Consider the following 57,671-nt stretch of genomic DNA (forward strand, 5'->3'; position numbering starts at 1 on the left):
CCCCAAAAACGCGCAAAAACACACGCAATCAAAACAAGGAGGAAAACCCAGAAACCAGAAAAACCAGCCCCGGCAACCGCCACAATCACTCGCGACGACTGGATTAACTTTAGTGGAACGACCACCCCACCGCAAACCGAAATCCTGCAACCTGCATCACATCTGTTGGTCAGGGAAAATCTTTACCGCAAAATACCGCCAAATTGTATCCGAAAAATGCCGGAATTGAGTATACGGTCACGTTGTTTTGACCCGCCTTACACCCCGCCTTGAAAACTCGGATTCTCCCTCGAAAGTCAACGAAAAGCGGGTGCAACCAAGAAAGTCGCACCCGCTTAACCTAACTGCCAGAGAGCAATTAGAGGTTCATGTGTTCCTGAACCGGAATCTCACGTGTCGGCAAATCCTTCACGGCCTTACGGACCGCCTCAGACACTGCCGGCGCCACACGCTTATCGAAAACACCAGGAATGATGTAATTTGCGTCCAATTCCCGCTCCGAAACTACCCCCGCAATCGCTACCGCGCAGACACGGAGCACTTCGGTCGTAATCTCAGAGACGCGAGCATCCAGCAAACCACGGAACAAGCCCGGGAAAGCCAGCACGTTATTGATCTGGTTCGGGTAATCGGAACGGCCCGTAGCGATAACCTTGGCGTACTTAGAGGCACCCGCCGGATCTACCTCAGGGGTCGGGTTCGACAAAGCGAAAACAATCGCGCCATCCGCCATCTGCGCAATATCTTCCGGATCTAATAAGTTACCGGCAGAAACCCCAATGAAAACATCGGCATCCTTCAAACCGGAGCGCAAATCACCAGTCACACCACGCGGGTTAGTGTGCTCAGCCAGCCAACGACGTGAAGGATGCATACCCTCAACATCACCGGCATGCAGCGCGCCAGTGCGGCCATAACCGACAATATCCTTCGCCCCCTGAGCCATCAACAACTTAATAATGGCTGAACCAGCAGCACCCACACCAGCGACCACGATACGAACCTCAGAGATGTCCTTGCCGACTACCTTCAAAGCATTCAGCAAGGCAGCTAACACCACGATAGCGGTGCCGTGCTGATCGTCATGGAAGACCGGAATGTCCAGTTCATTTCGCAAACGCTCCTCAATTTCGAAGCAGCGGGGTGCGGAAATATCCTCCAGGTTGATACCACCATAGGCGGGCGCAATCGCCTTCACGATGTTGACAATCTCATCAACATCATTCGTGTCCAGCACGACCGGCCAGGCGTCCACATCAGCGAACTCCTTAAACAGCACTGCTTTACCTTCCATCACTGGCAAAGCCGCAGCCGGACCAATATCGCCCAAGCCCAAAACGGCAGAGCCATCGGAGACAACCGCAACCGTATTGGACTTCATGGTAAGCAAGTAAGCCTTATCCGGAGTGTCCGCAATAGCAGTCGAAACCCGGGCCACACCAGGGGTGTAAACCCGAGACAGGTCACGACGGTTCTTCACTGGAATCTTCGTCTTAACTTCCAGCTTGCCACCCATGTGGGCGAGGAAGGTTGAATCTGCGACACTCAAAATGGTGACACCAGGAAGTTCCTCCAAGGCTTCCACCAGTTGACGACGATGCTCAGAATCGTGGCAGTCAGCAGTAATATCAATATGCATACCCATGGCATCTGCTTTAGCGATGTCGAGAGCGGTAAGAACAGCACCGACCTCACTGACAACCTCCACCAAGTTCATGGTGTTAACGGTGTCATCAACTACCACTCGGATTGCCACGGTGTATGACGGGCTAACTCGAATCATTTCTCTCTCCGATTCTCTTCTAACAATAAATCTGTGTGCAAAAGGCCCATGACAGGTCAGGAACCGACCCGTTCGATTACCAAAGCGCTTACGCGCCCAGCATCAGCCTGGCCTTTGGTTGCCTTCATGACCTGGCCGACGATAGCGCCAGCAGCCTTCAGCTTTCCAGCCTTAATGTCTTCGACGACCTTCGGCATTCGTGCCAAAGCCTCATCAATAATGGCGAGGAGCTCAGAGTCATCCGACACAATCTCCATGCCCTTGGCGGCGACAATCTCTGCTGGGTCGCCCTCGCCGGCCAGTACTGCTTCCAACACCTGACGCGCCAACTTGTCGTTGAGCTTGCCAGAATCGACTAGGTCCTGCAGTTGCGCAATCTGGGCTGGAGTAACCGCCACTTCAGTAAGCGCAATCTCCTGCTCCTTCGCGGCACGTGAAAGTTCGCCCATCCACCATTTACGGGCTGCGGCGGGGGCCACCCCCTCGGCCACGGTGCCCTCGATCAAATCAAGTGCGTTGGCGTTCACCACGTCGCGCATCTCCATCTGCGTAAAGCCCCACTCCTCACGGAGGCGACGGCGGCGCTCCACGGGTAGCTCTGGTAGGCTGGCGCGAATCTCCTCCACCCATTCACGGGAAGGCTCCAGCGGAACCAGATCAGGCTCCGGGAAGTAGCGGTAATCCTCAGCGTCGGTCTTAGCGCGGCCCGCCGAAGTACTACCATCTTCCTCATGGAAATGGCGAGTCTCCTGCTGAATCGTACCGCCGGCCGCCAAAATAGCGGCGTGGCGGCGAATCTCGTAACGGACAGCCCGCTCAATCGAACGGAAAGAGTTCACGTTCTTCGTCTCAGTACGGGTACCCAGCGGTGAATCCGGAGACTCCCGCAAAGACAAGTTCACATCCGCGCGAACGTTACCGCGCTCCATGCGAGCCTCCGAAACCCCAATCGCCCGGAAAATATCGCGCAGAGTCTCCACGTACTTAGCCGCAATCTCAGGCGCACGCTCACCGGCGCCCTCAATCGGGCGAGTCACGATTTCCACCAGCGGCACGCCCGCGCGGTTGTAGTCCACCAAAGAAGCGGAAGCACCATGAATACGGCCACTGTCACCGCCGAGGTGAGTGTTCTTACCGGCGTCCTCCTCCATATGTGCGCGCTCGATCGGCACCCGGAAAACCTCGCCATCATCCAGTTCCACATCCAAATAGCCGTCATAGGCAATTGGCTCATCATACTGGGAAGTCTGGAAAGCTTTAGTGAGATCCGGATAGAAGTAGTTCTTCCGGGCAAAACGGCAGTATTCAGCAATCTTGCAGTTCAAAGCCAGACCGATTCGGATAGCGTACTCAACTGCCGTCGCATTCACTACCGGCAAAGAGCCGGGCAACCCCAAGGAAACCTCTGTGACGAAAGTATTCGGGTCACCACCGAACTGGTTCGGGGCGGCATCAAACATTTTCGTTTTCGTACCCAACTCCACGTGAACTTCCAAGCCGAGGACCGGGTCGAACCGTTTCACAGCCTCATCGTATTTCATTAAGTCAGCCATTATGCTTCCACCTTCCAATCCTTAGCCGGGCACTGCGAGGGCATATCGTCGCCGGTCGCTTCCACCACCAGTTGAGCGACTCGGTACATCAACTCATCCTGCTGCTCCGGTGCAATGACCTGGAAACCACAGGGCAGGCCGTCTTCTAAACCATTCGGCACGGAAATGGCGGGGACGCCAGCCAGGTTGGCTGGAACCGTAGCCACATCATTTAGATACATTGCCATGGGGTCTTCCTGCCTTTGTCCCAGCTGGAAAGCCGTAGTGGGGGCAGTCGGGGAAACCAGCACGTCAGCCTTCTCAAAGGCTGCCGCGAAATCGCGCTTAATCAAAGTCCGAACCTTCTGCGCGGAACCATAGTAGGCGTCCACCTGTCCAGAAGACAGCACGTAGGTGCCCAAAATGATGCGGCGCTTCACTTCGTGACCGAAACCGGCGCCACGAGTGGCTGCCATCACCCGCTCAGCGGTTACCGGGCCTTCCTCGGGCTCAACCCGCAAACCGTAGCGAACGCCATCGAACCGTGCCAGGTTCGAAGAAACCTCAGCCGGCATAATCAGATAGTAGGCTGCCATAGCGTAATCGAAAGAGGGGCAATCCACCTCAACTACTTCACAGCCACGCTCCTTAAGCGCCTGCACCACGGAATCAAAGTGATGCTGCACGCCAGCAGAATAGCCCTCACCAGTCAGTTGCTTGATCACACCAACGCGCAGACCTTCAATAGAACCCTCCTTGCTGACCTGCTTAACCGACTCCAACAGGGCGGGGACCGGATCAGGCAGAGAGGTTGAATCATGCGGATCATGGCCGCTGATGAGCTCCTGCAAAGCAGCCGCATCACGAACCGTGCGGGTTACCGGACCAATCTGATCCAAAGAAGAAGCCATCGCGACTAGGCCGTAACGAGACACCGCACCATAGGTGGGCTTAGCGCCGACCGTACCGGTGAAAGCGCCAGGCTGGCGAATCGAACCACCAGTATCGGAGCCGAGGGCGAGCGGCACCATGAAAGCCGCCACTGCAGCAGCAGAGCCGCCACCGGAACCACCCGGTGCCCGGGTTAGATCCCAAGGGTTATAGGTCGGACCGAAAGCAGAGTATTCACAGGATGAGCCCATGGCGAACTCATCCATATTGGTTTTACCCAGAATCGGCAGCTTCGCATCAATGATGCGCTGCACAACCGTGCCAGAGTATGGCGGCATCCAGCCTTCCAGAATCTTCGAAGCGCAAGTAGTCGGCATCTGACGGGTAACCAGGTTATCCTTCAAGGCGATCGGCACGCCGGCCAAAGGATGCAAATCAGCGCCTTCTTCGCGGAGACGGTCAACCTCATCCGCGGTCCGCAAAGCACCCTCGGCATCCACATGCAAGAAAGCGTGGACGCGGCCATCGAAAGCCTCAATGCGGTCAAGGCAAGCCTGGGTGAGCTCACGGGCAGTGAAATCGCCGGCACGCAAGCCCTCCGCCATCGCTACTGCGTCAAGTTTAGTTACATCAACAGTCATTTCACTCCTCCCCCAGAATCTGAGCTACCTTAAACATGCCGTTTTGCGACATGGGGGCCGCAGCTAGGACCTCATCACGGTCCAGGGTTTCCCCCACCACGTCTTCGCGCATCACGTTAGTGAGCGGCATCGGGTGGGAGGTAGCCGGAACATCAGGGGTTGCCACCTGCTGAACCGTCTCCACTGACTGAGTAATCTTTCCGAGCTCAGAGGCGTACTCTTCAGCTTCGGATTCGGTAATTGCAATGCGTGCCATCTGCGCTAAACGCATGACTTCGCTACTTGTAAAATTAGACATGCTCTGAGTTTACGACATTAGCCCTAAAGCTGTCTGCCCCGACGCTACTAAGGTAGGCTATTAGACATGAGTTTGCGCAAACCGTTATTTCGCCTCCGCAGAATCAGGAATACCGCCCATAAGGCCCTGAAACTGTGGCTTTTCGGCTTTGCGGCTTTGCAGGTAATTACGGCTAGCAGCATCATTGCGCATGACCAATTTCGTAAACGGCGTATTCCTGGTGGCGATATTCGCTACCCGCACTTGCCGCCGCAAAACACCACCTTGTCAAAAAATGAGGTAACAGTTTATACACAGGGTGAAGTTCTCTACGCGGATATGCTAGATAGCATTGAGAAGGCAGAGCACACCATTTACTTTGAGTCCTTCATTTGGAAGGGCGACCAGGTCGGGCAGCAGTTCAAAGAGGCGCTCATCGCTGCCGCAGAACGCGGAGTTACCGTCTATTGCGTTTTCGATACTTTCGCGAACCTGGTGGTCAGCCCCCATTTCAAGCACTTCCCGAAACTACCGAATCTCCATGTGAGAGCTTTCCCGCTGCTGCCCCCCAGCGCTTTCTTGATACGCCGCCGGCTCTTCGGTCGCGATCACCGCAAACTTCTAGTGGTTGATGGTGAAGTCGGCTGGGTCGGCGGATACAATATCGGCTCCCTCTACGCTACCGCTTGGCGTGACACGCAGGTACGTATTAGCGGGCCAGCCGTATGGGAGTTGGAAAACTCATTCGCTAACTTCTGGAATGACTTTAAGAAAGACAAACAGCCCGCGCTTCCCAACGAAGGGGCCCGCAAATGGGACGCCCGTATTCAAGCAATCGCAAACGCCCCAAACCGTTTGCTCTACCCTATCCGCGGCGCCTACCTTGACGCTATTAACCGTGCCTCCAAACGAGTGTGGATTACACAGGCTTATTTCATTCCCGACCGGGAATTCATTGACGCATTAAAGAAGGCAGAAAGCCGCGGCGTCGATGTCAGAGTGCTAATCCCAGAGCGCTCAAATCACATTTTGGCAGACTGGGCGGCCGCCCCCTACTTCAGTGAGCTACTGGCTGCCGGAGTGGAAATCTGGCAGTACGAACACGCCATGGTCCACGCCAAGACCGCGGTCATTGATGGGCGCTGGTGCACGATCGGTACCGCCAATATTGACCGGCTTTCCCTGTCTGGAAACTTCGAACTAAACCTAGTCTTCCACGGAGAAAACACTGCCATGGTGATGGAAAAAGTCTTCTTGAAAGACCTGGAAACCGCCCACTGCCTGACCACTGAAGAATGGGCAAAGCGGCCCTGGCTGTGGCGGGTCACTGAACGCATCATCCGCCCCCTAGGGATTATGCTCTAAAGCCACCCAGAGGTGCTTTATTGGGCGCTAGCTTCCCCCAGAGCCGCCGCTAGACCGGAATCTAGCAGGGTTTGGAACTTATCCTCAGAGAGGATTGGAACCCCTAGGGCCTGAGCTTTAGTTTCTTTCGATCCAGCCCCTGGGCCGGCGACCAGCACCGAGGTTTTCTTCGACACTGAGCCGGTTGCCTTACCGCCCCGCGCTTGGACTGCCGCCTTAGCTTCATCGCGCGTGTAACCGGGCATGGAACCTGAGATGACGATGGTTAAGCCATCCAGCACACCAGGGCCAGAATCTTCCTCGTCCTCTCGGACTTCATCGGCCATGCGCACACCTGCCGCCGCCCAAGCCTCAATAATCTCCAGATGCCAATCCTGCGCGAACCAGTTAATAATCTGCTCAGCCATCACGTCACCGATTCCATCAACCGCGGCCAGCTCTTCACGAGAAGCCGACTTGATGGCCTCCATGGAGGGGAAAGCGGCCGTGAGCGTGCGGGCAGTAACAGAGCTGAAATGGCGGATGGAAAGGGAAACAATCACCCGCCACAAAGGCTGCTGCTTCGCTGCCTCAAGGTTTTCCAGCAAAGCAACCGTAGTGGAAGATGGCTGGGACTCGTAGCGAATCTCGCACTCATCCTTCACCTGCCGTGGCCGATTATAAAAGTACCTGACCTGCTTCCAGTTACCAGACGGACGCGAGCCTTCCCCGTCGGATTCCAACTCTTCACGCCACAAGAAGACATCCTCAAGGTCTTCCACATACAGGTTGAAGAGTCTCGCTTCACTACGCAGAACTGGGGTCTGCGGGGCCGGCAGATAGGCGTCCGCCCGCTCCCGCGCCTGCGGATCATCCACCGCCCCTCGCTGCTCAGGGGGCAAAGAAATCTTCGAGCCATCCTCCAGTTGCACATAGTGACCGGTCAAAAGGGCATCAATGACCCGGTCACGGTCCAGCTCTGGCTGGGTGAGCGCCGCCGCAGCTTGATCCCCCAAGCCGCCAACATCCAAGGCCTTACGAGAACCCAGCATGGCGATCCGCTGAGTCAACTGTGCCGGGCAAGACTTCGCGTTCGGGCAACGCATATCCTTATCCCCCGGCTTTGCCGGACCAATTGGCGTACCGCAAGAGGGGCACAGCGTTGGCATCACAAAATCGTATTCCCTGCCGGTGCGGAGGCTCTCCACCGGGCCCAACACTTCAGGAATCACATCGCCTGCCTTACGAACGGTAACTGTGTCACCGATCTTCACGCCCTTTCGCGCCACCTCACTGGGATTATGCAAAGTAGCCCGGGAAACATAGGAGCCGGCCAGCAAAATCTCATCCAACACAGCGAAAGGCGTCACCCGCCCCGTGCGTCCCACCTGGACGCGAATATCGCGCAGCACAGTACGCTTTTCCAAAGGCGGATACTTGTAGGCGACGGCCCAGCGCGGCACCCTCGCAGTCGCCCCCATCTGGGACTGGAGGGACAGATCATTGACCTTGATGACAACCCCATCAATCTCATGGAACAGTTCAGTACGTTGCGCTCCGTACTGGGCAATATAGCCCAGTACCCCATCTCGAGAGTTCACCACTTTAGAGTAGGGAGAGACCGGCAGACCCCAGCTGCTCAGCTGTTCAAACCAGGCAGAAAGAGAGGAGACTTCCGTCGCACCCTCGGCCTCGCTTCCCACGCCGTGTGCAATGAAGGCGAGGGGGCGGGAAGCCGTGACGGTCGGATCTTTTTGCCGCAGTGAACCGGCGGCAGCGTTACGGGCGTTAACGAACTCTTTTTGCAGGGCCTCATGAGATTTACCCGCCGCTTTTCTTTGTAACTGTAGCTCATTGAATTCACGTCGCTGCTGGTTCATTTTTTCAAAATCAGCGAGGGGGAAGAAAACTTCACCACGAACCTCCAGCAGGGCGGGGAAACCACTACCAGTGAGGCGATGTGGGATAGAAGAAATCGTCATGACGTTTCGGGTGACGTCATCACCCACGTAGCCGTCACCGCGGGTGACGGCACGAACTAGGCGGCCCCCCTCGTAGATTAGGGAGAGCGCCAGCCCGTCGATTTTGACTTCCGCGCTGAACTCCAAGTCAGTGGAGCCGGTCTGCACATGCATCCGGTCAACCCAACTATTGACCTCACTCAGGGTGAAAACGTCTTCTAGGCTCATCATGCGGCTGGGATGGGCGACCTTTTCAAAGTCGTTGCTAGAGCCGCCGCCGACCCTTTGGGTGGGCGAATCCTGGGTACGCAAAAGCGGCCACTGCGCCTCCAAGTCATCTAGGCGATGGAATAGTTTGTCGTATTCTTCATCTGACAGCGTCGTCTGGCGGCCCTCAATGGCCTCACCTTTTTGGTCATAGTATTCTGTCTGCGCAGCCTCAACTTTCGCGGCAAGGTCAGCCCATTCTGCGCGGACCGACTCCGGTGGGGTATCCCCGTTAATCCCGGCATTGCTAAGGTTTTCAGTGCTGTCTTCCATGGACTTTATCTTCCCCGATGTGCTAAGGGTTCGTCTACCCAGAATCTTTACCTGTTAATAGTTTTCCACATTTGCGGGCACTTTTGTTTTTCCCCAACCTGATACTGGCTTTGAGGTGCGACGATTGAAAGGAGACTATATCTAGAAAAGTGTTTTCGATATCTGATATTTGCGCCGAAGCCCATCTGGCGGTTCTGTCTGGGCCAGATGCGGGAGTATGCCTGCCTCCCGGACCTTTCGGTTTGTCTCACGGGCTAAGCGACCCCGACTTGGCTTTGGCGCATGGCGTGTGGACATGGGATGCAGATAGAAATACTGGCACTTTGTTACTTTCCCACCAGGCAGGGGTGACGCGACAGCTCTTTCAGGCGCGTCCGCAGCTTGGCCCGTTGTTAAGTCTCTTTAGGTTTTCGCGTCGGCTTTATCCGGGACGCAGCTACCAGATTCGTGTCGGCACCCGTTTTGCTTCTGGGAACACGATATGGCAGGTACGACTGCGGCCCGGTAGCGGAGCTATCCCCGCCCCGCAGATTGAAGCAGAGAGAACCACAAAAATTGGCAAATCTTGGCGTCTTTTTGCTCTTCTCCCTCTGCTGTTTTCTTTCACCCTGCTGCTGCGGCTGACGGGCTGGGGAGGGGTAGAGACACTCAGATGGTTGCCCGCGCTGGGTGGCATAATGGTCTTGTTGCTGTCCTACTGGGTTTGGCGAGGGAAACAAAAACTACCTGTGCTGGATCCAGCGCAGCTACTTGCCGCCGCGACTTTGCGTTGCCGAGGGGGAGCCCCACCAAAGAGCGGTGAAGCAGCTGTATCTGCTTGGTTAAGCGACGGCTGGGTCAGGCGCCGTCCACAGCTGAAAGATAGCGGACTGCCTCAGGTTCTAACTGTGACCGCTGGAGAAACAATCTGTCTCACTGGCCCCAGCGCTTTACCAGCCATGCGCTGGTGGGCTGCGCAACTACTGCTCCGCAGGCAAAGCCGGCATATCACTGATTCATCCGGCACTTGGGAGTTGAACCGGCCTAGCACATTCCCCGAAAACGGAGGGAGCGCACCAACTTTGCGACAGATTCGTTTACTGTCCGCGAAGGAGGCCGAAACTGCTCCACCCTGTCAGGCTGACGAGGTGCTCCTAGTCTGTGCAGAGAGAACCTCCCAGGCACCGTGGGACTGCAACCTGATAAGTACCGCCCCACCAGCGGTAGGCTCCGCGAACTGGTGGCGGCAGTTGATGAAACCAACGGCATCAAGTGGCTTACAGCAGAGCAACCTCGCTCTGGAGCGCAACGGCTGGATGACGAAACCGCGTAGCATTGCCCAGAACTGGCAGAAGAACCATCCGGGACTAAGCACAGAAGTGGGCGCCCAGTGTGGCGACTCTGCCCCTAGTTATTGGCTTGATCTAGCTGCGAGTGGGCCGCATGCTTTGGTGGCAGGGACCTCGGGATCGGGAAAGTCTGAGGCCCTTTTGACCTGGCTGGGAACCTTGTGTACCAGGCACTCCCCCACGCAGCTGTCCCTGATTTTGATTGACTACAAGGGCGGGGCAACTTTCAACCGGCTGGCAGGGCTTCCGCACACCATGGGGGTACTGACCGACTTAGATACAGAGCTGACAGTGCGCGCACTGGCGGGGATTTCACTAGAGCTAAAACGAAGAGAGCAAGTTTTTGCCAGTCGGGGGCTCAGCGACTACGATTCTTGGCTGGCAGCAAAAACAGATTCAGATGAGATCTTACCCAGGCTACTGATTGCGGTGGATGAATTCCGTGAGCTAGCGCAGCATGCCCCCGCCCAGATGGAAAGCCTAATTCGGCTGGCCAGTCAGGGAAGATCCTTGGGAATGCACCTGATTTTAGCTACCCAACGCCCAGCCGGGGCAGTCGATTCCACGATTCGTGCAAACTGTCCGCTGAGGGTCGCCCTACGAGTCACCGATAGCGCTGACTCATACGATGTTTTAGGAGATGGTAGTGCGGCAACCTTAGAAACGAAACCAGGCAACGCGATTGTGCAAGCTGAACAATCGACCGCAATCCGTTTCGACTATCTACCTAAAACAGACCTTGACCAGCTGGTTAAAGCCTGCCAGATAGCCGCCAAATCTGTGGGCCGCACAGGTTGTCGGGTGCAAACGCCCTGGACTGAGCCCTTACCTGAAACTCTCACCCAGGACCATCCAGCTTTGCTTTCCTACCAGCAGAGCACACCAGTTTCCTTGCCACTCGGGCTCTATGACGCCGGCCCGTCAGAACCGGCGCAAGTATTCGGCATAGACCCGGGCACAATTGTCACAGCCGGAGGCGGAAATACCTGGCAACAAGAGCTAACGGAATCTCTACTCGCCAGCGCTCACAGAGCAAACTGGGAAACCATCAGAGTCGGACCGGATCTAAACGGCCCACATGATTTCGATTGGCATGACCCGAACTGGTTGCAGACGGTGCACGCAGAACAATGTTTGGACTCCACGGCATCTGGCAGGCTAATGATTCTTGAAGCCGCCGATCAGTGGCTGAAATATGCCAATTTCACGCCCGGCCAGATAGCGGCGGAAGCTACTTTTAGAAGCATCAGGCAAAGCCAGACCAGCCTGCTCATCATTGGAGATAGCGCCGTATTTACTGCCGCTTCCCAAAATCAGGCCGACCTGCTGTTAGCCCCTGCCGCTTTGGACCCGATTAGCGCCAGCCGACTTGGCCTCAGTCCGACGACCAGCACCCGGACACGCCCTCGTCCCTTTAGCGGACTGATAATCCGAGAGGGGCAAGCCCAGACCTTTACCCTCACCCGACCGAAACCCCTCGCCAGAGAGGAAAGCAGCCCCGCCAGATTCTAGTTCTCACCCTGCTGGACTTGGACATGCAAAAGCACCTCAGTACCACCCTCAGCGCGCTTTCGCCAAGTAATCGAACCATGCAGCTCAGCTTCCACAAGGGAAGCCACAATCTGGGTACCCAGCCCCGTGCCGGTCCGGCCCTCAGCGATGCCTACGCCGTGATCAACCAGTCGGATGTGAGCATACTGTCCTTCACGTTCCACATAGACTTCGATGGTGCCGTCGTTATCCTGATACCCGTGCTCAACCGAGTTTGCGACCAATTCCGCCAAAACAGTTGACAGAGTGGATGCACGATCTGCGTCGATCAGGCCGAAATCTCCCTCAACCTTGGTGACCACCTGGTTTGCTGAAGAAGCTAAAAGAGCAGCATTAGCAATTACTGTTCTAGCCAAAGGCGTGTAAGCAATCGTCCCCTCTAAGGAGTGAGATAGTGCCTCATGTACAGTTGCGATAGTAGCGACACGCCGGTCAGCTTCACCCAAAGCCACCTTAACCTCCGGATTGTTGGAGCGGCGAAGCTGCATGCGAATCAACGCAGAAACGGTGGCGAGATTATTCTTCACGCGGTGATGAATTTCGCGTATCGTGGCTTCTTTCGACATGATTTCGCGTTCAATCTGACGCATTTCAGAAACGTCACGCACCAGCACTATCGCGCCTTGCCGCCCACCACGACGGGTTAAAGGCAATGCTCGTATGGATAGGGTCGTTCCGCCAGCTTCCACTTCGGTACGCCAAGCAGCCCGCCCCATCAGCACCAAGGGCAAACTTTCATCAACCACGGAAAGCCCCTGCACTGTGCAGTCGGCTACAAGTTTTACTAGGTTCTCATGAACGATCTGAGATTTTACGCCTAAACGACGGAAACACGACCGCGCGTTGGGGGAAATTCCTAGCACGATTCCATCCTCATCTAAGCGCACCACACCATCGACCACACGCGGCGCACCGTTAAAAGCAGAGGTAGGTGTGGCCCGGTAAGGGTATTCTCCGTTGGCAATCATTTTCATGAAAATCTGCGCAGAGTTGGAAAGCCAAGCATCCATGTTGGAGGTCGATGTGGAAGCACCCAGATTGGTTTCAGCGCTCATCACGGCAATGCAAACTCCGTTGCGCACCACGGGCACAGCGGTTTCCTGCACCGAATATGAGCCAGCCCAACGGGGGGCTTGCGGACTGATTACCTTCATGGAGCGGCGGGCCTCGTTCAGGAAGCTGGCTTTCGAGGAGGAAGTGTAGAGGCCCACAATGTCATCGAGGTGGACGGTCACGGCAGTAGCTGGACGGCAATGTGCGACCGCAATGAACCGATTATCAGAGGTGGGAATCCACAGCACCAGATCCGCTGGGGACAGGTCAGCCAGAATCTGCCAGTCAGAAACCAAGACTTGCAACCAGTCGATCTGCTGATTGCTTAGTTCCGGACTGGCATTTTTTGTGATGATTTCTCTAAACTTCTGCACCTCACTATCGTACCCATTGTGGAGCGTCAAGCGAAACGGGGCAGAACTGCACATGGTAGGATTCCTACACTGAATTACTGAGCAGGGTACGACACCCCATCCCCCTCGTTGAAGGAGCCTCCATGGACTTATCTGCCGCGTTCACCTATCCCGCTTCCTTAAGCCAGGTGCATGAGATGCTGCTAGATCCTCATTATCGGACGGTTCGGGCAGAGGGAAGGGCGGTTGATTCACAGGTTGAATCTGAATCAGCTTCCGGGGATGTCACTTTGCTTTCAACCTTGCCTTTGCCCCCTGAAATGCAGACTGGTCCAGCCGCGAAGGTCTTAGGTGGGGCGGAGAGCATCTCAGTGAGAGAAACTGTTGGACCTATCGAAGATGACGCTTTCAGCTATGAAGTCGCGAGTTCTTCCCGTGGGATTCCGGTTTCTGGTGGGCTCCAGTGTGAGTTGCGGGCCGAGGGCGAGGGGGTCGCGGTGACCGTATCCGGCAGTGTCAAGGTGGACGTCTTCCTGATTGGCCCGATGATAGAAAGCGCAATCGCGGGGAAGACTAATCAGGCTGTGGAGCGAGAGCTTGAGGCTGCGAAGCGTTACCTAGCTGGGTGAATTTATTCCCAGTTCGCTGAAAGGCCAAAGCGGCCCGTTTCTGGTCTTTTTCGGGTAATCCATGAAAAAATATGGCCATGAGTGAAAAGAATTCTGTAACAGTACAAGTGACCGACGATCCCGCAGCTGATTCGGGAGCGACGAAGGAGCTGTGGGCGGAACGCACCGGCGTCCGCACCTTTGTGGGGCGCAGCGCCAGTGGCGCTGAAGTGAAGATCGGCAAGGGGCCGGGAGAGTTCAGCCCGGGTGATTTGATTAAGCTTGCCATTGCAACCTGTAATGCGATGTCTGCTGACCACACGATTTCCCGCGCCTTGGGGACTCGTGATTTTGTGGAGACCGTGGGGGTTTCTGGTACGGTCCATGAGACTGAGGAGCGTTTCGATAATTTCCAGATTGAAATGGTGCTCTCGGGAACGGAACTGTCCGATGATGAGAAAGCCCAGCTGGCAGAGAAGGCGGGGGAAGCCATCGCTAAGTACTGCACGGTGGGTAACACCGTGCACACTGGCGCTTCCTATCAGCCTATGTTGACTTTTGAAGGCCGTTCCGACACTGAATAAAGGAGCCGGTGATGAAGATCCCTTCAGCCCTACTTAAATCCATTGGGGTGACGCTAACTAATGCGCTTGCCTCTAACTCTGAAGAGGCGATGCTGGAAGCGATTGATGCTGCTTTGAAAGCGCCTGCCCCGCTGATTATTAAGCGGGTGCAGAAGCTGCGCCGTAAGTATCCGGATGCGTCTAGCGATGAGCTGGTTGAGATTGTTGCTGACTTGTTCATTTCGCGTGCATCTTGGACCGGTGGCGCTACCGGTGCGGCGGCCTTCATGCCGGGGGCTGGCACAGCGGTAGCCGTGGGTGTTTCCACGGCTCAGCTAGCCGCCTTCTTGGTTCACTCCGCGTACATGGTGTTGACTGTGGCAGAGATTAAGGGAGTGGAAGTCAGTTCTCAGCAGCAGCGTCGTTTCATGTTGCTGGCCGCTCTCCTAGGTGAAGGCGGTGCGGAGATGGCGCGCGAGGAACTGGGGAAAGTTGGTTCCTTATGGGCGAAAGCTACTTTGGAGCGAATCACCGGCACTTCAGGGAGCACGATTAACCGGATGCTGGCGAAGTTCGCGACTAAGCAGATGACGAAGAACACGGGCAAGCAGCTGGTGGGACGCGCTTTGCCTTTCGGTGTGGGCGCGGCCGTCGGCTTCTTTGGGACTCGCTCTATGGCCCGTGACGTGGTGGCTGGTACTTATGCCAGTTTAGATATGGTTCATTTGGAACCGCAGGCTTTTGTGATGGATCAGGTGCACGATGCCAGTTTTCAACCAGAATCCCTCCCGCGCGGACGGTAGGGTTCCTTCCGTAGTTGGAGCCATCTGGGCGCAAAGCCCCGAGGGCGTGATTGCACGTGAGGGGAAAACTCCTTGGCATGTGCCCGCGGATTTGCAGCTGTTTGTGCAGTTGACGCACGGATTTTCAGTAATCATGGGTCGCAAAACTTGGGAGTCCTTCCCTCAGCGGCCACTTGAGGGCCGCACGAACATTGTTTTGACCAGTCAAACAGATTGGGAGGCCGAGGGCGCTTTGGTCGCCCACAGCCTGCCGGAGGCCCTCGATTTGGCCTCCAATTTTGGTGATGAAACCTGGATTATCGGCGGCGAATCAGTTTATCTGGAAGCCCTAGATATTTGCACAAAGCTTGTAATTTCAACGATTGACATGAGTTTTCCGGAAGTGTCTGAGACTCCTGAGCGGTTCACTTTCGCTCCGGACGTGGATTCACACACGTGGACTCGGGTCCCTCAGCTGAGTGATGAGTCTTGGCGTCCACGCAGTGGTGAAGCGCGCTGGCGCGTTGATGTATATGTACGATCTTGAAGCTGTTTAGACCTTTCTTTTCGGATTCAGCTGATGGCTTTGGGAAGTGCCTGTCCGTACTGTTTCAGTTTCATTCGGGCACGGAATAGGGCAGAATAGAAGTGTCTGATACAACAACGAAGGAGAACGTTATGAAGTTCATCGGCAAACTGATCAAAGTTGGCGGCCTGCTGGCCATTGGTTTCTTCTTGGGCAGGGAAAAGCCTGACTTGATTGAGACCATCTTGAACAAGGTGATGGGCTGATTTACAGCTTAAGTTTTGGGGCGTCCACTTCGGTGGGCGCCCCATTATTTTGCGTGGTGCGGCACTTAATCTAGTCTCTCGTACGTTATGCTTTCAGGCTGGCAACTGGGACGACGCACACTCCGTCTTCGCGCGTATAGGCGTAGTCCCCAACCGCGATGAGAACCATCTTGAAGCTTGGGGCTGGCATTTTGGTTGTATCAATCTTACTGGCTAGCTTGTTTAAGGTTTTGGCTCCAGCCTCAATGGATTGCTCGCCACCAAGTTTGATTTCTATGAGACCGTATTGGCCGTTACGCAGGTGAATAACCGCATCACATTCTAGCCCATATTTGTCACGATAATGGAACACCTGACCATCAAGATGTTCAGCGTATACTCGCAAGTCTCTGATGCATAGATTTTCAAAGAGAAAGCCCATTGTTTCAAGATCTTGGATGAGATCTTTTGGTCCAGCACCCAGCGCTGCAGCAGCAATCGATGGGTCCACGAAATAGCGTGTATCGACGGTGCGGATAGCAGCTTTGGAGCGCAAATTAGGATTCCATGCCGGTACGTCCTCGAGCACAAATATCTGTTTGAGAGCCCCCACATAAGAATTTACAGTTGGAGCTGACATCTGCTGTGACTCGTTTGGCGACGTGTCATCAATAATGCGTTGCAGAGACGCGGAGGTTCCGATATGCCGCGCATACGATCGCATTATTCTGGTAGCACGCCGAGGGTCTCTTTGCACGCCATCGACTCGATTGACATCTGCATTTACCACTGAGTCAAAATAATCAATTGCCTGTTGTAGAGCCACGTCCTCGTCCTGCCCGAGGGAGAGGGGCCAGCCACCCCGACAAATCAAATGAGCCATGTCATCTAGTCTCAATCCGTTTCGCCCACTGACAGAGCTGGGGTCAGAGAACATGCCCTGTAAAGACACTTCACCACTGGATTCCTCACTCTCGTAAAGAGACATGGGCCGCATCGTCATTCGGGCAATTCTTCCGGTGCCAGTATGTGCTCCTTCATCTAGTGTTGTTGGAACAGCGGAGCCCGTGAGGATGAACTGGCCAAAGTCACCCCGACGATCCACTTCGAATCGGACGGCATCCCACAGCATCGGGGTGTTCTGCCATTCATCGATCAGTCTAGGGGTGTCTCCCTGTAGTAACCGAGCAGGATCTAGGGCAGCTAGCGCTCGGTTTTGCCGCCTGCTTGCAGGGTCCTGCATGTACTGCACCGAGCGTGCTTGTTGCAGGGCAGTGGTTGTCTTACCACACCATTTCGCCCCTTCTATTAGTACCGCACCTTTGCTCTTGAGCCGCTTCTGTAAAAGGTGGTCTGCGATCCGCTTCTGGTATTTTTTCATCTGTCCTCCTAGCCTCGACTTTACACTAGTTTCTGGACTGATGAGACCACTATTTTATGATTTGGCTATTTTTCGTTTTATGATCTGGCTATTTTTCGTTTTATGATCTGGCTATTTTGATCACGCTAAATTCTGCCTGTCTTTTCGTCGTTGATAGAATGCACAAATGACCAAGACCATAAAAGTCACCTATCTCCAGACCGTGATTGGGGAGCTAGTGCTAGGCGCTTTAGGTGATGACCTGTGCCTGCTGGATTACCGGTACCGGAAGACACGCGAATCGGTGGATCTTCGTCTGCAGCTACGCCTCAAAGCAGAGTTTGCGGAACGCCCCAGTGACGTCACTGCCGCGGCCCAGCGCCAGGTGGAAGAATATCTAGCGGGACAGCGCAGAGAGTTCACTATCCCCTATCTGACTGCCGGGACGGCATTCCAGCAGGACGTTTGGGAACAGATTGCCCTGGTCCCCTATGGCCAGACCATTTCCTATCTGGAATTGGCAACTCGGGTGGGGAATCCGAAGGCTGTGCGGGCGGCAGCGTCAGCTACTGGCGCGAATGCGTTGGCGCTGTTGCTTCCCTGTCACCGCATCATTGGGAGCGGAGGCTCCCTCGGCGGGTATGCGGGCGGGCTGGAAACGAAACGTCATTTGCTTAGGTTAGAGGGACGAGGGGGAGCCGCGGAGGAATCGCCAGCGTGCACTCAGTCAGCCCAGCCACTGTTTTGAGCGGAATTTTTAGAGTTTCAGACTTAATGCTTGTAGCGGTGTATTGATAAGAAAATCAGATAGAAAAAGAAAATCGTGGTGGTGAGACCTGATTGCTCTCACCACCACGATTCCTCTGTTTTAGTTACCGGCATTTGGTATTTCTAGGTACTTGACGTTGGGGTCGTAATCGCCATTGGGGTCCGGGAAAGGAAGGTCTAGCAGTTCCCGGGAACGATGCGCGTAGCGGTAGAAAAATGCCGCAGTAGCATCCCGACTCGCGTAGGCATTCGGACGGAAGGAGCCATCATCCCAGCCGCGGCCAATACCGTGAATATGGAACCAGAAGATCTCCTTGTAGAAAGGAGAGCCTACGGCATCGGGAAGATGCCCCTGCTGTGCGTACGCCTTGTAGTACTCTGGTAGCTTGGCTTTATCTGCACGGGCAAAGAATGCGGCAATGGCACCTCTTTCAATGAATTCTTTGGGGCGATAGGTTCCATCCGGCCAGCCAGTTGAAATTCCTTCAGATTTCATCCAGCAGATTTCTTTTTGGAACTGTGAGTTGGCGATATCTGTGAAACAGTTTTGGTCCGTGTTGGATTCAGCCTCCGGTTTGGCTTTCATGCGGTACATGAATGCGGCGAAGGCTTCGCGGGTAACCAGCTGCTGGGGGCGGAAAGTACCATCCGGCCAGCCGCGTAGATAGCCATTCTCGGCACCCCAACGAATCTCTTCAGTAAACATGTTCCCCTCAATGTCTGAAAAAGTCGGGTAGAACTTGGGAACTTCTTCAATAGTGACCGGGATGTCATTGTCTTCTATAGTGGCTGGTAGTTCGGGAGTTGCAGCTAGCGCAGTCCCGGGAATAGACATCATCAAAACTAGCGGCAGTGCTAGTACCTTAACAGAAATCTTCATGATTGTGCTCCTTGCTGCTTCATTCCAACAGGCAGATACTCTGACTTTGTGAATGAATCCATTATTAACTCCATGTGCAGTGATGCCAATGAACCTATAGCCGCCATTGGCACGCCACCTAGTGTGGAGTTTGTCTGCCATAACTACTTTAATGTATCTGGTCATAAAAAAAGCCGTTTAGGAGAGCAAATTAGAGACGTTTATTCGCTAGGTGCTAGCCTCGCTCTCCGGGGACGATACAGTTCCGCGAAGGCTGTTCCGCCGAGGATGAGCGCCACCCCGAGGTACTGGATGAGGCTCATCTGCTCACCCAGCAGCAAGGCGGAGAAAATGAGCGCCGACATGGGCTCCAGGTAGGCGTAGATGCCGACCGTTTGGAGCGGCAATTTTTGCAGTGATGAGAACATCAGGTTCACGGCTAGACCAGTATTAACTACCCCCAGCAGCAAGACCGCGATTGCGGCTGAGAAGCTGAGGGAACTAGGCAAGCCGGTGCCGCGATAGAGTACGAATCCAAAAACCATCACGGAAGCAATCAGGAGCTGCCACATGACGCGCTCTGATCCTTGAATTGAGGGCGCGAAGCGGTTACAGACGATGAAACCCGCATAGGTGATGGTGGCTGCGAAACCGCAGGCTAAACCGAATAGTGAACCAGCGGAGAGGTCATTGCTGCTGATGAAGACCATGCCGACGAGCACCACGGCAAAACCGAAAAGTTTGTGTTTTCTTAGCTGTTCTTTGAAAATGAGCGGGGCTAAAACCATGGCGAGGGCGGGGCCACTACTGCTGAGGATTTGAGCTAGACCGACACCAAGGTGACGGTAGGCTTCGTACAAAAACATCCAATTCAGGCCCATGAAAATACCCGAAAATACCAGCATTTTCATCTCTGACAGGTGCTGTTTGAATACCAGACGCTGACGAGTCAGCAGAATAATCAACAGCATGGAGAGCGCACCAATGGTGGTGCGGGCCAACACAATCTCGTAGCTGTACCAAGGGACAAAACTGGCTAGGACGCCGTTGGAACCGAAGATAATCATGGCCGCAATAAATTCGAGATTGCTTTTATTCATTTTCTTCTACTCCCCCTAATCACTGCTAGTTAGCTGCCTGGAAAAGGCAGTCTACTAGATTGAGATCTGAAATCGCAGTGAAGTAGGTGATCGTTCACTAAACCACCAGCTTGCATGAAGGCATAGCTGATGGTGGGGCCCACAAACTTAAACCCTCTCTTTTTGAGGTCTTTGCTAAGATTTTGGGAGATTTCGGTCTGCGTGGGAACCTGTTGACTGGATTGCCATGCGTTAATGATTGGTGCGCCATCAACGAAATTCCACACGTAGGCGGCAAATGTCCCGTACTGTTCGCGGACCTCTAGGAATGCTCTGGCGTTTAACGATAGGGCACGAATTTTGAGACGATTTCGGATGATGCCGCTATTTTGCATGAGTTCATGCTCTTTGGCTTCATCGTAGAAGGAAATTATTTCCGGATTGAAGCCATCAAAAGCTGAACTGAACGCTTCCCGTTTCTGCAAGACTGTCAGCCAGGATAGTCCTGCCTGCATTCCTTCCAAGATGAGTAGCTGAAAGAGTTCTTGGTCGTCAAAGACCGGCACACCCCATTGACTGTCATGGTAGTCTTGTTCGATTTGACTGTGGGTAGCCCAATCGCATCTTCTTAATTCGTCGCGCATTCTGTCACTCCTCCGATTAGTCTTATGAGACTCCTCGGCGCTACTACATATCCAGTGATGCTACACGTTTGGCAAGGCGCTCACTATCCAGTTAGGGTGCAAAGCAGGTAATCGACACCACTAGAATCCCGCAAGTGCAATCTCGTATCCATACTCCTCTTGTTCATATTGCTGAGGCAACTGCTGACGCACTGAAGGAGAAAAAACCTTTCCAGAGTTGGCCTGTTAGGTAACAAGTACACCATGCCGCAGGAGTTTCATACGAACAAGCTGATTTAAGTAGGTATTGATGTTGTGATTCCGGAAGGCGATGACAGAAAACACGGCTTCTATATCATTCCAGCATGCTACTGGTTAGAAACCAGATAAGATAACAAAATGACAGAAATTCGCACAGTGTTGATTGGTTACGGAGGTATGGGCAGGCAGGATGCCGCCCTGCTTTACAGTGGAGCTGTAAACGGTATGCGTCTGACCGGGATATGCTGCCGCAATAGGGAAGGACAGAAGGATATCACTATCCGATACCCTGATGTGAAAATCTATGAAAATGCAGACGCCATGTTCGCAGATGCCGATAGTTTTGACTCTCTGGTCATTGTCACTCCCCACAAGACGCACGCAGACCTTGCTTCCAGAGCCATACAATTAGGGAAGCACGTTCTAGTGGATAAGCCCCTTGGCATTTCCACTGGAGAAGTCAGAAAGGTTTTAGCCCTTGCCGAAGAAAGACAAGTCGCCTGCGGCACGATTTTCAATATGCGGGGCTATCCCGTTTATCAGAAAGCGAAAGAACTTATAGAGAACGGAAAGCTTGGCAAACTCCATCGGGCGGTCTGGGTCGCAAACAGCTGGTACCGTTCTCCCACTTATCATAGTTCTTCCGCATGGAGAAGTACCTGGAACGGGGAATACGGCGGTCTGTTAATCAATCAGTGCCAGCATTCTCTTGATATCTGGCAGTGGCTTCTGGGTCTGCCCGACCGTGTCTATGCCTCCATTGACTACGGTAAATACAATGATTTCCGGGTAGATGATGCAGTGGATATGCAAATGGAATATACAAGCGGCCTCCATGGCACTTTTATCGCTTCCAGTGGTGAAGCGCCGGGTGTGAACCGGCTGGAAATCTGGGGCAGTAAGGGCAGACTTTGCATTGAGGACAATCTACGACTGACCTTTCATGAAAACGAAAAAGATTTAGAAACCTTTGCCGCCGAAAATAAGGAAATTTACGCATCCCTTCCCTACACCAGTAAACAAATTCCGGTAAGAGAAGATTATTCGGACAGCTATCAGATTCTCTTTCAGAAGTTTTCTGATCATATCCGGCATGGGACCGCCCTGCTGGCCTCTGGAGAGGACGGCCTGAAGGCATTACTTTTATCCGGAGCCGCCTATCTCTCCTCTTGGCATCATCAGAGCATTCACCTCCCCTTTGAAGATTCTGCCTACGATGCTTTTCTTGCCCATATGCTGGAATCTGAACGATAAGCTCACACGGTTAGAAGTAGGTTGATTACCAGTCAACCTCCACCGTTTCTACGGCGTGTTACTGCGTAGCGAAAGATGTTATGGATATCTTCCGATTTATCTAACACTCCATAGAGCAGAGCCGCTAAAACATCGTAGGTGAACGCAAGATAGCCCAAACTTCTGATTTGTCACCCGTTTAGGTGTTCTCCCACAAGGCTCTCTTTCGCCATGACTACGGTACCTGCCACCAGTACAGCAAGGGCAAAAAAGAGCTTTAGGTTTGGGTTTCCCCCAAGGAACAGAAAAGTAAAAGCCACCCCGAGTAAGGGCGCCACCGACAGCAAAGCAAGTACCGCGGTGGTTGGTTTCTGCTTCACTCGGTGTCCGCTCTGGTCAGCCACGCCAGCACCTCTACATGCGAGGTGTGGGGGAACATGTCAAAAATCCGGATCTGTTTCACCCTGTAGTTGGGTAGCATTTCTAGGTCCTTCGCCAAAGACTTCGGGTTGCAAGAAGAATAGATCACGGTGCCGGGTTGTTTGGCTTCCAGCCAGGCGCAGCCTTCCGCGGTGATGCCCCGCCGAGGGGGATTCACCACCACTAGGTCCGGCACTCCGCCTAAAGCAGCCGCACCCTCATCAGCTAGGGAGGGCGCATCACCAGCCGCGAAAGTCACCTCACCGTCTTCTGGCAGTACCGCCAGCTTAGCCGCCGCGATTGCCTCCTCGGAGATGTCGATTCCGTGTACTCTGCGGCCCGGCTTCGCTAGGAATAATCCGAAGCCGCCGACCCCGCAAAACAAGTCCAGTACCGTAGCCGGAGCCACTTCCTCGGCCCAAGCCTGCGCCTGCCGGTACAACTCGGTCGCAACCATAGTATTCGTTTGGAAGAAGCCACCCGGACGCGCATACAGCACCCGCTCCCCCATCGGCATCGGCAAGACATCATCAGCGGTCAAAATGATTTCAGTGTCCCCCTCAGTCAAAGCCACCGGCTGCGGCAAAAGATTCACCGACACCACCCGCAAAGACGGAAGCAAAGCCTGCAAGGCCGGCAAAGATGAACGGATCGCCGCCACGAAACGCCGAGAGCGCAACACGAAACGCAACATGTGCTGCCCGCGGGCATTCTCCGTCACGTGAATGAACTTGATCTCCCCGTTGCGGCTCTCCACCTCATAGGGCGGAATCTTCAAGGTCGCCAAAAAGTTAGCAATCACCGGGAACAGGGCACGCAACGAATCCGAATACAGCGGGCAAGCGGACAAATCCACGCCCTGCCAGTTCTCATCCAAAATCCCTAAAGTCGGGGCAGTCGCAGAACCCGAAACCACCATTTTCGCTTTATTCCGAAAACCCTGCTCCGGGCCAGTCATGGTGGACAGCCAAGCAGACGCGGGAATCTGCGGCAGTAAAGCGTGGCACTCCTGTTCCAGCCGGGCGACCTGCTGCGGGTAGGGTTGATCCAGCCACTGGCAGCTACGGCACTCGCCGGCATCAAAATAGGAGCATTCCATGCGCCCATATTATCGGGTTTGTCCAGTTCACAGCTCACTCAAAGCCGTAACTGGCTACAATGGGTGCAAAACCTTTAAGGAGAACACATGACAGGCGAAGTGTTAGTGATTGGTGTGGCAGGTGGAACCGGCTCCGGGAAAACCACACTGACGAAGGCTCTGGCTTCACGTTTTGATGGGGACGTGACCGTCGTAGAGCATGACGCCTACTACAAGTCTCACGCCGATCTGCCTTTCGAGGAGCGCGTCAAACTGAACTTTGATGCCCCCGAGGCCTTCGACACGGACCTGATGGTGGAGCAGATTAATGCGCTAGTTGCCGGTCGGGGCGTCGAATGCCCCACCTACGATTACGCCCGCCACACGCGGGCGAAAGAAACCGTCTATTTGCCGCCGAATAAGATCATCATTGTGGAAGGCATCCTGATTTTCGCGGAGAAATCCATCTGCGACCTGTGCGATATTAAACTGTTCGTGGACACGGATGCGGACGTGCGGATTTTGCGCCGTCTCAAGCGTGACCTGGTGGATCGGGGGCGCTCCCTCGAATCCGTGGAGGCGCAGTATCTGGCGACGGTGAAGCCCATGCATGAGCTTTACGTGGAACCGTCCAAGCGCCAGGCCGACATTATTATCCCCGAAGGCGGCACCAACCTGGTGGCTTTAGATATGCTGTTCCACCGGATTGAACGCCATTTCGCTCAGCTCCAAGACTAGGCGTCTCCTTTGCCTGATTTCTCTGCTCCCAGCGGCGCAGTTTCCGCTTCCCTGCTGGCCCTGCATGACCTGTTAGCGTCACCACCGGACCTACCGGTGGTCGCCGGATTAAGCGAAGTCCGCGGCGCCCTCGACACCCACCACACCCTGGTGGTTTCCGCTCCCCCGGGCACGGGTAAAACCACTTTGCTTCCCCCGCTGCTAGCTGATTTGCTGGCGGGGACGAGGGTGATTGTGACGCAACCCAGGCGGATTGCGGCCCGCACGGCGGCCACTCGACTGTCTGCTTTGCTGGGGCAGCCGGTGGGAAAAACTATAGGTTACAGTGTGCGCGGTGACACCAAAAACTCTGCCGCCACGCTAATTGAGTTCGTCACCCCGGGCGTGCTGCTGCGGCGCTTACAAAACGATCCGGAGCTTAACGGGGTGGGCGCAGTCATCATTGATGAAGTCCATGAACGCAACCTGGACTCTGATTTAGCGGTAGCTTTCCTCAACGATGTCCGCCAGCTCCGTGAGGACCTGTATCTGGTGGCCATGTCCGCGACTGTCGCCGCGCAAACTGTCGCCCCGATCCTCGGAGATGGCACACCGATCGTGGAGATTCCTGGCCTGATTCACCCGGTCACGGTAGTGGAGGCCCCGCCGGGGCGCGGCCAGCAGGCTCTGGGCACGGTGTCGCGCTGGGGACAGATTGGGGTGCGCCCCGAATTCTTACAGCACGTCACGGACACAACGCTGCGGGCGTTAGCGGAAACCAGCGGCGACATTCTGGTGTTCCTGCCCGGCGTCAAAGAGCTAGAGAGCGTGGCCGCAAATCTCCGCACCACCCAGGCCGGCTGTGAAGTACTGCCGCTGCACGGCGGGCTTTCCGCCGCCCAGCAAGACCACATCTATCAGCCGCATACAGTGCGGCGCGTGATTGTTTCCACCGCGGTCGCGGAATCTTCCATCACTGTGCCGGGTGTGCGAGTGGTCGTTGACGCCTGTCTTTCCCGTGAGCCACGCATCGACTTAGCCCGCGGTTTAAGCTCCCTAGTGACGGTCGGTGCTTCCCGGGCGGCCTGCACGCAAAGAGCAGGGCGGGCAGGCCGTGAAGCTGCCGGCACAGTTTACCGTTGCGTGGATGCCGCCACCTGGGCGGGGATGCGCGAACACACTGAACCGGAGATTACACACAGTGACCTGACCGGGCTGGCGCTGCACTGCGCTGCATGGGGTGCGCCCGGCGGGCAGGGCCTCAACTGGCTGACGGATCCGCCGGCCCCCGCCTTGCAGGCAGCCGAACGCACCCTCGACTCCCTCGGAGCCACCAATGCGGGGCAAATTACCGCCCTGGGGCGGGCCCTAGCTACGCTCCCGCTTTCTCCCCGCTGGGGCCGGGCCCTGATAGAAGCCAGCCCATGGATTGGGGCGCGGCTGGCAGCGCAAGCGATTGCGACCGCGGACGCCACCGTGCGGGCCGAGGGCGCCGACGGCGTGGCCCTATGGAAAAGTCTGGCGCGCGGCGGCGGGAATCCGGCGGCCGCCAGCCAGTGGAAGCAGCAGTGGCAGCGCCTCGAAAAACAGGCGCAGCAATGGTCCGGGGAAATAGTGCCAAGCCCAACCACCCAGCAGACTGCTAGGCAGGGTGAAACTACCCGCGATGAGGCTTTAGCGACCGTGATTGCGCTGGCCTACCCGGACCGGCTGGCCCGGCAGCGGGCGAAAGACTCCCCCAACTATCTGCTGGCCGGCGGTGTGGGCGGGCAACTGCCAGAGCACTCACCGCTACGCGGGCAAGAGTGGCTGGCGGTGGCGGATTTGCTGCATTTGCAGGGCCGCAGCGACGCGCTGATTAGTTTGGCCGCGCCCATTCCAGCTGATTTAGCGTTAGAGTTGGGGGCTTCCCTGCGGCAAGATATTCCTCAGGTTGAGGTCACCGAACGGGGTAAGGTTCGGGTGCTGTTGAACCGTCAGCTGGGGCAGATTACCCTGCAGCAGGTGGTGGAAAAGCAGCCGCAGCGGGACTTGGTGGAGCAGGCGATTCGCCGCTACCTGACTGAGCATGGCTGGGGCGCTTTGGAGCAGAGCCCGGCGGCTAAGCAGCTGCTGAGTCGGCTTAGTTTCCTGCACGCGCAGTTGAGGGCGCCGTGGCCGGATGTTTCCGAAACTGCTCTCCTAGCGCGCCTAGATGAATGGCTGGGTCCTGAGCTGGCCCAGGCCGTGAAGGCAGGCAAGCTACCGAAAGTGACGGCCGCCGCCGTGCAGGCCCTGTTGCCGTGGCCGGAGGCAAGCCGCCTAGATGAGCTGGCTCCAGAGCAGATTCAGGTTCCCACCGGCCGGCAGATTCCAGTGGATTACAGTGATGGGCAGCCGCGCATTCGCGTCCAGTTGCAGCAGTGTTTCGGCTGGACTGATTCACCGACTCTAGCTGACGGGAGGGTTCCCCTGACGATTGAGCTGCTCTCCCCGGCGCAGCGTCCCCTTGCGATCACCGCCGACCTGCACAGTTTCTGGACCGGCCCCTACGCGGGGGTTCGCGCCGAAATGCGGGGCCGTTACCCGAAGCACCCGTGGCCGGAGGACCCCTTGACGGCTACCGCCACCACGCACGCTAAACGTCGACGCTGACTTTAGGGGGACGAGGGCGAGCGCAGTGTCATCAGTCGGCTGTTAAAAGATTCTGGAAGCGACTGTAAAAGCATTGCTTTTCTTTAGTCTGCGGGTCGATATAGCGTAAGCTTGCGGCCAACAGCTGGAGCGGCATAGTAGACGGCGCTTGCGGGTCATTGCCGTACTCTGGGGCGGCTAAGCCACCATAGAGAGGGTCCCCAACAATTGGCGCGCCCACCGAGGCGAGGTGTGCCCGTAGCTGATGCATCCGCCCGGTCAGTGGCTCCGCCTCTACTTCCATGACCGGGCCGACCACGCTTTCCCATGGGCCTTTCACTACTTTGAAACGGGTAAGCGCTGGCGATGCTGCCGGATGCTCACCGACCCTCACGAAAGGCTCCCCCGCGGTTTTGGAAAGCGGCTGATTAATCTCATGCCACTGCCCATCCGCGTACTTTGTTTGGGCACCGGTGACCATCCGGTAGGTTTTGTGTACTTCCCGCCGGTCGAACATGGTCTGGTAGAGTCCGCGCATCTGCGGGTCATTGGTCAGGAGTACCACGCCAGCGGTCATCCGATCCAGCCGGTGAGCCGCTACGATCTGGTCATTATTCTCAACGCGACGTAGCTGCACTGTGAGGCTGCGGAACACGTACTTCCCCCTCGGCATGGTGGAGATGCCAGCGGGCTTATCCGCTACCAGCCAGCCGTTGCCGCGCCCCAAGATACGGATTGGGGGAACCGCAGCGCCCTCGTCAGCGATGGGACGGTAAAACCAGACGCCCTCGTCACGTCGGCTAACCGGGTCGGTGAAAGCGCAAACCTGACCAGCCGCGGACAGCACATCACCTGCGGCGAAGAGTTCTGTTACCGCGCGGGCAGGAAGCTGCGGGTAACGGTTCTGAAAGCACTCCCCCAGAGTCGGCGCCGCGCAGTCACATTTGAGCTGAGTGGGATGCACTCCCCCGCGGGCTGGCGGACTAAGATGGCTCATCAGGAAAACTAGACGCTACACTCTACTCGTGGGAAACCACAGTGGTGCCGATTTCAGCCCAGTCGTAGAACCATTTGGCGGTCGCTACGGGCAGGTTAATGCAGCCGTGCGAGCCGGCCTTACCGGCATAGCCGAAGGAGCTGCGCCACGGCGCACCATGCAGAGCGTAATCACCATGGAAGTAAAGAATCCAAGGCACACCAGGAGTCACGTAGTCGCGGCCACGCATGGTCTGCGAACGGACCTTCGCCCAGACCGCGAAAGTCCCCTGCACGGTCGGGTGCTTATCAGCGCCGTTGACCATGGCGACTGGGCCGCGAGCAATCTGGTCACCCACATAGGCGGTAGCAGTGTGGTTAGTGAGATTAACGTCAATCCATTTTTCATCCGGCAAAGCCGCGTATGCGAGCTTTGCCGCATTCGGGCTAACTACTTTGCTAACGTCTTGAGCTTCCAAAACCTCAGTGTCAATCTTGCCTTTGAAGCTTTGACCATCTTGATATGCGGCAATCACAGACTTCAACAAGTCATCGCTATTAGTGACCTGACGGCCGTCTTTCGGCTTGCGCACAATCTGCGCAATCGCGCCGCTCTCATAGACCTTGCGCAGGCCATTCTTCGGCTTCACGTTGACTTCTGAAACTACGCCGCCCACCCATTTGGCAATGGCTTCAGTATTGACTTCCAAGTCCTGTGCCCCATTGTCCGCCGTGGTAATAGAAACAAAACTGGCGGTTTCAGCGGCGGATGGCTGATAGTTCTTCCCGTCGTGGTCCAAAGCTACGTCTAGGGCGCGTTTTGCGTTGATCTTCTCAACTAGCTCTTTTGCTTTCGCGGTGTCAAACTCTGGAGGCTCAACCTTGAAGGCGACCTCCACTGTGGCTGCGGCGGGAGCCTGCGCGACAGCTTCCACATCACTGATGAGTTTCTCCAGATCGGGGACGTTTCCATCCACCGATTCAGATACGCTAACTTCACCTGATTCTTGGTTTACGCTGACCACAGCTGGCTTACCGTTCAACAGTTCGGGCGGCATGACGGAGTACAGGTACTCTTTAGCTTTCGCGTTGTCGAGGGAGTATTTGCTCGGAATCACACGGTCCTTGAATAGGCTACTGTAGTAGGAGTACCACGCCGGACGGGCAATCGCCTGATCAGCCAGCTGCTGGGAATCCAGTGAGACCCCAAAATCTGCGAGAGAAACAGTTTTAGTTTCATCCTCAATCTGGAGAGAAATATTCTTAGCAGATTCCTGCTTTTCAACAGCCTCCATGATTTCATCATGAGTCATGGAGCTAACGTCCAGATTAGAGACGTGGGTGCCCGGCAAGGCAAGACCCTGATAGCTCTTGTAGACCACCAGGTACGTTACACCCATGATTAGAATGAGTGCCCCTGCGATAGCTCCCGCGATGATGGCTGCTAGACGTTTTTTCGTCAAATCTCTCTACCCACTTTGATGCTTCAATTTGCATTAATGCGTTGATTTTATGCGATTTCCCGCATATCAATCATAACGAAAAATAGGCGCAGAGAATTGCACAGTCCCGGGAAAACTACCTAAGAGTAAGCAGGTCCACATTTTCCAGGCGAACTGGGCCATATATTTGGCGAATTTTCGCTAGTTTTGACAGCCTGGACACCAAAATAGTTTGCGCCCCGCTAGGTTCTTTTCCCGCACTGTGGCACCGCACCGCAAACAGCTCCTGCCGGTGCGATGATAGACGGCGAAGCGTCTCGCTTCTTTATCTTCTGGGGCGATATGTGCGGGAACCAGTTCGGTTGGTACAGTGATGATTTTTCCGTCGCGCACGCCCTCTCTCAATGCGACAACTAGGTCCCGCCAAAGTGTTCTAAGTCTGTTTTCTGAGACCTGTTTAGCTGCCCGGTTTGGGTTGATTCTGGTTCTGAAAAGGCATTCGGCACGGTAGATGTTCCCCGGGCCGGCACAGATACTCTGATCCATCACGGCCTGGCCGATAGGGATGGAACGCCGCCGCATGAGAGTTACGAAACGGTCCTCATCCCCGGAATGGTCACGGATCGGGTCTGGCCCCAGTTTGTCGAGGGTGTCTGCCACCTGCACGGGGTCTAGGATTTCGCATCGGTTAGGGCCGGACAGGTCTGCGACCGCATGTTCAGTGTGAAGGCGGAGTCGAACTTGTCCGCGCGGCTGCGGGAGGAGCCATGTTTCTGTGCTGCCGGCGTCTTCTACCCGCTCGTCTCCCTCACCGATACGAACGCGCGGAGCGCCAATGGCGTGCGGAAGAGGATGACTTTGGTCAGTGTCAAAACGCCAGGAGCCATACAGTCCTAGGTGAACATGTAGCCAGTTCGGGTATCCGGTGTCTGCACCGGCCTGGAGTTTAGCTAAGTCTGTATCCCCCTCGCCCCCAGGTTGGGAGGTGGGCCGGAAGGGCAGGAAAAGGTGTTTCCCCCAAGCCTGCGCCACCCCAGCCTGTTGCCCGTCTAGGATTTGCGCCCCGGCAATGAAACGGCCCTGCGGGCTGCGGGCTTGCACCTGCTCCCTAGCAAAAATGCTGGTGAGAGCGCCTGCTACACGGTGAATCGAATGTCCTTCTGGCATGCCTGTATTTTCTCATGGAACAAGCTCCGCCGCGGACCCGGATGGATTCGCGGCGGAGCTTAAACGCTACTTTCTACTTAGCTGGGGGTGACGCCCAGTTCTTCATCCCATACGGCGTTAACCATGTCTTTGGGAAGGTCGGGGTTGTCCACGCCAACGAAGCTGAAGTCATTAGCAGTACCGGACTTGACCTCAGGAAGCTGGCGCTCATAGTCACGCAAAGCGGCAATCGCCCAGCCGCCCATCGCGAAGATGGCAACTAGGTTAACTAGCGCCATGAGGCCCATCGCGATATCTGCCAGCGCCCAAACGGTGCTGAAAGCCCAGATGGAGCCCAAGGCAACTGCTGCGACAACTAGCGCACGCAGCAGGTAGTTGGGTTTGCCGACACCACGGATGAAGTCCATATTGACTTCCGCGTAGGTGTAGTTACCAAGAATCGAGGAGTACGCGAAGACGAAGATAATCAAAGCGACCGGAATCGCAGTCCAGCCACCCAGCTGATTCACGATGGAGTCTTGAGTGAGGGTCTGTGCCGCGTCACGGTCGGTTTGGTTCACATTGTAGACGCCACCGACAATGCAGATGAACGCGGTTGCGGAACAGATTACGACAGTATCCACAAAAACGCCCATGGACTGGATTAGTCCCTGCTGCACCGGGTGAGAGACCGTGGCGGTAGCGGCCGCATTCGGTGCTGATCCCATACCGGCCTCATTGGAGAACAGGCCGCGCTTGACACCGTTGAGTAGTGCGGCGGTGAAGCCGCCGGTGAGGCCGCCCGCGGCAGACCAGAATCCGAAAGCGTCAGCGAAGATTGCGCCGAATACAGCAGGAATCAGGCTGAAGTTCATGCCGATAATGATGATGGCGATCAAGACGTAGATGAGCGCCATCAAGGGGGCAATGATTTCAGTAGCTTTAGCGACCGGGCGGATACCGCCCATGATGATTGGCGCACACAGGGCGACGAGGATGAGTGCGGTCCCCCAGGACGGCACTCCGAAGGAAGCCTCGAACACACCTGCAATGGTGTTGGCTTGCACCATGTTGAATGCGAAACCGAAAGTGAAAATCAGGAGCACAGCGAAAACCAGACCCCAGGTGCGGCTACCAAGCCCGCGGTGAATGTAGTATGCGGGACCGCCACGGAAAGAGCCGTCGGAGCCGCGAACCTTAAACATCTGCGCCAAAGTGGCTTCAATGAATGCGGTTGCCATGCCCAGCAGGGCGACTACCCACATCCAGAAGATGGCGCCAGGGCCACCGACGGCGAGGGCGATGGCGACACCCACGATGTTGCCTGTACCCACACGTGAAGCAATCCCGATAGCGAAGGCTTGGAAGGATGAAATACCTTTACCTTCGACGCTGCGGGACTTCATGATGGTTGAAACCATGTTTGCGAACAGGCGGAACTGCACGCCCCGAGTCCTGATGGTGAAGTAAATGCCGGCGGCCATGAGCAGGCCGACCAGCATGTAGGTGTACATAAAGTCAGAAATATGCCCGAGGACAGTGTTAAATGCTTCCACAGCAAACCTTTCAAGTACGACCGCTCGGGGAGCGACACAAGCTTAAATACCCAAAATTTAAGTATCAGATTCCCCTAGATTCTCACATATAGGTAAAAGATTAGTCAAATCCGGTATTAACTGATTAAACAAACTTATCTGCTTCCCGAATCCGATATATTGGCTTACATCAGCATGGATATCTAATCCGATAGGTCAATTCAAAAAGAGAGAGAAACATGGATCGCGAGTCTCTAAAGGTTTTAATTATTGCTGCAGTTGTCCTAGGTCTACTAGGACTAGGAGTCGGATACTACTGGTACGGGGCCTGACTCCCTCCCGTCACAGGAATATCGACAGGACTCCGGTCGCCAAAGCTACTACCGTCACACCTCCGGCTACGATTGAGACGGTCTGCCAGAAGATTAAGGCATGGGTCCGGAGCGTCGAATGAAATTAGGGCTGCGGAACTGATTTGCGAGGGCAAAACCGCCATCCCCACTGTCACTAGGCTCACTGAATGCCTAGAGCAGTTCCTGCCACCCACCATTCATGCGACTGAAACCCTGCAAGGTCTGATAGCTGGATTCACATTCTGCTTCAAAGACGGCGAACTGGTTGGTGACCCGAAGATTCACAACATTATGACCGCCGAGGAGCAAAAGATTGAAACCTGGCTAATCGAGCTACAAGCGCAAGACGTTGAACTAAATATGGGACTATCACAGGCAGTACAACTGTTGAAGAATCGGGTGAACGGTGTCTCTATCAATCTGATTGGGAAAGCCCCTAGCTACAGCATGAAAGATGCGCATGCTGCCCTACGAACTGCGGCGACACTGGTCATTAAGGAAAAATAAAACCGCTTGGCCAAGAACTAAATCTTGAAACCAAGCGGTTTTCATTGGTAGCGGGGACAGGATTTGAACCTGCGACCTCCGGGTTATGAGCCCGGCGAGCTACCGAACTGCTCCACCCCGCGTCAACAAAATACAGTCTAGTCTCTAGGCCCCGAAGCAGCAAACGCAGACCGGGAGATTTCCCTCACTATAGGCCAAAAATCAGGCATTCAGCCGATAGCTTGACCGCAGTCTAAGAGGCCGGAGCCCGGTCAATCGGGCAACTCATGCACCGCGGGCCCCCTCGTCCTCGGCCCAGCTCCCCACCTGGAACCTCAACCACCTTGATCCCCTGCTCACGCAGAAAATCATTCGCCCGCTCATTACGGTCATACGCGAAAACTGTGCCCGGCTTCAAAGCCAACAGATTACAAGCATCATTCCACTGATCACGCTCCGCCGTCAAAGAATCACCCGGATTCTCCAGCACCCGAATCGAAGCCAGCCCCAAAGCCTTCGCGATAGCGTCATACATGCCCGGACCCTCATCATGCTGCTCCACCAGCTTATGATTCGCCCCGCGACTCAAAGTCACCGTAGGCACCTGCCCCAGACCCTGATAGGCCACGAAAGTATCCTCATCCACCATGGTCATCACGGTGTCAAGATGCATGAAAGCGCGTGAAATCGGGAGCTGCGCCGCCACAATCCGATCCACCCGGCCAGAATCCAGCATCTTCTCAGCCAGACGCCGCACCGCCCGCATCGTGGTGCGTTCAGACACCCCAATCAGCAAAGACCGATTCCCCAGCACGCAGACGTCGCCGCCCTCCAAGGCAAACTCATCAGACTCGAAAGCCTCCGGGTCGAAACCCGCCTCATCATCCCAACGCAGGAAATCGAAACTTTGAAAATAAGGATGATAGCTATAAATAGTTTCCAGATTGACTGTCTCACGCCGACGCGCCACCATCCGCATCTGGTTCAAAGACACCCCACCATAAGCCCACGCTGAACCATCCCGCGTAAACAAATGGTTCGGCAGGCAGGGCAAAACCATGCCACCCAAAGTCTCCAAATCATCGGGGAGATTCTCTCCCACAATCTGCTCATACTCTTCAATCGTGACACCGGCAATCAGGCGCTCCCCCAGCTCCGCTGCAGACAACTCTCCAGCATGATCGTGCAAAGTGCTACTCACCCGCGGATCAACATGCATGCTATTCAAGGAGTTATCCAAGGCAAACTGGCGGGCGGCGGGGTTCTCCAAAGCCTCAGCTAAGAGTTTATCCACCCATAGCACTTCCACGCCGGACTCTTGCATGATTTGCGCGAAACGGTCATGCTCCTCTTGGGCGCGGCTCAGCCAAATCACGTCATCAAACAGCAAATGCTCTTTATTGGAGGGAGATAGACGAGTAAACTCAGCGCCCGGACGATGTAGCATCACGGTCTTCAACTTGCCGATCTCACTAGCAACAGTTTTTTGCAAAATAGCCTCCTGAACCAAACCCTGGGTCAGCCTAAACTCTGTAGCCGAATGCTACAAGTATTACTCCACAGTACCGCCCAAAATGCCGCAAAGCATTCGCGTTTATACGCATAAATATGCCGAGGGCGGGTCCCTTCCAGAACCCGCCCTCGAAATACTGTTCTCTTATCTCACTTCAGTGACAGCTCAAAGAGAGATAAAAACTACTGGACTACCGCGCGGCCTGCTCCTGAGCTGCCACCGCAGCCTCAAGCGCCTGCTGTAGACGCTTCTGGGCTTCACCATAGGCTGCCCAATCGCCAGCCTTCAAAGCTGTTTCAGAGTCCGCGATAGCCTGCTTCGCATTCTGCAAGGCAGTCTGCAAATCAGGGTTATCGCCGGTCTTCGGTAGCGCCGGAGCCTCAGCCGTAGCACCAGCATTATCAGGAGTAACGCCAGAGCCTTCAGGAGTTACCGCCGGAGCAGCCGGATCGACTACTTCACCGTCAACCCGCTTCTTTCCGACAATATCCTGATCACCGGTTGCAGCTCCCGCATCTCCCCCGAAGACCTGATCCAAAGCCTCAGACAAGGTGGGGGCAAAGCCGACCTTCTCACCGAAGCTGACCAGCACTGAACGGAGCAGCGGGAAAGTGGTTCCCTGACTGGACTGCACGTAAACGGGCTGCACATAGAGCAGACCGCCACCGACCGGCAAGGTCAGCAGATTACCGCGAATCACCTTAGAACCACGCTGGTTCATCAGGTTGAGTTCCTTAGAGACCTGCGGCTTAGAGGACAGATTGGACTGCACCTGACCGGGACCCGGAACCGTTGTCGATGAAGGCAAAGCCATCACCCGAATCTTGCCGAACCCATCTCTAATCTTGCCTGACTCATTGCCAGTCTCAGAATCAACCGCAATATAACCGGCCATAGCTTCACGCTTTGAAGAGCCACCCGGCACATACACGGAGCTCAAGCTGAACTGGGCAGAATCCTGAGTGGGCATCTTCAAGGTCAGATAGTAAGGAGGCTGAGCCGGAGCATTACCAGTCTCCCCCACATCCACGGTCGGATCCGCTGGGGTCTTCCAACGGTCACCACCGGTGTAGTAGTCACCCGCATCGGTGACGTGGTAGGTAGCCAGCAGGTCACGCTGCAGCTTGAACAGATCCTCCGGGTAGCGCAGATGCGCCATCAGGTCGCCACTAATATCACTGAGCGGCTGAACCTTCTGCGGGAACACGTTCATCCAAGCTTTCAAGATTGGATCTTGCTCATCCCACTGGTACAAGGTCACCTTACCGTCATAGGCATCAACCACTGCCTTAACCGAGTTACGAATGTAGTTGATCTCTTCGCGCGGAGTATAGAACGCAGCATTTCCGGTAGTGGAATCCTTAGTCACATCCGCCAGCTCTTCATGCTGAGAGTACGGGTAGTTATTCGCGGTGGTGTAGCCGTCAACAATCCAAACCAGACGCTTCGGAGTACTGGGGTCACCATCCATGTCGACTACCGCCGGATAAGGCTTACGTTCCAAAGTCAGATACGGGGCGACTGCCGCCACACGATCCGCTGGGGCACGCTCATACAGGATCTGCGACTGCGGGTTCACCTGGTTAGAGAAGAACAGGTCGGTGGAGCGGAACTTGATTGCGTACAACAGCTTATTCCACAAATTACCAACACTGGGGCCACCATCACCTTGATAGGTGGTTTTGACCTGTCCACCCTCGGCCTTATCATCCGGATAGTCCAGTTCCTGGCCGCTATTGCCTTCAGCTTTCGGGCCACCCACAATCGAGTACTGCGGCATGTTGTTGCCAAAATAGACGCGCGGCTCATAGTCGCCGAGGAAGCCCTGTGAAGGGATGGAACTTTCGGAGAAAGCCGGACGCCCATCAGCATTCGCCGTGTTGCCGTGCGCAGTCACAACGCCGTAACCGTGCGTGTAGACCGTATGGTCGTTCACCCAGTTACGCTGTTCTGGTGCCAAACCGTTCTGATTCAAACCACGTACCGCAATCACAGTGTCGTGGAGCTTACCGTCCATCATGTAGCGGTCCACAGCCAGCTGCTCTTCAAAGTTGTAGTACAGACGGTTCTGCTGCACCTGAGTGAAAGTCGGGGACACAATATTGGGGTCAAGTAAACGAATCTGGTTAGTGGATTCGCTATCTTCACGTAGCTGACCGGCGGTGGCAGTGGTGACTGCGTCAGAGGTCGTGTACTCAATATCTTCCATGCCGTATGCCTTCAAAGTGGCATCAATATTGTGCTGAATATAGGGTGATTCCAGCGCCTGAGCGTTCGGCACGACGCGGAACTGCTGGATCAAAGCTGGGTAGGCCATGCCCACAACTACCTGGGAAAGCACCAGGACCAGCACTGCGGCGGCAGGCATCTTCCAGGTGTCACGGAAGGCAGCTACCACGAACATGGCAGCCACAATCACACAGGTGATAGCCAAAATAGTTTGCGCCGGAAGCTGGGCATTGATTTCACGGTACATGGCACCGTGCACGCCGAGGGCGCCGCCGCGAGCTTCCGCCAGCAGAGTGTAGCGCTCCAGCCACATTTGCAGACCGAAAACGAGGGCGACTGCGGCAGCGGTCAAACCCAGCTGCATGCGGGTGGTTTTCGCAATCCGGAACTTCGGGAACAATTCCACGCCACCGTAAAGATAGTGGATGATCGCGCCCATAATCAGGCCCACGAACAGGACCTGCATCAGGAAGCCGACCACCATCTGCACTACCGGCAGGGTGAAAACAAAGAAAGAAATATCGTAGTTAAAGATTGGGTCAGTGCTACCGAAAGGGCTCTGGTTCCACCACAGCAGCACATTGCGCCACTGCGAGGCTAAGCTCAAACCTGTGGTGACACCCATGAAGATGGGAATCGCCCACAAGAACAGCTTGCGGCGAGATTCCATTTCTTCCCGGTAGCGGCGCACGTTCGAATTCAAACGCACGCCCTTCTTCTGCAAGGACCGGTAGGAAAAATGCATGTAGAGCCAAAGGATTGAACCCTGGATAACCGCACCGATCACGAACAGCAGCGCCATGACACCGATCCGGGTCCAGAACACGCTAGCGTAACCAATCTGGTTGAACCATAGGATTTCGGTCCAAATCTCAGATGACAAGCTGATAAAAGCGCCCACTAGCAACAAGATAAGTAAGAAGATAGTGACCGGATTACGGAAAATCTTCTTAAAATCAGGCAGATGCATTTCTGGCTTAGGTCGATTCTGTCCGGGCCCACCAAAAGAGAATGGGTTATTGGGACCGTCACCGCCGCCAGATTCTCCGCCGTTACCTCCGAGGTTACCGAGCGAGTTAATCCATGAATTATTGCTCACGATGTGCCTTTCTTTGACATACGTATAACCCTATGGTGTCATGCTCAAGGTGTTCGCGCACTCCATCCGTGGGATGATTTAGGCATGGATATTGAATCATTAGGGGTCAACCCCGACCATGTAGCTTTGGCTCGCGCCGTCTCGGAGATTGAGCTGGAGGTCGCCCAGCTGGGGTGGGATCGTCCCTCCACCGTCTACGCCCTCGTCCCTTCCAGCACTATTTTGGCTGATCCAGCTGGCCTCCCCGCCGCTATTCGGCAGGATTTAGAGGCACAAGTGCAGGCCTTCCCGAACCACCTGACCGCCATTTTGCAAGAGGAATTGCCGGGGCAGCGGATTGAAGAGTCCCTCGGCTACCTTTCCTGGCCAGAGCAGGTTGTCGGCATGGCAGTTTCCATGGAACGAGTCTCAGTTCCGCCGGAGGCTGAAAAGGATGCTCCCTCGGACCCGGATGCGGCAATCAGCTACTATGCAACCCACCCGGACCGGCAAGAGTTCCGGATTGTGGCGGGCGTGCTGCGCGACGGGCAAAGCTGGTCCGCAATCCGCTCCCGCGATTTAGATGACCCGGACAAGGTCGCGCAGGCGTCCGACTTGGTGCCGGACCTCACCGCCGCCTTACTGGCGACTTTCACCGACGAGGAAGAGTAGGGTCTGCGCCCCCAACTCATTTGTGGGGGCAGACTTCTAATTTGTCGGTCTGCCCTGACTTGATAGCACGCAGAACCTCAGCCGCCTGTTTCAGGTTCTTCACCCTTACCGGGGTGATTCCCTCAGGCAGCTTCGCGTCCTTCAACTCGTTACAATTGATGTCCGGGGCAAGGAACCACTTGGCACCGTCATGGTAGGCGGCATAGATTTTCGGAACAATCCCGCCAATCGGGGCCACCATCCCATTGGCGCGGATAGCGCCGGTCACAGCCACATAATCTTTGCCAAGCAGGTCGGCGCCAAGCTTGTGCATCGTCGTTAGAGCCATCGCCAGGCCTCCAGAAGGACCGTTAGCCTCAGATTCCATAACCGGATGATACTTACCGTAGTTTTGCGTAGTCGTTAGCTCATCCGCGAAGCGAGAGCCAGGCACTTCGTCTTCTGGGGTAACCGTAGGCAACTCCAAAACTGTGGTTCCCTGATTCCGCTTCACCGTAACCTGAACTTTTGTCGCCGGAGGAATCTGCTGCATAACTTCAGCCAGGTCAGTGGTGTTACCAATGTTGTGCTCCCCGGCGGAAGTCACTACGCCTACCAGCTGGTCCCCTTTCTGAACACCCGTAGCAGAGTCTTTGTTGAAGACAATCTCAGAAGAGTAAGGGAGTCCCATTTCTGAAAAGGCCGCTCCAAAAGCGCTGTCTACGGATTCAGCGAAGCCATCATCAGCAGGCAGGTTCGCAAGTTTCTCACCTAGCTCTTCATATTCTTTAGGGCTGAGCTTTTCAACTTCAATCCCCTTAGTTACATCAGCGAGCAGGCAGTGACTCAGGCTAATATCGCTTTCTCCTGGGAAACCGTAGGCTAATACCCCGACTGCAAACAGCTTGGCACCATCAGACTCAGGGGTTGACGACTCTGACTGCGTCGCGCTCTCCGGGGCTGAAGAGACATGAATCTGATCAATCAGATTCACACTTGGTGCAGGGGTGGCAATCAGATAGTTCTCACAGGCACCAAAGATTTTCGCTGGAGTCACAGTGAACAAGACAGCAATTAGCGCCAAGGCAGCGATACCTCCCACCGCATATTTCACAAAGGGGTGAAAGTGCACCTCGACCGGCGGTGTCTCTTCCTCGGCCTCCCTAAAATTGCTGTCATCCACTGAGATTGTCCTTCCTCAACTATTTGTGCGGGCAGATATCTAGTTGGTCGGTCTGCCCTGACTTAATGGCACGCATAACCTCAGCCGCCTGATTAACGTCCTTCACGGCGACCAGCTTGATTTCAGGCGGTAGCTCCCGGTCTTTCAGCTCCACGCAGTTATCTTCCGGCATGAGGAACCAGTCCGCTCCGCCGCTGAGGGCGCTGTAAACCTTCGAATAGATACCGTTCACCGGATAGGTCACGCCATCGGGCCGAAGATCACCAGTTACCGCTACCGAGTCCTTCCCCATCAGGCTGCCCCCGTCCAGCGCATTCATGGTGGCCAGAGCAATAGCTAGGGAACCCGAGCTACCGTAGATACCGGAATTAGGCAGATAGTGCACTAGTTTATTGAAGTCGTAGTCAATTTTGAACCGCACGGGAAGCGCAGACCCAGCCAGATCAGGCGGCCCCACGATGGTAGCAATCGTTTCAGTAATGGTGTCGCTACCGCGTTTGGCGATTACTGTCACTTCAGTCCCCGCCGGGGTGTTCTCATAGAATTGAATAAGTTTCCCAGCTGAATCAAGGTTGATGATGTTGTCACCTTGCCGGAGTTCGATTAGTTCATCCCCGGCTTTCAATGTCTTTGCCTCCAGCGCGTCCACGACAACGATCTTGACTTGATGCGCAATCTTCATGCTCTCAAAGGCTAAAGCGAACGCGGTATTGCGTCCCTCTTCATAGCCGCCATCATCAATATCTTGAGGGGCTTGTGCAGGTTCATCCTCATCGGAGGAGGTAGCTTCTGCGGTGCCTTCATCCGGCGTGTGCGCCTGCATCTGCGGCATGGCGTCTTCAGGCGTACCGAATTCCGGTGTTGGCATATCAACCAGCTCATAGCCGTCAGAAAACATTCCGCGCAGACAAGAACTCACGCTGATTTCCCGATCACCATCAAGGCCTTCTGTGAAAACCGAGACTGATAACAGCTTGCCGCTATCTGTAGGCAACTGAGCCAGCTGCACGGGGGTCCCGTCCGTGTGCTTCAGCTTATCTTCCTCGAACCTGATCTTATTCACCATATTTTCCGCATCACCCGGGTAAACCAGAACCTGGTTCTCGCACAGATTCAGCACCCTAGCTGGCGCAGGAATTAAAACTATTAGACCAAAAACCGCGACAAGGAAAGCAATCAGCAGCTTCTTCTTAGTTGGCATCTTGGCTTTTGGTTGTTCTTCTGCCGGTTCAGAAACAGTATCCATGTCGACTCACTTCTTATTTGTGGGGGCAGACTTCTAATTTGTCGGTCTGCCCTGACTTAATGGCGCGTAGCACGTCTGCGGCCTGCCCCAAGTTCGTGATTCGCACTGGGGTGATTCCCTCAGGTAGCTTCGCGTCCTTCAACTGATCGCAATTATAGTCAGGAGCAAGGAACCATTTCGCCCCGTCATGCTGCGCACCGTATATCTTTTGCACCACACCGCCGATAGGACCAACCATGCCGTTCGGACTCATGGTTCCGGTGACCGCCACAGAGTCATTCCCGATTAGCTCTCCGCCGGAGATAGTGTTCATCATGGTCAAAGCGAAAACTGTGCCAGCTGAGGGACCCCCAATCGATTCAGGAATATTTACAGAAATCGGGTAGGGAAAGTGATAGTCCGCGTTAATGAAAGCACCCAGCAGGGAACCTTTGCGTCCCTCTTCCCCGGGCGCTATGGTTTTCATTTCGATTGTTTCCAGCTGGCTGCCCCGCTTTACGCTCACCTTGATCTGGGTGCCAGGTTCAGTGGAGTCGAGGATGCGATACAGATCGGCGGTGGAAGTAATCTGCTGCTCAACCCCGTTGTGGCTGATTGCAACGAGGACGTCATTTTCTTTGAGTTTCCCGTATCCGTCAGACTTTTCGCTGACCCCCGCGATCGTAATTTTGGAACTGAAAGGAATCTCCAATGCGGTGAGCGCGGCAGCGCGGGCATTATCTTGTGACGATGTCATGAACTGCTTCTGAACTTTCCGCTCTTCCTCGGCGGAGACATCCTCGGGGAATACTTGGCTGTACGGAAGTATATTCTGGCTGGGATCAAAGTAGGCAGAGATCAGTTCCCAGCCACGTACTGCCGCAGTTGAGGGTCCCCCTCGCATGGAGACTGTCACCAGCCGTAGCTGGCCTGGTACTTGTGAAGTGGGATGATTTTTCCCGTCAGATACCTCCACAATCGGACGGGTTTTCCCATCAATCTGGGTATTCGCCAGCAAATTGATGGTCGGTCCAGGCATCTCAATCACATAGGGGAAAGGGTGAATAACCGCCAAATAGACCGCAGCAACGACAGCTACAAAAATCAGCAGCCAAGCCCACCGACTTTTCCGCCGCCCAGTTTTCACGCTAACTTGATGCGCAAAAGGAACCCCGGAAGAGCCGAACACTTTGCCCTCTGTCAGATGCTTCGAATCAAAAGAAGTAGAATAGTTACTCACCTGTCCCATTCTGCACTGTTTTACGCTCACACGCTAAAGCAGACCCCTAAGATTCGTAGTTTCCGCGTTCGCCTTCGGAGCAATCCATCCAGCGTAGCGGCCTATAGATGGCTTCATAAGTCCATTTTTAGTACCGTTGTTTCACCAGTTGCCGCACAAGGAGGCACCATGTCGACTGATCAGCCAGCAGATAGCAACCAGCCTGAAGACGAAGGCAATCAAGCTTTCGATGATTTCTTCAAAGCGTTAGAGGGCATCGTCCCGGAGCATGAACTAGAACAGGTTAAGAAAATGCTGCAAGAGCAGGGACTTGATCTGGAGAATCTAGACTTAAGCGGCGCCATGGGAATCGGCCCGAACGGAGCCTTCATGATGCCCGGAGGTGGCGGCCCCATCATGTCGGTGATAGGTGATTTATTCGGAGAAGGCTCTGAAGGCCCCGTGAACTGGAAGGTGGCCCATCAGCTGGCTACCGAAGGAGCCCAAAAGAGTGGCAACCAGACTTTAACTGCCGCGCAGGCCGCGCAATACCGCACCGCCCTGCAGGTGGCCGGGCTGTGGCTGGACGCCGTTACTGATTTGCGTCCCGCCAGCGTGGAGCCGGAAGCTTGGACTCGCACTCAATGGGTTGAGGCCACAGAAGCTACCTGGCGAAGCATCTGTGAGCCGGTGGCCTTGAACGCTTCCCGGGCAATCTCCAAAGCCATGGGAGATGTAATGGGGAACCTCGGTTTCTCAGACTCCGAGGACATGAGCGAACACCTCCCGCCGGAAGCGAAGCAGATGATTGCCTTAATCGGCGGCGCTGGGGCGGACGGCGACAGCCAGAACCCCCTCGGCGGCATGATGGACCGGATGGGTGCAACCCTGTTCGGAATGCAGATGGGTCACGCCATTGGCGCTTTAGCCTCAGAAACTTTAGGGTACACGGCTATCGGTATCCCGATGCTAGGGAAACCGCGGGTCGCCCTCGTCCCCCGAAATGTTGAAGAGTTCGGGGAGGGCTTCGACATCCCAGCCAATGAGGTAACCAGCTTCGTGGCGGTTCGAGAGTCAGCTTTTGCGCGTCTTTTCGCGGCAGTCCCCTGGTTGCGTCACCATGTTCTTTCAGCGGTCGAGGCGTACTCGAAGGGGATTGACATCGATACTGATGCGGTTGAGGACGCTGCCCGTTCCATGAACTTCGAGCAACCCCAATCCTTCCAAGATGCACTATCTGGCGGCATGTTTACGCCCCAGATTTCGCCTGAGCAGCAAAAATATTTGGATCAGTTGCAGACCGTACTTGCCGTCATTGAAGGCTGGGTGGAGGAAGTCACCCTGCGGGCAACCCTGCCGCATATTCCGCACGCCATCCAGCTGGATGAAATGATTCGTCGCCGTCGCGCCAGTGGTTCCCCCGCGGAGAAGATCTTCCATAACCTGGTGGGCTTGCAGCTCTCCCCGAAGCGCTCGCGGGATGCGAAACTGCTCTGGTCAACCTTGACGGACCAGATTGGCCCGGATGCTCGTGACGCTTTCTGGGCGCATCCTTCCACGATGCCAACCATGGAGGAGCTAGATAATCCTACCGCCGTGGTGCAATCCCGCCAGCAGGCCGCAGAGAAGCAAGACGAAATGGATGCGCAGCTCGAAGCCCTCCTTGAAGGCAAGATGGGCTGGGCTGAGGGACTGGCTCCTGAGGATGATTCCGAGGGGGATACCCGCGCCCAAAACGACGGTGAGGATTCAGCCTCCCCAGAGGCTTAGTTATCCACAGATGCCGTAATGGGCCGGTAATCTGGCGGTTCTCCTGCGAAGCTAATTACAGTTTCAAAGCAAGGAGAGCGCATTGGCATCACTCAAGCTACGCCACGGCATCCCGATTCTGCAACGCGGAAACGGTGAGCTCCAGTTCGGGAGCGATCCGGTTCATGGGCTGGTCCTCAAAGGACTTACTGACGGGGAGATTAGCTATCTGCTGTGGTTGGGGCGCAGAACGAATCGCTACCAGATTGAACGCCATCAACGGTGTTTGCAGATTACTGACGCAAGGGTGGCGGAGCTCTTGCAGCAGTTGTCGGATGCTGGCCTGATGGATAGCCCAACCAGTCACCGTAACCGTCCCTACACTGCGGAAGAAACCCTCTGCTCCAGACTGGATGGCTCCCAGGAGGGCTTTCGCTGCCGCAAAGAAAAACATGTCCTAGTGGTGGGGGCTGACCGCTTGGGCGCGCTGGTTGCCTCGCTGCTGGGCACGGCAGGAATCGGGAATATTAGCGTAAAGACGCGGAAAGAGAATGAGCGGATCAGTGCCGCGGAGTTATTTCCGTTTAGTTCCAGCAGTTTCGGGAAGAAACGCTCCGGAGCGATAGTGACTACCTGCCAGCAGTACTCACCGAAAATCAACTACTATTCGGTAGCCCAATGCGACCTGGTGATCATGATTAGCTATGGGGCGTTCTCAACCGTGGACTTGAAACTAATGGGGTTGCAGCATATCCCCCATCTGGCGGTCAGCCTGTCAGATTTGGGGGCGACAGTTGGGCCACTGGTCCAGCCGGGAGCTACTCCTTGCACGCACTGCGTTGATCTGCATCGCACAGACCATGATTCCAGCTGGCCTAGGCTTCAGCAGCAGCTTATCTCTTGGGGGAGGAATCCCCCGCCGGGGGTACTAGATGCGGCATCCTTAAGCCTGATTGCCGGCGTGATACTGCGGTACGCCACTGATTACTTGGATGGCCGGCATCTTATTCCGCTGGGTTCCCTAAGCTATGTCCCGTACTATCCGGCAGATACCACCACTACCCAGGTTCAGCCGCATCCGCGTTGTAGCTGTCAGGCACTCTAGCTGAGGTGACTATTTGTCTCCGCGCAGCTCAGCCAGCAAATCTAGGACTTCTTCACCCCACAGGGATAGTTTCGTATCGCCGATGCCCCGTAGCTGTCCCAGTTGCGTCAGAGTCTGCGGATCCTCCAAAGCTATCTCCCGTAAAGTCACGTCCGCAAAGATAGTGAAGGCAGGCTTGGACATTTCGTCACTAAGTTTGCGGCGCCAGGCTTTCAGCTGGGTGAACCGCTCCAGCGAATCAGTGCTGGCGTCCTCCTCAAACTGGCGGGCTGCCATGCGGGCACGTTCACGCGGGCTGGCGGAAGCCGAGGGGGTCGAGGACGACTTGGTACGCTCTGGCCACAGTGGCGCTAAGAAATGCGATCGCTTATTCTTTCCCCGCCCACCGGAGCGGCTCTGCGCGTAGCTGATCCGCAGAATGCTTCGCGCCCGGGTGACCGCCACATAGAACAGTCTGCGTTCCTCTGCGATTGCGGCCTCAGTTTTCGCCATCGAGATGGGGAGCAGGCCTTCTCTAACCCCAATCAGGAACACGGCCTCCCATTCAAGGCCTTTAGCCGCATGAATGGTTGAGAGCGTCACTCCCTCAACAGTCGGGGCATGCTGGGCTTGCATTCGTTCTTTTAGTTCTTTCGCCAAGGCGTCCGGATGTACCCCCTCGGCGGCACGGTCTTTCGCCAAGGTGTAGAGCGCGTTCAAAGCATCCCAGCGTTCACGTACTGCACCCTGGGTTTCTGGTGCGGTTTCAGTCCAACCAGCTCCGCGTACAGATTCACGCATGAATGTGGCGGTGTCCCCGTCGGCTTCGGAGTTTGCTAGATTCTGGAAAGCAGTGATTGCGGCGCGCACATCACCACGGTGGAAGAACTCTTCACCGCCACGCATCACGTAGCCGATTCCGGCAGCGGTAAGGGCCTGTTCAATGGCTTGAGATTGCGCATTGGTGCGGAACAGGACCGCAATCTGAGACAGCGGAAGTCCATCTTCGTAGAGTTCTTTGATTTGCTCTGCGACCTGCTCTGCTTCAGTCTCATCATCATGGAAGGTGCTGAAACTAGGTTTCGGACCAGAAGGCGCATGAGATTTGAGCTGCACCGCCCCTTGCATCATCCCACCTGGTGATGAAACCAAAATCCGGTTCGCTACCGTAACGATTTCCGGTGAGGAACGGTAGTCCCGGTTCAAAACGACGGTCCTGGCCCCCTCGTAGCGTTGCGCAAAAGAACTCAGATAGTGCGGGGTCGCACCGGTAAAAGAATAGATAGTTTGGGCGACGTCACCGACTACGCACAGGTCGTTACGCTCCCCCAGCCACAAGTCCAGTAGCTGCTGCTGGAGTTTGGAAACGTCCTGATACTCATCCACCACAAAGTTTCGGTACTGGGAGCGGATACGTTTCGCAATATCGGGGCGTTGCTGCAACATCCCCACCGTCATGAGTAGGACATCCTCAAAGTCGATAACCCCGTTGTCGCTTTTCACTGCCTCATAGCGGCGCAAAATGGAGGAAACCGTCTCCGGACTCATATTAGTTGGGGGAATTCTATCCGCCTGAACGGCTGCATCCACATACTGTTCCGGCGTGATCATACTGACTTTCGCCCACTCAACTTCCGCCGCTAGGTCGCGAATCGCTACGCGGTCCACATCAATACCCTCATCATGGGCGGCAGCGGCCACCAGGTTGCCTTTCTGCTTCACCAGCGGCGGGAAATTGCCTCCCACCACGGTCGGCCAGAAGAAAGATAACTGCCGCAAAGCGGCCGCATGGAAAGTCCGGGCCTGCACGCCGTGCACGCCAAGAGCAGCTAAGCGTTCACGCATCTCACCAGCCGCCCGGGCCGTAAAAGTCACGGCCAGCAATGAAGTTGGCGCAAAAGCTTCTGTCGCCACCCCGTAAGCAATCCGATAGGTAATCGCCCGAGTCTTACCTGTACCGGCACCAGCCAGAACGCACAGCGGACCCGAAACCTGCCGAGCGACCTGCCGCTGTTCAGGATCCAGATCGGCTAGCAGCTCATCAGGCGATTTAAGTTCCGGCCCAGACCCTGGAGAGCCTTGAGATAAATCAGGATAAGAAGTCATAGTCTCAGTCTGTCATAGGGGCGGGACATTTATTATTCCCACACCTCAGCAGGCATCATTTCACCCATCCACTGTGCAATATAGGCGCGGGCTACCGAGGAAGACGCCGGCATCATTAAATCACGGGTCTCAATGGCTTTACGTAGGTCAGCTTTAGAATAGAAATTGGCCCACATAATCTCATTATTATCCACCTGGATGAGCTGGTCGGCGGCCTCCCCCTCGACCCCCAACTGAACCCGATAAACCAACATTAAGGAACGCGGGAAGGGCCACGGCTGGGAGGCAATGTACTTAATGGCGGAAGCATCAATCCCGTGGAAGCCGACCTCTTCAGAGATCTCACGCAAAACGGCGGACTCCGGGGTTTCCGCGGCATCAATATAGCCGGCAATCAGGGAGGCTAGACGCTCCGGCCAATGCGCGTTATGGGCCAGCAAAAGCCGATCCTGCTGATCATGGATCGCCATGATGACCGCCGGATCTGTGCGCGGATACACTAGATGCCCGCACTTGACACATTCTTTCATCCAGCCTAGCGAACGTGTCCGCAACGAACTACCGCAACGCGAACAGTACTTCATCTGGCTATGCCAGTTAGCCAGCGCGGCGGACTCCATCGTCATCATTACCTCAGCGTCGTTGAGGTAAGCACCCACGAACTGCAGACGTTTCCATTCCTCACCCTGCGCCTGCGAGTCGGGCACGAAAAGCCCTACACAAAGCTCCCCTTCTGGGGTTTCCCCCAAAAAAGCTGCTCGCCCCTGCGCGAACTGCTGCGCTAAGTCAGGAACCGACTCCAACTGGCTGACCGTCAAGGAATCTGAACCCTGAGCGGAGCTTTGTGACAGCTTGACTCTGCCCCGCGTACTGACATGGCAAACCCGCAGCTGCTGCGCTGTAATCAGCTGCTCGTAGAGTTCAACACTGGTACGGTCAGGGGTACGCGGATCAAGACCGCGACGAGAGCAAGGCAAATTCTTCACCCTTATACGCTACCCTTTCTGCTCATAATTTATCTTCACTTGATAGGCTTGTTTCATGATTAATGAAACTTTGCGCGCCGATGGGCGCACCCCTGACCAGCTCCGCACTATCCGTTTAACCCGAGGCTGGCAGCAGGTCGGGGAAGGTAGTGTCCTAGTCGAATTTGGTAACACCCGCGTGCTTTGCGTGGCCTCCTTTACCGAGGGCGTCCCGCGGTGGAAGAAAGGCCAAGGTAGCGGCTGGGTGACCGGCGAATACTCGATGCTGCCGAGGGCGACTGAAACCCGCTCGCAGCGTGAATCTGTACGCGGCAAGGTGGGTGGCCGGACCCAAGAAATTTCTCGCCTGCTGGGCCGATCCTTGCGGGCAGTGGTGGATGTTGATGCCTTGGGTGAGAACACTATCGTGTTGGACTGTGACGTCCTCCAAGCTGATGGCGGCACCCGTACCGCTGCGATTACGGGCGCCTATGTGGCCCTCGCTGACGCGGTTGCTTACGGTAAGGCGAACGGTCTGATTAGCCCCGGCAGCAAGGTACTCACTGATTCGGTTTCCGCGATTTCTGTGGGCATTATTGATGGTCGTCCCTGCCTGGATCTTCCCTATGTTGAAGATGTCGCCGCCGGCACTGACATGAACGTGGTGATGACCGGCTCTGGTACTTTCGTTGAGGTGCAGGGCACCGCAGAGCATGGCGCTTTCACCCGTGATGAGTTGAATCAGCTATTGGCTTTGGCAGAGAGCGGCAATGCGCGTCTCACCCAGTTGCAGGAAGAATGCTTAGCTGGGGAACCCGGGGTGGTTTTCGTGGCGGAGGCTGGCAAGTGAGCACGGCGGGGTCTTCCTCGTCCTTGCCGAGGGTGATTCTGGCGACCAGAAACCAGCACAAGGTTAATGAGCTGCGCCAGATTTTATCGGCCGCGATTCCCGGTTTTCAGCCAGACTGGCTGGGTTCAGCTCAAGATTTTGACACGGTTGAACCGGTTGAAGATGGCGTTGATTTCGCGGAGAACTCCCTGATTAAGGCACGCCAGGTGGTGAAAGATACCGGTTTGCCCGCGATTGCGGATGATTCTGGGATTTGCGTTGAGATCATGGGCGGCGCCCCCGGGATTTTTTCGGCCCGCTGGTCAGGCGCCCACGGCGACGATGTGGGGAACCGCAATCTGCTTCTTCATCAGTTAGCTGACGTGCCGGAGCGGAACCGCGGCGCCTACTTTATGTGCGCCGCCTGCCTGGTTATGCCTGATGGCAGAGAGTTCGTGGAAATCGGTAAGATGACTGGCCATTTGAGTTTTGCTGCCGCAGGTGATTCTGGTTTCGGCTATGACCCGATTTTTATTCCGACCGGCTACTCCGTGACGAATGCGGAGCTTTCTCCGGAGGAAAAGAACGCCATCAGCCACCGGGCGAAAGCTTTTAACGCGCTCGCGAAAACCCTGCAGGCTGAGCTTCTCTAGTCTTCCGATCTGGACTCTAGGAGCCTCAGATTAGGTAGGATTTACCTGACTCGGCGATTTCGAAGGGGCCGTCCCAAGTGGAGTTGATTTCTTGCTCTACCACTTCAGCTTCGGTCCACGGTTGAATATGGGTTGCGACTAGAGCACCCACGCCGGCTGATTTTGCCAGCTGCCCGGTCCTCTCCGCAGTCATGTGGATTCCGCGGGTTTCCGAGCCGTCAGGATTGGTGGGTACTTCAGTCGCAGTGAAGCCGGCCTCTGCAAGCAACAGATTCGCTCCGTTCGCTGCCGCAATTGTGGGATCATGCAGGTCAGTGTCACCAGTGTAGGTGAATACCGCAGTTTGGGTTTGCGTGACCGGCCCTAACTGTTTCGCGTTACCAATCTCATCGGTGGGGAAACCGGCAGGTCCTTCGATGCGGTAGCTCCAGGCGCGAACCGGATGCCACGCGGGGAATGCCGTGATTTTGAAGGGTCCGATTTCAACCTCCCGGTTGTGCGCGGAAATGACTGTCACATCAAATTCGTGGTCGTAGCTGCCTTGCGTATTGCCGTCAATCTGTCCAATTCGCTCTGTCGTCCCTTTTGGGCCAATCAGGCTAATGGTTCCACCTGACGAGCAGGGAGCCCATTTTTGAAATACGTGCAAGGAGACCAGGTCTGCGCAGTGGTCAGCATGGAGGTGAGTTAAGGCAACCGCGTCCAGTTCAGTGGGTTTCAAGTAGTTCCACATTTGCCCGTATCCGCCCGGGCCCAGGTCAAGGAGGATGCTCCAGATTCGGGTCCCGCCATTGCCATCAGGACCGGGAGCTTGCAGGAGGTACGAGGAGGCGGCGCTCTTCGGGCCAGACATGGAGCCGGTGCAGCCCACAATAGTTAATTTCATGAGGGCTTACCTTCTGTTCCATGGGGTTTAGTATGTGCGGATTGGTCACCAATCACCGTGACGCTGCGGACCGCAGGACCGATGAATCGTTTTGCCATTTCGGTAAAGTTTTCGGAGGCGTCCGTAATCATGAACTCATGCTTTGGTTCAGGCATTTGCGGGTCCCGTCCTTCGCCGGAGTCAGTGATGTAACGGTAGACGGATTCGGTGCTGGCATCAGAGGAGGACACGAGGTTCACCCCTGGTCCCATCACGTATGAGATGGCACCTTTAAGGAGAGGGTAATGGGTGCAACCGAGAATCACCGTATCCACTTCAGCGTCCTGCAAGGGCTTCACGTATTCGCTTACTTGCGCGATTACTTCCGGGCCGCTGGTTTGTCCTGCCTCCACCATGTCGACTAGGGCTGGGCAGGCTTGGGAGAATACCTGCACATTAGGGAATCGCGAGAGGACCTTATTATAGGAGCCTGACCTGATAGTTGCGGGGGTGGCGAGCACGCCGATTCGACCGCTGGGGCTGAGCGCCGCCGCATTGCGAGCGGCTGGCTCTACTACCTCAAAAACAGGAATTGAATAGAGGTTGCGCGCTTCTTCTAGCACTGCTGAGGAGGCCGTATTACAGGCAATCACCAGTGCTTTTACTCCGCGTTCGACCAACTTATCCATAATGTCGAGGGCGTAACCGCGAACCTCAGATATTGACTTGGTTCCATAGGGTACATGCGCGGTATCTCCAACATAAAGAATCTCCTCATGCGGCAACTGCTCAAGGATTGAGCGGGCCACCGTTAGCCCACCCACTCCTGAATCAAAAATTCCGATTGGCGCGTTATTCATCATTGTAAGACTAGCCAATTTCCGCAAGATTCCAACCCTTTGAGGGGGTGAGACTGGACACTACAGCGCGCCGAGATACCTAAATCAGCCATTTTTGATACATTAGTGTGTCTAAATCAACGTAGCAATGACTACCCTAACAGTTATATGATTGGTCACATGAGTGCTTCTTGGTCTACATCCTTGCTAACCGATATGTACGAGCTGACCATGGTGGATGCCGCTTTGAAGAGCCGCACAGCTGAGCGTCGCTCCGTTTTTGAACTCTTTGGTCGCCGTCTTCCTGATTCCCGCCGTTTCGGCGTTGTCGCCGGAACCGGACGCATCCTAGAAGCACTGCAACGCTTCGAGTTCACCCCTGAAGATATTGACTATCTGCATAAGCACAAAATCGTCTCAGATGACGCGATTGATTATTTCCGCGATTACCGTTTCACCGGCGACATCTGGGGTTACCGTGAAGGTGATGTTTACTTTAAGCATTCCCCCCTCATGACGGTGGAATCAACTTTCGCGGAGGCTTGCCTGCTGGAAACTGTGTTGTTGTCAATCCTCAACCATGACTGTGCGGTAGCTTCGGCGGCCTCCCGCATGACCATTGCCGCACACAAGCGCCCCTGCTTCGATATGGGTGCCCGCCGCACCCATGAGCGGGCCGGTGTTTCTGCAGCCCGCGCCTCCATGATTGGCGGCTTTGCTGGCACCTCAAACCTGGAGGCTGGTAAGCGTTACGGGATTCGCACCATCGGCACTTCAGCGCACTCCTTCACCCTACTCCATGACAGCGAGGAAGCAGCCTTCAAGGCACAGATTGATAGCCTTGGTCCCGGCACCACACTGCTGGTTGATACTTATGACATTCCCGAGGGCGTAGAGCGCGCCGTCGCTGCGGCACGCGCCGCCGGTGCCGAACTGGGTGCCGTCCGGATTGATTCCGGTGACCTGGTCGCGCAGGCCTTCAAGGTGCGTGGGCAGCTAGATCGTTTGGGCGCTAAGTCCACTAAGATTACGGTCACCTCAGACCTAGATGAGTACGCCATTGCGGCCCTCGGTGCAGCCCCGGTTGATTCCTACGGCGTGGGCACAAAGCTGGTCACTGGCTCCGGTATTCCAACTGCCGCTTTGGTTTATAAGCTGGTGGAGCGCGTAGGCGCGGACGGGAAAATGGAAGGCGTCGCTAAGGCCTCAAAGTCCAAGTCCACGATTGCGGGACGTAAATGGGCTGCCCGCGTCTATGACGAGGAAGGCTACGCCGCTGAGGAACGCCTGTATGTGGGCTCTTATGATGAGTTCTCACAGGTGCTGCAGAAAGAACAGGATCGGGGCATCACGATTACCCCGCGCCAGCGCAAAATGGTTTCAGATGGCGTGATTGATGAGCAGTGGATTGGCCCCGAAGCGGTGGTCCGTGGCGCTGAGCTGCACAAGGAGATCCGCGCGAAGCTCCCCTACGCTGCCTGGCACCTGTCCGAAGGCGAGCCAGCTATTGAGACTCGCGTAATTGAACTTCCCAGCGCTAACCCTGCCAAGTAGTCTACGAACAGACCCGCCACCGGCTAGATCGGCTGCAACCTAGATTCCTCAACGCTAGCTGAGTCGCAAGTAGAATCCGCTACCGGCTAAGCTACCTTGGCTTTAGCGTTTCCCGACGAACCAGCGCCTGAGCAAATCTATGCGCGCCTGAATCTGCTCAGTTGAGGCTTGCGGCACTTCCGGTCCCCCACAGCGCTGGCGTAGCTCAGCATGGATTTGGGCGTGCGGTGTCCCATTCCGGCGCGACCAGCCTGAGACCAGGTTCTGTAGTTCTTTCCGTTTCGCGGCCCGCAGACGATGCGCACTCAAGTTCGCGTTAGCGTCACGTTGCGCTTTCGTGGCAGCTTCACGACTGCGCCGATGCTGCTCTGCTTTCATCTGCTCTTTTTGATGCTGCCGGAGCAACGATTCCACCTGGTCGGGTTCCAAAAGCCCAGGAATCCCTAAGTAGTCTTGCTCTTCCGGGGAGCCAACTTGGCCGCCTAAACCGAACTGGCTGCCATCGAAGAGAACAGAATCAAATTCTGCTTCCGCCCCTAGAGCTTCAAAGCCTTCCAGCATGTCGGAGCTGGCTTTCTCCTGGCGGTTAGCTTCCCGCATCTCATCTTCTGGGCTGCGTTCTGCCGCTTCGGGACGATCCAGCGCATGGTCACGTTGCACTTCCATCTCTGAGGCCAGCTCAAGTAGCGGCATCACTGACGGCAAAAACACGCTGGCCGTTTCACCGCGCCTACGAGCACGCACAAAACGTCCAATAGCCTGCGCAAAAAACAAGGGGGTGGAGGTGGAAGTCGCATACACACCGACGGCTAGCCTGGGCACGTCCACGCCCTCGGAAACCATCCTCACAGCCACCATCCAGCGGGCGTCAGACTGCGAGAACTCCTCAATCTTCGCGGAAGCCCCAGAGTCATCCGAAAGCACCACGGTGGGAGCCTTGCCGGTAATCTCACGCAACTGCTTCGCGTAGGCGCGCGCCGCCATCTGGTTAGAGGCAATCACCAACCCGCCCGCGTCGGGGACGCTGCGACGCACCTGGGTGAGACGCTGATCCGCCGCGGAAAGTACCGCCGGCATCCACTGCCCTTTCGGATCCAGCGCGGTCCGCCAAGCCTGCTTCGTCATGTCTTTCGTGAGGGGCTCCCCCAGCCGCGCCTGCACCTCATCCCCAGCGCTGGTACGCCAATGCATGGAACCCGAATATGACATGAAAATCACCGGACGAACCACACTGTCACGCAGCGCCTGGGCGTACCCATAAACGTAGTCCGCATGAGAGCGCCGAATCCCCTGCTCATCTTCAACGTAGCGGACGAATGGAATGGGGGCGCTATCAGAGCGGAAAGGGGTGCCCGTCAAAGCGAGGCGGCGGGTGGCATCCGCAAAGGCAATCCCGATCCCGTCACCCCAGGTGAGGCTGTCGCCGCCGTGGTGGATTTCGTCGAGGATGACGAGGGTGCGATGGGCTCGCGTGCGGGTCTCATGTACTTGCGGATTTGCCCCAACCTGCGCGTAGGTGACTGCTACTCCATCGAAATGGGAGCCGGCCACTCTTTGCGCATTAGTGAAGGCAGGATCCAGCTGGATACCCACGCGAGCAGCCGCATCAGCCCACTGGTTTTTCAGATGCTCCGTGGGGCAGACAACCGTAATCTTGTCAATGACTCCGTCGGCCAGAAGGCCAGCTGCAATCCGGAGTGCGAACGTGGTTTTGCCGGCTCCCGGGGTGGCGACGGCAAGGAAATCTTTAGGGGCAAGGGCCTGGTATTTTTCGATAGCGGCCGCCTGCCAGGCGCGTAGTGACGTGACCGTTCCCCAGGCTGCCCGGCGCGGATAGGCAGGCGATAAGCTCTGCGCTGCGGAGGGAGAGACGTTAGCTGGAAGAGAGGAATCAGCGGACGGGGAAGGCGGTAGCGGCGTCACGAGTCGCTTCCGGAGTCCGAACCGGACCCGGAACCATTATCGCCATTAAAAGGCCAGCCTTTACCGTTGTTCTTTGAAGCCTCATAGATGGCTTTGCAGGTCGGGCAAACGGGATAGTCTTTCGGGTTCTTCCGAGGAATCCAGACTTTGCCGCACAGGGCAATCACCATGCGACCGGGAGCGGCTTTACGGGAACGCACATAGTGTGCGTAGCGCTCATCGTCACCGTCGTCTTTCTTTGCGTCAGTGTCGGGCTTTTCCATGACCCCGACAGCACCTGCCGTTTGGGGCTCAGGGGCCGCAAACGGATCTTCAGGACCGGTTGGTGCATTGTGGGATTCAGAGGAAATCATGTTTGCCATTTTACCGCCCGTCCCTCACAGATGCCACTGACCGGAGCGGAGGTGAATCTCACCCCTGCGCTCCGGTCAGTAAAAATTCTTGATTGACGGTGTGATTCTTCGCCTTTAGTCAGCGAATCAGTGACTCTCCGCAGCCTGCATTTCGCGGTAGTAATCAATCAGCTTCAGCTTGGAAGCGGCAGCCTCATCAAGGAATACTTTAGCGTTGGGGTGCATTTGCATGATGGTGGCCGGCCACATTGCACTGATTGCGCCCTCGACCATCTGTGCCACAGCCTCAGCCTTGTTAGCGCCGGTAGCGACCAGGCAGAGTTCCTCAGCGTCCATGATGGTGCCTAGGCCTTGGGTGACGCAGTGGGTGGGGACCTTGCTCAGGTCATCATCGAAGAAGCGAGCATTGTCAACGCGGGTCTGCTTGGTCAGGGTGTCCACGTGGGTGCGGGAGACGAGGGAGCCGCCCGGCTCATTGAAGGCGATGTGGCCGTCAGAGCCGATACCCAAAATCTGGAGGGCTACGCCACCCTTGTCTTTGATTAGCTGATCGTATTCCTTCACTGCTACCTGCAGGTCTTCAGCGTTACCTTCAGGGCCGTGCACGTTTTCCGGCTTCACGTCAACCTGGGAGGCAATCTCGGTGTGGATGACGTTGTGGTAGCGTTCCGGATGGTCCTCAGCAATACCTACGTACTCATCCAGCATGAAGAAGTGCGAGTCTTTGAAAGAGAGCCTGCCAGCGGCAACGCGAGCAATCAACTCACGGTAGGTGGGGAGCGGCGAAGAGCCGGTTGCAACGCCTAGGTTTGCCTGCGGGCGAGCGGTGAAAACCTCTTCGATACGATCCGCAATTGCTTTACCGATAGCCTCTTCAGAAGGAAGAATAAAAATCTCCATGTTATTCCTTTCGCGGAGCAAAGTTGCAACATTGCTCATTTTTGTGTCACCACTATTCTACCCATTGCGGCACCCATTACAAGGCCGAATCGGTGTGATTAGATAGCAAAAGGGCCCACAATCGTGGGCCCTTTTTCGATGTAGCTGAGCTTCAGCTACATAAGTGCAAGAATCACTTCTTGGCAACAGCCTTCTTCAAGGTGGAGCCAGCGGAAATCTTCACACCGTAGCCGGCGGGAATGTGAATCTCTTCGCCGGTGCGGGGGTTGCGGCCGGTGCGAGCTGCACGCTCAACACGCTCAACTGAGAGCAGGCCGGTGACCTTAACAGCTTCACCCTCGGACAGGGAGGAGATCAGCACGTCCTGGAAAGCGGACAGTGCGGCGTCTGCCTGCACCTTGGTCAAGGAGGCGCGCTCCGCAATAGCTGCTACTAGTTCGGTACGGTTAATCGACATAAAGTTCACCCTTCATCATATTGGCAGGATACGGACGTATCCTGGGTAAGAACGTGACGGCCAGACATTTACTGACCGTCTCGCATCCTGATAGACATTTTGCCGTGTTTTACGCGAAATTACACGGCGAAACCACGAATATCAGCAAAATTGCCCCGAATTTGTGACGTAGTCCGAAGTTTTTCGCTATTTTCGGGCCGAAACTCATGGTCTGACCGCAATATTCCCCTGTTTATGGGGGAATGTCAATGCCTAAGCGCGGTCTTAGAGACTTATCTCAAACTCAGGCGTTGATTGCCGAAGTTATCTTCACGCATTCTGATTTACCGCAGTTATTGGTGGAGGGATTAGCGTGACATTCAGGGCAGAGCAGGATCAGTTCACGGCAGTCATTATTACCACAGTTGTAGAACTTGTGGGTGCCTTCACCGCAGTGGACGCACTGGCCCAAAACTTTGACATCCGGACCGAACTCCATGTGCATACGACGATCAAAGACGTAGAGGGAGCCTTCCCACAGGCCCTGGTTGCCGTATTTTTCACCGTAGCGCACGATGCCACCATCCATCTGGTAGACCTGCTTGAAGCCACGGTTCTTCATTAGGGCGGTCAAGATTTCGCAACGAATCCCACCGGTACAGTAGGTGACGATTGGTTTGTCTTTCAGATCGTCATAGGCGCCGGACTCAATTTCGGCAATGAAATCGCGGGTGGTTTCAGTGTTGGGCACGACCGCGTTCTTGAAGTGACCAATTTTTGCTTCCATCGCGTTACGACCATCGAAGAACACTATGTCACCGTTGTTCTCATCCATCAGTTCATGGAGCTGTTCGGGCTTGAGGTGGACGCCGCCGCCCACTACCCCACCGTTGTCCACTTTGATTTCTTCGGGAACACCGAAGGTGACAATTTCTTTGCGCACTTTCACGCTCAGGCGCGGGAAGTCCTCAGCCCCACCTTGCGAAATCTTGAACTCCATGCCCTTAAAACCGGGGTAGGAGCGGGTCTGTCGCATGTATTGTTTGCAGGCGGATAGTTCACCGCCAACAGTACCGTTAATGCCGTGCTCAGAAATAATGATGCGACCAGTCAAACCCAGCTTTTCACACAGGGTGCGCTGCCACAGCATGATTGCTTGCGGGTCAGCTAGCGGAACGAAGTAATAGTATAGAAGGATTCTGCTTTCACTCATTTAGCCAGTTTACACCAGTATGCCGCTCTCACAGAACGGCTTTACCCGATTTTGATGCCTGGTAAGCGAGGGCTGCATTAGACTTGTCGCATTGCTTTACTGTTCGGTTTTGGAAAGGTGCCTGCCCTGATGAGCCCATCGAACCAGATGAAGAAGACCGCAAAGGATTTGTGGCGCC

The 57,671-nt window shown here is 55.5% G+C and carries 49 protein-coding genes and 1 tRNA gene (1 of these 50 running past the window's edge); 19 read left to right on the forward strand and 31 right to left on the reverse strand.

Annotation, left to right across the window (positions count from 1 at the left end; genetic code table 11):
• Nucleotides 1–273: hypothetical protein (locus tag BM477_RS08480; RefSeq protein WP_222842285.1), on the forward strand; the 273-nt coding region annotated here is incomplete at its 5' end.
• A gap of 85 nt (nucleotides 274–358) precedes the next feature.
• Here BM477_RS08480 and BM477_RS06205 read toward each other — a convergent pair.
• From BM477_RS06205 to gatC, 4 genes are read right to left on the reverse strand one after another with little or no spacing between them, the layout of a single operon-like run.
• Nucleotides 359–1,780, reverse strand: a complete 1,422-nt coding sequence (locus tag BM477_RS06205; RefSeq protein WP_075361890.1) for an NAD-dependent malic enzyme — start codon at nucleotides 1,778–1,780, stop codon at nucleotides 359–361.
• A gap of 59 nt (nucleotides 1,781–1,839) precedes the next feature.
• On the reverse strand, nucleotides 1,840–3,336 hold the full coding sequence (gene gatB / locus BM477_RS06210; protein WP_075361807.1) for an Asp-tRNA(Asn)/Glu-tRNA(Gln) amidotransferase subunit GatB: 1,497 nt from the start codon (nucleotides 3,334–3,336) through the stop codon (nucleotides 1,840–1,842).
• Nucleotides 3,336–4,847 carry an Asp-tRNA(Asn)/Glu-tRNA(Gln) amidotransferase subunit GatA gene (gene gatA / locus BM477_RS06215; protein ID WP_075361808.1) on the reverse strand — a complete coding sequence of 504 codons (1,512 nt, stop codon included), beginning with the start codon at nucleotides 4,845–4,847 and terminating at the stop codon, nucleotides 3,336–3,338. Before gatA ends, gatB begins: the two co-directional genes overlap by 1 nt.
• A gap of 1 nt (nucleotide 4,848) precedes the next feature.
• Nucleotides 4,849–5,145, reverse strand: a complete 297-nt coding sequence (gene gatC, locus BM477_RS06220) for an Asp-tRNA(Asn)/Glu-tRNA(Gln) amidotransferase subunit GatC (protein ID WP_075361809.1) — start codon at nucleotides 5,143–5,145, stop codon at nucleotides 4,849–4,851.
• Nucleotides 5,146–5,211: 66 nt separating this feature from the next.
• Here gatC and BM477_RS06225 point away from each other — a divergent pair, with 66 nt between their 5' ends.
• Nucleotides 5,212–6,489, forward strand: coding sequence for a phospholipase D-like domain-containing protein (locus tag BM477_RS06225; protein WP_075361810.1), 1,278 nt, complete (start codon nucleotides 5,212–5,214; stop codon nucleotides 6,487–6,489).
• Between the two features lie 17 nt (nucleotides 6,490–6,506).
• Here BM477_RS06225 and ligA read toward each other — a convergent pair whose 3' ends face one another.
• Nucleotides 6,507–8,969, reverse strand: coding sequence for an NAD-dependent DNA ligase LigA (ligA, locus tag BM477_RS06230; RefSeq protein ID WP_075361811.1), 2,463 nt, complete (start codon nucleotides 8,967–8,969; stop codon nucleotides 6,507–6,509).
• A 149-nt stretch (nucleotides 8,970–9,118) separates the two neighbouring features.
• Here ligA and BM477_RS06235 point away from each other — a divergent pair, with 149 nt between their 5' ends.
• Nucleotides 9,119–11,809 (forward strand): FtsK/SpoIIIE domain-containing protein, encoded by a 2,691-nt coding sequence (locus BM477_RS06235; protein ID WP_075361812.1) that lies wholly within the window; start codon nucleotides 9,119–9,121, stop codon nucleotides 11,807–11,809.
• On the opposite strand, the gene BM477_RS06240 is transcribed toward BM477_RS06235, so the two are convergent.
• Nucleotides 11,806–13,275, reverse strand: a complete 1,470-nt coding sequence (locus BM477_RS06240) for a sensor histidine kinase (protein WP_075361891.1) — start codon at nucleotides 13,273–13,275, stop codon at nucleotides 11,806–11,808. The two genes, BM477_RS06235 and BM477_RS06240, sit on opposite strands and share 4 nt — an antisense overlap.
• Before the next feature lie 122 nt (nucleotides 13,276–13,397).
• On the opposite strand from BM477_RS06240, the gene BM477_RS06245 reads away from it, so the two are divergent.
• From BM477_RS06245 to BM477_RS06260, 4 genes are all read left to right on the forward strand, one after another.
• Nucleotides 13,398–13,883, forward strand: coding sequence for a DUF2505 domain-containing protein (locus BM477_RS06245; RefSeq protein WP_075361813.1), 486 nt, complete (start codon nucleotides 13,398–13,400; stop codon nucleotides 13,881–13,883).
• A 77-nt stretch (nucleotides 13,884–13,960) separates the two neighbouring features.
• Entirely contained in the window at nucleotides 13,961–14,446 is a 486-nt protein-coding gene (locus tag BM477_RS06250) for an OsmC family protein (RefSeq protein ID WP_084543782.1), read from the forward strand.
• A gap of 11 nt (nucleotides 14,447–14,457) precedes the next feature.
• Nucleotides 14,458–15,228, forward strand: a complete 771-nt coding sequence (locus BM477_RS06255) for a hypothetical protein (protein ID WP_075361814.1) — start codon at nucleotides 14,458–14,460, stop codon at nucleotides 15,226–15,228.
• Nucleotides 15,188–15,754, forward strand: coding sequence for a dihydrofolate reductase (locus BM477_RS06260; protein ID WP_075361815.1), 567 nt, complete (start codon nucleotides 15,188–15,190; stop codon nucleotides 15,752–15,754). The genes BM477_RS06255 and BM477_RS06260 overlap by 41 nt, the downstream gene beginning before the upstream one ends.
• 330 nt (nucleotides 15,755–16,084) lie before the next feature.
• On the opposite strand, the gene BM477_RS06265 is transcribed toward BM477_RS06260, so the two are convergent.
• The gene (locus BM477_RS06265; RefSeq protein WP_075361816.1) at nucleotides 16,085–17,359 is read right to left on the reverse strand and encodes an ATP-binding protein; all 1,275 of its coding nucleotides are present in this window, start codon (nucleotides 17,357–17,359) and stop codon (nucleotides 16,085–16,087) included.
• 166 nt (nucleotides 17,360–17,525) lie between these two features.
• Between BM477_RS06265 and BM477_RS06270 the strand changes: the two genes are divergently transcribed.
• Complete coding sequence (locus BM477_RS06270) at nucleotides 17,526–18,086, forward strand: methylated-DNA--[protein]-cysteine S-methyltransferase (RefSeq protein WP_075361817.1); 561 nt, start codon at nucleotides 17,526–17,528, stop codon at nucleotides 18,084–18,086.
• A 120-nt stretch (nucleotides 18,087–18,206) separates the two neighbouring features.
• Here the strand turns inward: BM477_RS06270 and BM477_RS06275 are convergent, their stop codons facing one another.
• The 3 genes from BM477_RS06275 to BM477_RS06285 all read right to left on the reverse strand — a co-directional run bounded on the left by BM477_RS06275 (nucleotide 18,207) and on the right by BM477_RS06285 (nucleotide 20,688).
• Entirely contained in the window at nucleotides 18,207–18,986 is a 780-nt protein-coding gene (locus BM477_RS06275; protein ID WP_075361818.1) for an S-layer homology domain-containing protein, read from the reverse strand.
• A gap of 200 nt (nucleotides 18,987–19,186) precedes the next feature.
• On the reverse strand, nucleotides 19,187–20,065 hold the full coding sequence (locus BM477_RS06280; protein ID WP_075361819.1) for a DMT family transporter: 879 nt from the start codon (nucleotides 20,063–20,065) through the stop codon (nucleotides 19,187–19,189).
• A gap of 29 nt (nucleotides 20,066–20,094) precedes the next feature.
• Nucleotides 20,095–20,688, reverse strand: coding sequence for a DNA-3-methyladenine glycosylase I (locus BM477_RS06285; RefSeq protein ID WP_075361820.1), 594 nt, complete (start codon nucleotides 20,686–20,688; stop codon nucleotides 20,095–20,097).
• Nucleotides 20,689–21,066: 378 nt separating this feature from the next.
• On the opposite strand from BM477_RS06285, the gene BM477_RS06290 reads away from it, so the two are divergent.
• Complete coding sequence (locus BM477_RS06290) at nucleotides 21,067–22,182, forward strand: Gfo/Idh/MocA family protein (protein ID WP_075361821.1); 1,116 nt, start codon at nucleotides 21,067–21,069, stop codon at nucleotides 22,180–22,182.
• Nucleotides 22,183–22,352: 170 nt separating this feature from the next.
• Here BM477_RS06290 and BM477_RS06295 read toward each other — a convergent pair whose 3' ends face one another.
• On the reverse strand, nucleotides 22,353–22,565 hold the full coding sequence (locus BM477_RS06295; RefSeq protein WP_143230230.1) for a hypothetical protein: 213 nt from the start codon (nucleotides 22,563–22,565) through the stop codon (nucleotides 22,353–22,355).
• Nucleotides 22,538–23,680, reverse strand: coding sequence for a methyltransferase domain-containing protein (locus BM477_RS06300; protein ID WP_075361823.1), 1,143 nt, complete (start codon nucleotides 23,678–23,680; stop codon nucleotides 22,538–22,540). The genes BM477_RS06295 and BM477_RS06300 overlap by 28 nt, the downstream gene beginning before the upstream one ends.
• Before the next feature lie 87 nt (nucleotides 23,681–23,767).
• Between BM477_RS06300 and udk the strand changes: the two genes are divergently transcribed.
• Complete coding sequence (gene udk / locus BM477_RS06305; RefSeq protein ID WP_075361824.1) at nucleotides 23,768–24,397, forward strand: uridine kinase; 630 nt, start codon at nucleotides 23,768–23,770, stop codon at nucleotides 24,395–24,397.
• A 9-nt stretch (nucleotides 24,398–24,406) separates the two neighbouring features.
• Nucleotides 24,407–27,010 (forward strand): ATP-dependent helicase HrpB, encoded by a 2,604-nt coding sequence (hrpB, locus tag BM477_RS06310; protein WP_084543770.1) that lies wholly within the window; start codon nucleotides 24,407–24,409, stop codon nucleotides 27,008–27,010.
• A gap of 31 nt (nucleotides 27,011–27,041) precedes the next feature.
• Here the strand turns inward: hrpB and BM477_RS06315 are convergent, their stop codons facing one another.
• The 4 genes from BM477_RS06315 to BM477_RS06330 all read right to left on the reverse strand — a co-directional run bounded on the left by BM477_RS06315 (nucleotide 27,042) and on the right by BM477_RS06330 (nucleotide 32,108).
• Nucleotides 27,042–27,986 (reverse strand): pseudouridine synthase, encoded by a 945-nt coding sequence (locus BM477_RS06315; protein ID WP_084543771.1) that lies wholly within the window; start codon nucleotides 27,984–27,986, stop codon nucleotides 27,042–27,044.
• Between the two features lie 22 nt (nucleotides 27,987–28,008).
• Nucleotides 28,009–29,427 carry a L,D-transpeptidase gene (locus tag BM477_RS06320; protein ID WP_075361826.1) on the reverse strand — a complete coding sequence of 473 codons (1,419 nt, stop codon included), beginning with the start codon at nucleotides 29,425–29,427 and terminating at the stop codon, nucleotides 28,009–28,011.
• Between the two features lie 180 nt (nucleotides 29,428–29,607).
• Complete coding sequence (locus BM477_RS06325; RefSeq protein ID WP_075361827.1) at nucleotides 29,608–30,573, reverse strand: Fpg/Nei family DNA glycosylase; 966 nt, start codon at nucleotides 30,571–30,573, stop codon at nucleotides 29,608–29,610.
• A gap of 77 nt (nucleotides 30,574–30,650) precedes the next feature.
• Nucleotides 30,651–32,108 (reverse strand): alanine/glycine:cation symporter family protein, encoded by a 1,458-nt coding sequence (locus BM477_RS06330; RefSeq protein ID WP_075361828.1) that lies wholly within the window; start codon nucleotides 32,106–32,108, stop codon nucleotides 30,651–30,653.
• A 383-nt stretch (nucleotides 32,109–32,491) separates the two neighbouring features.
• On the opposite strand from BM477_RS06330, the gene BM477_RS06335 reads away from it, so the two are divergent.
• Nucleotides 32,492–32,947, forward strand: coding sequence for a hypothetical protein (locus BM477_RS06335; protein ID WP_075361829.1), 456 nt, complete (start codon nucleotides 32,492–32,494; stop codon nucleotides 32,945–32,947).
• Nucleotides 32,948–32,992: 45 nt separating this feature from the next.
• On the opposite strand, the gene BM477_RS06340 is transcribed toward BM477_RS06335, so the two are convergent.
• The 3 genes from BM477_RS06340 to BM477_RS06350 all read right to left on the reverse strand — a co-directional run bounded on the left by BM477_RS06340 (nucleotide 32,993) and on the right by BM477_RS06350 (nucleotide 37,767).
• Nucleotides 32,993–33,069 (reverse strand) — tRNA-Met (locus BM477_RS06340).
• Nucleotides 33,070–33,179: 110 nt separating this feature from the next.
• A complete protein-coding gene (locus BM477_RS06345; RefSeq protein ID WP_075361830.1) occupies nucleotides 33,180–34,418 on the reverse strand; it encodes an arginine deiminase in 1,239 nt (412 codons plus the stop codon).
• Nucleotides 34,419–34,629: 211 nt separating this feature from the next.
• A complete protein-coding gene (locus BM477_RS06350; protein ID WP_143230231.1) occupies nucleotides 34,630–37,767 on the reverse strand; it encodes a UPF0182 family membrane protein in 3,138 nt (1,045 codons plus the stop codon).
• A gap of 84 nt (nucleotides 37,768–37,851) precedes the next feature.
• On the opposite strand from BM477_RS06350, the gene BM477_RS06355 reads away from it, so the two are divergent.
• On the forward strand, nucleotides 37,852–38,418 hold the full coding sequence (locus tag BM477_RS06355) for a PPA1309 family protein (protein ID WP_075361831.1): 567 nt from the start codon (nucleotides 37,852–37,854) through the stop codon (nucleotides 38,416–38,418).
• A 16-nt stretch (nucleotides 38,419–38,434) separates the two neighbouring features.
• Here the strand turns inward: BM477_RS06355 and BM477_RS06360 are convergent, their stop codons facing one another.
• Genes BM477_RS06360 through BM477_RS06370 form a run of 3 tightly spaced genes read right to left on the reverse strand, consistent with a single transcriptional unit; the run spans nucleotide 38,435 to nucleotide 42,045 of the window.
• Nucleotides 38,435–39,580 carry a S16 family serine protease gene (locus tag BM477_RS06360; protein WP_075361832.1) on the reverse strand — a complete coding sequence of 382 codons (1,146 nt, stop codon included), beginning with the start codon at nucleotides 39,578–39,580 and terminating at the stop codon, nucleotides 38,435–38,437.
• 19 nt (nucleotides 39,581–39,599) lie between these two features.
• Nucleotides 39,600–40,826 carry a S16 family serine protease gene (locus BM477_RS06365; protein ID WP_075361833.1) on the reverse strand — a complete coding sequence of 409 codons (1,227 nt, stop codon included), beginning with the start codon at nucleotides 40,824–40,826 and terminating at the stop codon, nucleotides 39,600–39,602.
• Between the two features lie 13 nt (nucleotides 40,827–40,839).
• A complete protein-coding gene (locus tag BM477_RS06370) occupies nucleotides 40,840–42,045 on the reverse strand; it encodes a YlbL family protein (protein WP_158024387.1) in 1,206 nt (401 codons plus the stop codon).
• Nucleotides 42,046–42,213: 168 nt separating this feature from the next.
• Here BM477_RS06370 and BM477_RS06375 point away from each other — a divergent pair, with 168 nt between their 5' ends.
• Complete coding sequence (locus BM477_RS06375; RefSeq protein ID WP_075361835.1) at nucleotides 42,214–43,794, forward strand: zinc-dependent metalloprotease; 1,581 nt, start codon at nucleotides 42,214–42,216, stop codon at nucleotides 43,792–43,794.
• A gap of 82 nt (nucleotides 43,795–43,876) precedes the next feature.
• A complete protein-coding gene (locus tag BM477_RS06380) occupies nucleotides 43,877–44,878 on the forward strand; it encodes a hypothetical protein (protein WP_075361836.1) in 1,002 nt (333 codons plus the stop codon).
• A 9-nt stretch (nucleotides 44,879–44,887) separates the two neighbouring features.
• Here BM477_RS06380 and BM477_RS06385 read toward each other — a convergent pair whose 3' ends face one another.
• The gene (locus BM477_RS06385) at nucleotides 44,888–46,963 is read right to left on the reverse strand and encodes an ATP-dependent DNA helicase UvrD2 (protein ID WP_075361837.1); all 2,076 of its coding nucleotides are present in this window, start codon (nucleotides 46,961–46,963) and stop codon (nucleotides 44,888–44,890) included.
• A gap of 32 nt (nucleotides 46,964–46,995) precedes the next feature.
• Nucleotides 46,996–47,949, reverse strand: a complete 954-nt coding sequence (nudC, locus tag BM477_RS06390) for an NAD(+) diphosphatase (protein WP_075361838.1) — start codon at nucleotides 47,947–47,949, stop codon at nucleotides 46,996–46,998.
• 55 nt (nucleotides 47,950–48,004) lie between these two features.
• Between nudC and rph the strand changes: the two genes are divergently transcribed.
• Together rph and rdgB are read left to right on the forward strand one after the other, a co-directional pair.
• On the forward strand, nucleotides 48,005–48,778 hold the full coding sequence (rph, locus tag BM477_RS06395) for a ribonuclease PH (RefSeq protein WP_075361839.1): 774 nt from the start codon (nucleotides 48,005–48,007) through the stop codon (nucleotides 48,776–48,778).
• Complete coding sequence (gene rdgB, locus BM477_RS06400; RefSeq protein WP_245792884.1) at nucleotides 48,775–49,410, forward strand: RdgB/HAM1 family non-canonical purine NTP pyrophosphatase; 636 nt, start codon at nucleotides 48,775–48,777, stop codon at nucleotides 49,408–49,410. The genes rph and rdgB overlap by 4 nt, the downstream gene beginning before the upstream one ends.
• Nucleotides 49,411–49,435: 25 nt before the next feature.
• On the opposite strand, the gene BM477_RS06405 is transcribed toward rdgB, so the two are convergent.
• Nucleotides 49,436–50,296, reverse strand: coding sequence for an MBL fold metallo-hydrolase (locus BM477_RS06405; protein ID WP_075361841.1), 861 nt, complete (start codon nucleotides 50,294–50,296; stop codon nucleotides 49,436–49,438).
• Nucleotides 50,293–51,138 carry a glutamate racemase gene (gene murI / locus BM477_RS06410; RefSeq protein ID WP_245792885.1) on the reverse strand — a complete coding sequence of 282 codons (846 nt, stop codon included), beginning with the start codon at nucleotides 51,136–51,138 and terminating at the stop codon, nucleotides 50,293–50,295. Before murI ends, BM477_RS06405 begins: the two co-directional genes overlap by 4 nt.
• Nucleotides 51,139–51,294: 156 nt before the next feature.
• Here murI and BM477_RS06415 point away from each other — a divergent pair, with 156 nt between their 5' ends.
• Nucleotides 51,295–52,668 (forward strand): nicotinate phosphoribosyltransferase, encoded by a 1,374-nt coding sequence (locus BM477_RS06415; protein WP_075361896.1) that lies wholly within the window; start codon nucleotides 51,295–51,297, stop codon nucleotides 52,666–52,668.
• 102 nt (nucleotides 52,669–52,770) lie between these two features.
• Here the strand turns inward: BM477_RS06415 and BM477_RS06420 are convergent, their stop codons facing one another.
• The 5 genes from BM477_RS06420 to trhO all read right to left on the reverse strand — a co-directional run bounded on the left by BM477_RS06420 (nucleotide 52,771) and on the right by trhO (nucleotide 57,493).
• Nucleotides 52,771–54,591 carry a DEAD/DEAH box helicase gene (locus BM477_RS06420; protein ID WP_075361842.1) on the reverse strand — a complete coding sequence of 607 codons (1,821 nt, stop codon included), beginning with the start codon at nucleotides 54,589–54,591 and terminating at the stop codon, nucleotides 52,771–52,773.
• Nucleotides 54,588–54,953, reverse strand: coding sequence for a DUF3039 domain-containing protein (locus BM477_RS06425; protein ID WP_222842286.1), 366 nt, complete (start codon nucleotides 54,951–54,953; stop codon nucleotides 54,588–54,590). Before BM477_RS06425 ends, BM477_RS06420 begins: the two co-directional genes overlap by 4 nt.
• A 117-nt stretch (nucleotides 54,954–55,070) precedes the next feature.
• The gene (nagB, locus tag BM477_RS06430) at nucleotides 55,071–55,844 is read right to left on the reverse strand and encodes a glucosamine-6-phosphate deaminase (RefSeq protein WP_075361843.1); all 774 of its coding nucleotides are present in this window, start codon (nucleotides 55,842–55,844) and stop codon (nucleotides 55,071–55,073) included.
• A 172-nt stretch (nucleotides 55,845–56,016) separates the two neighbouring features.
• Nucleotides 56,017–56,301 carry an HU family DNA-binding protein gene (locus tag BM477_RS06435; protein ID WP_075361844.1) on the reverse strand — a complete coding sequence of 95 codons (285 nt, stop codon included), beginning with the start codon at nucleotides 56,299–56,301 and terminating at the stop codon, nucleotides 56,017–56,019.
• Nucleotides 56,302–56,584: 283 nt separating this feature from the next.
• Nucleotides 56,585–57,493, reverse strand: coding sequence for an oxygen-dependent tRNA uridine(34) hydroxylase TrhO (gene trhO / locus BM477_RS06440; protein ID WP_075361845.1), 909 nt, complete (start codon nucleotides 57,491–57,493; stop codon nucleotides 56,585–56,587).
• A gap of 129 nt (nucleotides 57,494–57,622) precedes the next feature.
• On the opposite strand from trhO, the gene BM477_RS06445 reads away from it, so the two are divergent.
• Nucleotides 57,623–57,671: the 5' portion of an endonuclease III domain-containing protein gene (locus BM477_RS06445; RefSeq protein WP_245792886.1), read on the forward strand. 605 nt of this gene lie beyond the right edge of the window; 49 of the gene's 654 nt are visible here — the first part of the coding sequence; it begins with the start codon at nucleotides 57,623–57,625; the stop codon falls past the right edge of the window.

The sequence above is a fragment of the Boudabousia marimammalium genome, from assembly GCF_001936115.1.
GTDB classification, from domain to species: Bacteria; Actinomycetota; Actinomycetes; order Actinomycetales; family Actinomycetaceae; genus Boudabousia; species Boudabousia marimammalium.

What these genes read in the sequence shown, in the direction of transcription:
- gatB (WP_075361807.1), bottom strand. Translation starts at nt 3,336, where the DNA reads ATGGCTGACTTAATGAAATACGATGAGGCTGTGAAACGGTTCGACCCG.
- gatA (WP_075361808.1), bottom strand. Translation starts at nt 4,847, where the DNA reads ATGACTGTTGATGTAACTAAACTTGACGCAGTAGCGATGGCGGAGGGC.
- gatC (WP_075361809.1), bottom strand. Translation starts at nt 5,145, where the DNA reads ATGTCTAATTTTACAAGTAGCGAAGTCATGCGTTTAGCGCAGATGGCA.
- BM477_RS06225 (WP_075361810.1), top strand. Translation starts at nt 5,212, where the DNA reads ATGAGTTTGCGCAAACCGTTATTTCGCCTCCGCAGAATCAGGAATACC.
- ligA (WP_075361811.1), bottom strand. Translation starts at nt 8,969, where the DNA reads ATGGAAGACAGCACTGAAAACCTTAGCAATGCCGGGATTAACGGGGAT.
- BM477_RS06245 (WP_075361813.1), top strand. Translation starts at nt 13,398, where the DNA reads ATGGACTTATCTGCCGCGTTCACCTATCCCGCTTCCTTAAGCCAGGTG.
- BM477_RS06250 (WP_084543782.1), top strand. Translation starts at nt 13,961, where the DNA reads ATGAGTGAAAAGAATTCTGTAACAGTACAAGTGACCGACGATCCCGCA.
- BM477_RS06255 (WP_075361814.1), top strand. Translation starts at nt 14,458, where the DNA reads ATGAAGATCCCTTCAGCCCTACTTAAATCCATTGGGGTGACGCTAACT.
- BM477_RS06260 (WP_075361815.1), top strand. Translation starts at nt 15,188, where the DNA reads ATGCCAGTTTTCAACCAGAATCCCTCCCGCGCGGACGGTAGGGTTCCT.
- BM477_RS06265 (WP_075361816.1), bottom strand. Translation starts at nt 17,359, where the DNA reads ATGAAAAAATACCAGAAGCGGATCGCAGACCACCTTTTACAGAAGCGG.
- BM477_RS06270 (WP_075361817.1), top strand. Translation starts at nt 17,526, where the DNA reads ATGACCAAGACCATAAAAGTCACCTATCTCCAGACCGTGATTGGGGAG.
- BM477_RS06275 (WP_075361818.1), bottom strand. Translation starts at nt 18,986, where the DNA reads ATGAAGATTTCTGTTAAGGTACTAGCACTGCCGCTAGTTTTGATGATG.
- BM477_RS06280 (WP_075361819.1), bottom strand. Translation starts at nt 20,065, where the DNA reads ATGAATAAAAGCAATCTCGAATTTATTGCGGCCATGATTATCTTCGGT.
- BM477_RS06285 (WP_075361820.1), bottom strand. Translation starts at nt 20,688, where the DNA reads ATGCGCGACGAATTAAGAAGATGCGATTGGGCTACCCACAGTCAAATC.
- BM477_RS06290 (WP_075361821.1), top strand. Translation starts at nt 21,067, where the DNA reads ATGACAGAAATTCGCACAGTGTTGATTGGTTACGGAGGTATGGGCAGG.
- BM477_RS06300 (WP_075361823.1), bottom strand. Translation starts at nt 23,680, where the DNA reads ATGGAATGCTCCTATTTTGATGCCGGCGAGTGCCGTAGCTGCCAGTGG.
- udk (WP_075361824.1), top strand. Translation starts at nt 23,768, where the DNA reads ATGACAGGCGAAGTGTTAGTGATTGGTGTGGCAGGTGGAACCGGCTCC.
- BM477_RS06315 (WP_084543771.1), bottom strand. Translation starts at nt 27,986, where the DNA reads ATGAGCCATCTTAGTCCGCCAGCCCGCGGGGGAGTGCATCCCACTCAG.
- BM477_RS06325 (WP_075361827.1), bottom strand. Translation starts at nt 30,573, where the DNA reads ATGCCAGAAGGACATTCGATTCACCGTGTAGCAGGCGCTCTCACCAGC.
- BM477_RS06355 (WP_075361831.1), top strand. Translation starts at nt 37,852, where the DNA reads ATGGATATTGAATCATTAGGGGTCAACCCCGACCATGTAGCTTTGGCT.
- BM477_RS06365 (WP_075361833.1), bottom strand. Translation starts at nt 40,826, where the DNA reads ATGGATACTGTTTCTGAACCGGCAGAAGAACAACCAAAAGCCAAGATG.
- BM477_RS06375 (WP_075361835.1), top strand. Translation starts at nt 42,214, where the DNA reads ATGTCGACTGATCAGCCAGCAGATAGCAACCAGCCTGAAGACGAAGGC.
- BM477_RS06385 (WP_075361837.1), bottom strand. Translation starts at nt 46,963, where the DNA reads ATGACTTCTTATCCTGATTTATCTCAAGGCTCTCCAGGGTCTGGGCCG.
- rph (WP_075361839.1), top strand. Translation starts at nt 48,005, where the DNA reads ATGATTAATGAAACTTTGCGCGCCGATGGGCGCACCCCTGACCAGCTC.
- BM477_RS06405 (WP_075361841.1), bottom strand. Translation starts at nt 50,296, where the DNA reads ATGAAATTAACTATTGTGGGCTGCACCGGCTCCATGTCTGGCCCGAAG.
- murI (WP_245792885.1), bottom strand. Translation starts at nt 51,138, where the DNA reads ATGATGAATAACGCGCCAATCGGAATTTTTGATTCAGGAGTGGGTGGG.
- BM477_RS06415 (WP_075361896.1), top strand. Translation starts at nt 51,295, where the DNA reads ATGAGTGCTTCTTGGTCTACATCCTTGCTAACCGATATGTACGAGCTG.
- BM477_RS06425 (WP_222842286.1), bottom strand. Translation starts at nt 54,953, where the DNA reads ATGGCAAACATGATTTCCTCTGAATCCCACAATGCACCAACCGGTCCT.
- nagB (WP_075361843.1), bottom strand. Translation starts at nt 55,844, where the DNA reads ATGGAGATTTTTATTCTTCCTTCTGAAGAGGCTATCGGTAAAGCAATT.
- BM477_RS06435 (WP_075361844.1), bottom strand. Translation starts at nt 56,301, where the DNA reads ATGTCGATTAACCGTACCGAACTAGTAGCAGCTATTGCGGAGCGCGCC.
- trhO (WP_075361845.1), bottom strand. Translation starts at nt 57,493, where the DNA reads ATGAGTGAAAGCAGAATCCTTCTATACTATTACTTCGTTCCGCTAGCT.